At 67.8% G+C, this 56896-nt stretch carries 55 protein-coding genes (1 of these 55 cut by a window edge); 23 read left to right on the forward strand and 32 right to left on the reverse strand.

Annotated elements, in window-relative coordinates; translation table 11 throughout:
• Positions 1–265: 265 nt before the first annotated feature.
• Both ACWGE0_RS26570 and ACWGE0_RS26575 read right to left on the reverse strand, forming a co-directional pair.
• Positions 266–1237, reverse strand: coding sequence for a quinone oxidoreductase family protein (locus tag ACWGE0_RS26570; RefSeq protein WP_452263612.1), 972 nt, complete (start codon positions 1235–1237; stop codon positions 266–268).
• 1 nt (position 1238) lies between these two features.
• Positions 1239–2039 (reverse strand): SDR family NAD(P)-dependent oxidoreductase, encoded by an 801-nt coding sequence (locus tag ACWGE0_RS26575; RefSeq protein WP_452263613.1) that lies wholly within the window; start codon positions 2037–2039, stop codon positions 1239–1241.
• A gap of 155 nt (positions 2040–2194) precedes the next feature.
• Between ACWGE0_RS26575 and ACWGE0_RS26580 the strand changes: the two genes are divergently transcribed.
• On the forward strand, positions 2195–2947 hold the full coding sequence (locus ACWGE0_RS26580) for an SDR family oxidoreductase (protein ID WP_452263614.1): 753 nt from the start codon (positions 2195–2197) through the stop codon (positions 2945–2947).
• A 10-nt stretch (positions 2948–2957) separates the two neighbouring features.
• Positions 2958–3410 carry a MaoC family dehydratase gene (locus ACWGE0_RS26585; RefSeq protein ID WP_452263615.1) on the forward strand — a complete coding sequence of 151 codons (453 nt, stop codon included), beginning with the start codon at positions 2958–2960 and terminating at the stop codon, positions 3408–3410.
• Between the two features lie 14 nt (positions 3411–3424).
• Here the strand turns inward: ACWGE0_RS26585 and ACWGE0_RS26590 are convergent, their stop codons facing one another.
• Complete coding sequence (locus ACWGE0_RS26590) at positions 3425–3991, reverse strand: TetR/AcrR family transcriptional regulator (RefSeq protein WP_452263616.1); 567 nt, start codon at positions 3989–3991, stop codon at positions 3425–3427.
• Positions 3992–4029: 38 nt separating this feature from the next.
• On the opposite strand from ACWGE0_RS26590, the gene ACWGE0_RS26595 reads away from it, so the two are divergent.
• Positions 4030–5085 (forward strand): DUF2855 family protein, encoded by a 1056-nt coding sequence (locus tag ACWGE0_RS26595; protein ID WP_452263617.1) that lies wholly within the window; start codon positions 4030–4032, stop codon positions 5083–5085.
• Here ACWGE0_RS26595 and ACWGE0_RS26600 read toward each other — a convergent pair.
• The 6 genes from ACWGE0_RS26600 to ACWGE0_RS26625 all read right to left on the reverse strand — a co-directional run bounded on the left by ACWGE0_RS26600 (position 5075) and on the right by ACWGE0_RS26625 (position 10080).
• Positions 5075–5617: an exonuclease domain-containing protein gene (locus tag ACWGE0_RS26600; RefSeq protein ID WP_452263618.1), complete on the reverse strand. Its 543-nt coding sequence runs from the start codon at positions 5615–5617 to the stop codon at positions 5075–5077. The two genes, ACWGE0_RS26595 and ACWGE0_RS26600, sit on opposite strands and share 11 nt — an antisense overlap.
• A 32-nt stretch (positions 5618–5649) precedes the next feature.
• Entirely contained in the window at positions 5650–6045 is a 396-nt protein-coding gene (locus ACWGE0_RS26605; protein ID WP_452263619.1) for a hypothetical protein, read from the reverse strand.
• Positions 5993–6874: a hypothetical protein gene (locus ACWGE0_RS26610; protein WP_452263620.1), complete on the reverse strand. Its 882-nt coding sequence runs from the start codon at positions 6872–6874 to the stop codon at positions 5993–5995. Before ACWGE0_RS26610 ends, ACWGE0_RS26605 begins: the two co-directional genes overlap by 53 nt.
• An 80-nt stretch (positions 6875–6954) precedes the next feature.
• Complete coding sequence (locus ACWGE0_RS26615) at positions 6955–7713, reverse strand: SDR family NAD(P)-dependent oxidoreductase (protein WP_452263621.1); 759 nt, start codon at positions 7711–7713, stop codon at positions 6955–6957.
• 14 nt (positions 7714–7727) lie between these two features.
• Positions 7728–8924 carry an acetyl-CoA C-acetyltransferase gene (locus tag ACWGE0_RS26620; RefSeq protein WP_452263622.1) on the reverse strand — a complete coding sequence of 399 codons (1197 nt, stop codon included), beginning with the start codon at positions 8922–8924 and terminating at the stop codon, positions 7728–7730.
• Between the two features lie 10 nt (positions 8925–8934).
• A complete protein-coding gene (locus ACWGE0_RS26625) occupies positions 8935–10080 on the reverse strand; it encodes an acyl-CoA dehydrogenase family protein (protein WP_452263623.1) in 1146 nt (381 codons plus the stop codon).
• A gap of 93 nt (positions 10081–10173) precedes the next feature.
• Between ACWGE0_RS26625 and ACWGE0_RS26630 the strand changes: the two genes are divergently transcribed.
• Positions 10174–10797 (forward strand): TetR/AcrR family transcriptional regulator, encoded by a 624-nt coding sequence (locus ACWGE0_RS26630; protein WP_319966836.1) that lies wholly within the window; start codon positions 10174–10176, stop codon positions 10795–10797.
• On the opposite strand, the gene ACWGE0_RS26635 is transcribed toward ACWGE0_RS26630, so the two are convergent.
• Positions 10794–11066 carry a GlsB/YeaQ/YmgE family stress response membrane protein gene (locus tag ACWGE0_RS26635; RefSeq protein ID WP_452263624.1) on the reverse strand — a complete coding sequence of 91 codons (273 nt, stop codon included), beginning with the start codon at positions 11064–11066 and terminating at the stop codon, positions 10794–10796. The genes ACWGE0_RS26630 and ACWGE0_RS26635 overlap by 4 nt on opposite strands.
• Positions 11067–11181: 115 nt before the next feature.
• Positions 11182–11961, reverse strand: coding sequence for a sporulation protein (locus tag ACWGE0_RS26640; RefSeq protein WP_319981545.1), 780 nt, complete (start codon positions 11959–11961; stop codon positions 11182–11184).
• Between the two features lie 179 nt (positions 11962–12140).
• On the opposite strand from ACWGE0_RS26640, the gene ACWGE0_RS26645 reads away from it, so the two are divergent.
• The 4 genes from ACWGE0_RS26645 (at position 12141) to secA2 (ending at position 19329) form a co-directional block, all read left to right on the forward strand.
• The gene (locus ACWGE0_RS26645) at positions 12141–15065 is read left to right on the forward strand and encodes a carboxyl transferase domain-containing protein (protein ID WP_452263625.1); all 2925 of its coding nucleotides are present in this window, start codon (positions 12141–12143) and stop codon (positions 15063–15065) included.
• Between the two features lie 54 nt (positions 15066–15119).
• Entirely contained in the window at positions 15120–16370 is a 1251-nt protein-coding gene (locus tag ACWGE0_RS26650) for an MFS transporter (RefSeq protein ID WP_452263626.1), read from the forward strand.
• A gap of 45 nt (positions 16371–16415) precedes the next feature.
• A complete protein-coding gene (locus ACWGE0_RS26655) occupies positions 16416–16958 on the forward strand; it encodes a DUF2716 domain-containing protein (protein ID WP_452263627.1) in 543 nt (180 codons plus the stop codon).
• An 85-nt stretch (positions 16959–17043) separates the two neighbouring features.
• Positions 17044–19329: an accessory Sec system translocase SecA2 gene (gene secA2, locus ACWGE0_RS26660; RefSeq protein WP_452263628.1), complete on the forward strand. Its 2286-nt coding sequence runs from the start codon at positions 17044–17046 to the stop codon at positions 19327–19329.
• A 3-nt stretch (positions 19330–19332) separates the two neighbouring features.
• Here secA2 and ACWGE0_RS26665 read toward each other — a convergent pair whose 3' ends face one another.
• Together ACWGE0_RS26665 and ACWGE0_RS26670 are read right to left on the reverse strand one after the other, a co-directional pair.
• The gene (locus ACWGE0_RS26665) at positions 19333–19602 is read right to left on the reverse strand and encodes a hypothetical protein (protein ID WP_452263727.1); all 270 of its coding nucleotides are present in this window, start codon (positions 19600–19602) and stop codon (positions 19333–19335) included.
• 44 nt (positions 19603–19646) lie between these two features.
• Positions 19647–20759 carry an aromatic ring-hydroxylating oxygenase subunit alpha gene (locus tag ACWGE0_RS26670; RefSeq protein ID WP_452263629.1) on the reverse strand — a complete coding sequence of 371 codons (1113 nt, stop codon included), beginning with the start codon at positions 20757–20759 and terminating at the stop codon, positions 19647–19649.
• Between the two features lie 149 nt (positions 20760–20908).
• Here ACWGE0_RS26670 and ACWGE0_RS26675 point away from each other — a divergent pair, with 149 nt between their 5' ends.
• Positions 20909–22102: an RNA-guided endonuclease InsQ/TnpB family protein gene (locus ACWGE0_RS26675; RefSeq protein WP_452263630.1), complete on the forward strand. Its 1194-nt coding sequence runs from the start codon at positions 20909–20911 to the stop codon at positions 22100–22102.
• Positions 22103–22131: 29 nt separating this feature from the next.
• Here ACWGE0_RS26675 and solA read toward each other — a convergent pair whose 3' ends face one another.
• From solA to ACWGE0_RS26695, 4 genes are all read right to left on the reverse strand, one after another.
• A complete protein-coding gene (gene solA, locus ACWGE0_RS26680) occupies positions 22132–23256 on the reverse strand; it encodes an N-methyl-L-tryptophan oxidase (protein ID WP_452263631.1) in 1125 nt (374 codons plus the stop codon).
• Between the two features lies 1 nt (position 23257).
• Positions 23258–25621 (reverse strand): GcvT family protein, encoded by a 2364-nt coding sequence (locus tag ACWGE0_RS26685; RefSeq protein ID WP_452263632.1) that lies wholly within the window; start codon positions 25619–25621, stop codon positions 23258–23260.
• Positions 25622–25768: 147 nt separating this feature from the next.
• Entirely contained in the window at positions 25769–27004 is a 1236-nt protein-coding gene (locus ACWGE0_RS26690) for a patatin-like phospholipase family protein (protein ID WP_452263633.1), read from the reverse strand.
• Positions 27005–27097: 93 nt separating this feature from the next.
• Positions 27098–27868 (reverse strand): IclR family transcriptional regulator, encoded by a 771-nt coding sequence (locus ACWGE0_RS26695; RefSeq protein ID WP_452263634.1) that lies wholly within the window; start codon positions 27866–27868, stop codon positions 27098–27100.
• Positions 27869–27987: 119 nt separating this feature from the next.
• On the opposite strand from ACWGE0_RS26695, the gene ACWGE0_RS26700 reads away from it, so the two are divergent.
• The 5 genes from ACWGE0_RS26700 to ACWGE0_RS26720 all read left to right on the forward strand — a co-directional run bounded on the left by ACWGE0_RS26700 (position 27988) and on the right by ACWGE0_RS26720 (position 33873).
• Complete coding sequence (locus tag ACWGE0_RS26700; protein ID WP_452263635.1) at positions 27988–28308, forward strand: bifunctional 3-phenylpropionate/cinnamic acid dioxygenase ferredoxin subunit; 321 nt, start codon at positions 27988–27990, stop codon at positions 28306–28308.
• Entirely contained in the window at positions 28305–29408 is a 1104-nt protein-coding gene (locus ACWGE0_RS26705; RefSeq protein ID WP_452263636.1) for an NAD(P)/FAD-dependent oxidoreductase, read from the forward strand. The genes ACWGE0_RS26700 and ACWGE0_RS26705 overlap by 4 nt, the downstream gene beginning before the upstream one ends.
• Positions 29409–29495: 87 nt before the next feature.
• Complete coding sequence (locus ACWGE0_RS26710) at positions 29496–30926, forward strand: aldehyde dehydrogenase family protein (protein WP_452263637.1); 1431 nt, start codon at positions 29496–29498, stop codon at positions 30924–30926.
• The gene (locus ACWGE0_RS26715; protein WP_452263638.1) at positions 30923–32395 is read left to right on the forward strand and encodes a GMC family oxidoreductase; all 1473 of its coding nucleotides are present in this window, start codon (positions 30923–30925) and stop codon (positions 32393–32395) included. The genes ACWGE0_RS26710 and ACWGE0_RS26715 overlap by 4 nt, the downstream gene beginning before the upstream one ends.
• The gene (locus ACWGE0_RS26720) at positions 32395–33873 is read left to right on the forward strand and encodes an APC family permease (protein WP_452263639.1); all 1479 of its coding nucleotides are present in this window, start codon (positions 32395–32397) and stop codon (positions 33871–33873) included. The genes ACWGE0_RS26715 and ACWGE0_RS26720 overlap by 1 nt, the downstream gene beginning before the upstream one ends.
• Here ACWGE0_RS26720 and ACWGE0_RS26725 read toward each other — a convergent pair.
• From ACWGE0_RS26725 to ACWGE0_RS26775, 11 genes are all read right to left on the reverse strand, one after another.
• Entirely contained in the window at positions 33853–35400 is a 1548-nt protein-coding gene (locus ACWGE0_RS26725; RefSeq protein ID WP_452263640.1) for a helix-turn-helix domain-containing protein, read from the reverse strand. The two genes, ACWGE0_RS26720 and ACWGE0_RS26725, sit on opposite strands and share 21 nt — an antisense overlap.
• The gene (locus ACWGE0_RS26730; RefSeq protein WP_452263641.1) at positions 35397–36689 is read right to left on the reverse strand and encodes an MFS transporter; all 1293 of its coding nucleotides are present in this window, start codon (positions 36687–36689) and stop codon (positions 35397–35399) included. Before ACWGE0_RS26730 ends, ACWGE0_RS26725 begins: the two co-directional genes overlap by 4 nt.
• Positions 36690–36699: 10 nt before the next feature.
• Positions 36700–37431 (reverse strand): 3-hydroxybutyrate dehydrogenase, encoded by a 732-nt coding sequence (locus tag ACWGE0_RS26735; protein WP_452263642.1) that lies wholly within the window; start codon positions 37429–37431, stop codon positions 36700–36702.
• Between the two features lie 297 nt (positions 37432–37728).
• Positions 37729–38748: an LCP family protein gene (locus tag ACWGE0_RS26740; RefSeq protein ID WP_452263643.1), complete on the reverse strand. Its 1020-nt coding sequence runs from the start codon at positions 38746–38748 to the stop codon at positions 37729–37731.
• A gap of 75 nt (positions 38749–38823) precedes the next feature.
• Positions 38824–39210, reverse strand: a complete 387-nt coding sequence (locus ACWGE0_RS26745) for a DUF3037 domain-containing protein (protein ID WP_452263644.1) — start codon at positions 39208–39210, stop codon at positions 38824–38826.
• Positions 39194–39952, reverse strand: a complete 759-nt coding sequence (locus ACWGE0_RS26750; protein ID WP_452263645.1) for a HipA family kinase — start codon at positions 39950–39952, stop codon at positions 39194–39196. Before ACWGE0_RS26750 ends, ACWGE0_RS26745 begins: the two co-directional genes overlap by 17 nt.
• Positions 39953–39983: 31 nt before the next feature.
• The gene (locus ACWGE0_RS26755) at positions 39984–40439 is read right to left on the reverse strand and encodes an SRPBCC family protein (protein ID WP_452263646.1); all 456 of its coding nucleotides are present in this window, start codon (positions 40437–40439) and stop codon (positions 39984–39986) included.
• Positions 40436–40738, reverse strand: a complete 303-nt coding sequence (locus ACWGE0_RS26760) for an ArsR/SmtB family transcription factor (RefSeq protein WP_452263647.1) — start codon at positions 40736–40738, stop codon at positions 40436–40438. Before ACWGE0_RS26760 ends, ACWGE0_RS26755 begins: the two co-directional genes overlap by 4 nt.
• 17 nt (positions 40739–40755) lie before the next feature.
• On the reverse strand, positions 40756–41460 hold the full coding sequence (locus tag ACWGE0_RS26765; protein WP_452263648.1) for an SGNH/GDSL hydrolase family protein: 705 nt from the start codon (positions 41458–41460) through the stop codon (positions 40756–40758).
• A 91-nt stretch (positions 41461–41551) separates the two neighbouring features.
• A complete protein-coding gene (locus ACWGE0_RS26770) occupies positions 41552–42577 on the reverse strand; it encodes a lactonase family protein (protein WP_452263649.1) in 1026 nt (341 codons plus the stop codon).
• 177 nt (positions 42578–42754) lie between these two features.
• Entirely contained in the window at positions 42755–43585 is an 831-nt protein-coding gene (locus tag ACWGE0_RS26775) for a PPK2 family polyphosphate kinase (protein WP_452263650.1), read from the reverse strand.
• 140 nt (positions 43586–43725) lie between these two features.
• On the opposite strand from ACWGE0_RS26775, the gene rocD reads away from it, so the two are divergent.
• From rocD to ACWGE0_RS26790, 3 genes are all read left to right on the forward strand, one after another.
• On the forward strand, positions 43726–44976 hold the full coding sequence (rocD, locus tag ACWGE0_RS26780) for an ornithine--oxo-acid transaminase (protein ID WP_452263651.1): 1251 nt from the start codon (positions 43726–43728) through the stop codon (positions 44974–44976).
• An 87-nt stretch (positions 44977–45063) separates the two neighbouring features.
• A complete protein-coding gene (locus tag ACWGE0_RS26785) occupies positions 45064–46449 on the forward strand; it encodes a DUF2252 domain-containing protein (protein WP_452263652.1) in 1386 nt (461 codons plus the stop codon).
• 57 nt (positions 46450–46506) lie between these two features.
• On the forward strand, positions 46507–46911 hold the full coding sequence (locus ACWGE0_RS26790; protein ID WP_452263653.1) for a GNAT family N-acetyltransferase: 405 nt from the start codon (positions 46507–46509) through the stop codon (positions 46909–46911).
• Here the strand turns inward: ACWGE0_RS26790 and ACWGE0_RS26795 are convergent.
• Entirely contained in the window at positions 46908–48503 is a 1596-nt protein-coding gene (locus ACWGE0_RS26795) for an ABC-F family ATP-binding cassette domain-containing protein (protein WP_452263654.1), read from the reverse strand. The genes ACWGE0_RS26790 and ACWGE0_RS26795 overlap by 4 nt on opposite strands.
• Before the next feature lie 48 nt (positions 48504–48551).
• Positions 48552–48797 carry a DUF3040 domain-containing protein gene (locus ACWGE0_RS26800; protein ID WP_319966866.1) on the reverse strand — a complete coding sequence of 82 codons (246 nt, stop codon included), beginning with the start codon at positions 48795–48797 and terminating at the stop codon, positions 48552–48554.
• A 111-nt stretch (positions 48798–48908) separates the two neighbouring features.
• Between ACWGE0_RS26800 and ACWGE0_RS26805 the strand changes: the two genes are divergently transcribed.
• Positions 48909–50063: a M48 family metalloprotease gene (locus tag ACWGE0_RS26805; RefSeq protein ID WP_452263655.1), complete on the forward strand. Its 1155-nt coding sequence runs from the start codon at positions 48909–48911 to the stop codon at positions 50061–50063.
• Here the strand turns inward: ACWGE0_RS26805 and zapE are convergent.
• Entirely contained in the window at positions 50052–51041 is a 990-nt protein-coding gene (gene zapE / locus ACWGE0_RS26810; protein WP_452263656.1) for a cell division protein ZapE, read from the reverse strand. The two genes, ACWGE0_RS26805 and zapE, sit on opposite strands and share 12 nt — an antisense overlap.
• 66 nt (positions 51042–51107) lie before the next feature.
• Between zapE and ACWGE0_RS26815 the strand changes: the two genes are divergently transcribed.
• Positions 51108–51761 carry a pyrimidine reductase family protein gene (locus ACWGE0_RS26815; RefSeq protein WP_452263657.1) on the forward strand — a complete coding sequence of 218 codons (654 nt, stop codon included), beginning with the start codon at positions 51108–51110 and terminating at the stop codon, positions 51759–51761.
• Positions 51762–51770: 9 nt separating this feature from the next.
• Positions 51771–52844 carry an ATP-dependent DNA ligase gene (locus ACWGE0_RS26820; protein WP_452263658.1) on the forward strand — a complete coding sequence of 358 codons (1074 nt, stop codon included), beginning with the start codon at positions 51771–51773 and terminating at the stop codon, positions 52842–52844.
• 7 nt (positions 52845–52851) lie between these two features.
• Here ACWGE0_RS26820 and ACWGE0_RS26825 read toward each other — a convergent pair whose 3' ends face one another.
• The gene (locus ACWGE0_RS26825; protein WP_452263659.1) at positions 52852–53721 is read right to left on the reverse strand and encodes an EamA family transporter; all 870 of its coding nucleotides are present in this window, start codon (positions 53719–53721) and stop codon (positions 52852–52854) included.
• Positions 53722–53781: 60 nt separating this feature from the next.
• Here ACWGE0_RS26825 and ACWGE0_RS26830 point away from each other — a divergent pair, with 60 nt between their 5' ends.
• From ACWGE0_RS26830 to ACWGE0_RS26840, 3 genes are all read left to right on the forward strand, one after another.
• Positions 53782–54219 carry a nitroreductase family deazaflavin-dependent oxidoreductase gene (locus ACWGE0_RS26830; protein ID WP_452263660.1) on the forward strand — a complete coding sequence of 146 codons (438 nt, stop codon included), beginning with the start codon at positions 53782–53784 and terminating at the stop codon, positions 54217–54219.
• A 98-nt stretch (positions 54220–54317) separates the two neighbouring features.
• Positions 54318–55820 (forward strand): alpha/beta fold hydrolase, encoded by a 1503-nt coding sequence (locus ACWGE0_RS26835; RefSeq protein ID WP_452263661.1) that lies wholly within the window; start codon positions 54318–54320, stop codon positions 55818–55820.
• A 74-nt stretch (positions 55821–55894) separates the two neighbouring features.
• A protein-coding gene (locus ACWGE0_RS26840; protein ID WP_452263662.1) for an ATP-binding protein crosses the window boundary here: on the forward strand, positions 55895–56896 show its start. 1128 nt of this gene lie beyond the right edge of the window; only the first 1002 of its 2130 coding nucleotides appear in the window; its start codon is at positions 55895–55897; the stop codon falls past the right edge of the window.

Raw genomic sequence — 56896 nt, forward strand, 5'->3', positions numbered from 1 at the left:
CTGGGGTGAAAACTCGACACGTTTTTCTTCGAGTTGACACCCCTGCCTGGTTGTGGCTCGCTCTGGCCCGGCTCGTGACGGGACCACCCACCCGAACCGCACCACCCACGCAACGCAACTCCGCCCAACGCAACAGGCGTGCCATCAACCCGCGTGTGGCGTGGGACAGGTCCTTGATCAGATTGGCGGGGTCCGGGGCGGAGCCCCGAAATCCCTAAAACGCGACACGCCCAACGCAAGCCAACCACCTACGAGAGCCGCGAACTCACCGAGACGGGTCAAGCACCAACTTCCCAGCAGTCCGACGAGCCCGAAGATCCTCGTGAGCCTGCCGAACATCCCCCATCCCGTACTCCCCACCGGGTACAGCCTTCAACTTCCCATCCACCACAAGCTCGAACAACTCAGCCATGGCCCGATGCGCAATCGTCCCGTACTCCGCGTCCCGAACCCTCAGCGCGTGCGGCAGCCACATACCCGCAACGGTCGTGGAGTGCACCAGCAACGCTCCGAGGTCAACCGGCTTCGGCCTTTCCCGCGAGGCCATCCCATAAAACGCAAGCCGCCCAAACGGAGCCAACGCCACCAACGACTGATCAGTGGTAGCCCCTCCAGTCATGTCCAGCACCACGTCGACCCGACGCCCACCGTTGGCCTCGATCAACGCGGCGGTCATGTCCGAGGCACGCGAGTCGATCGCGACATCCGCCCCGAGATCCAACGCCAGCTTCCGCTTGTCATCAGAGGAAGCCGTGGCGATGACCCGCCCAGCCCCCCACAACTTGGCCAGCTGCACCGCAATCGTCCCCACACCACCGGCAGCGGCGTGCACCACAACGGACTCACCAGGCTCCTGGTGCGTGGACTTGCGCAGCAACAACCAGGCCGTAGCCCCCTGCACCACCAACGACAACGCAGTCAGGTCGTCAACGCCGTCCGGCACCTCGAACGTCGTCAACGCCGGCGCGACGGCCTTCTCCGCATACCCACCGGAGTTCTTGGTCAGCGCCACCACACGGCGACCGTCAGCAGTGGTGCCGACGACCTCGCCACCAGGCACCAACGGCAGCGTCATCTTCGCCAGGTAGGAGTTCTCGGCCTGGTGCGTGTCCGCGTAGTTGAGGCCCGAGCGCGAAACGTTGATCAGCACCTCACCCTCGCCCGCGACGGGGTCAGGCAGCTCCACCTGCTGGAGCACCTCGGGTCCACCGAACTCGGTGATCTGGATGGCACGCACGTCAGTTCTCCTTGAGCGCGATGGAAATGGGGTCCTTCTTGGCCGCGTCGATGCGCGAGCCGTCGGCCGCGCGCGGCCCGGGCGGGTTGCGGAAGCCGAACGGCTCCGAGGCGCGACCCGACTGCACGAACCACGCCTCGCCCGTGCCCGAACCCTCCACAATGGACATTAACGTGTCCACCACGGCGGACACCGGCAGGATCGGCATGCCGATGTCCTCCAGCGTCGACCGCAGCGGCGTGATGATGTTGGTGTCCGCGAACGCGGGGCACAGCGCGTTCACCCGGACATCCGAGTACGCCCCGGCCAACGACCGGACCAGGCCGACCACAGCGGCCTTGTTGGCGCCGTAGACGGGGTCGCCGGGCATCGGCATGAGGCCTGCCATCGAGGCCGTGGCGATGATCTGGCCGCCGGAGGCCTGCAACGCGGGCAGCGCGGCGTGCGCGCCGTAGACAACGCCGTCGAGGTTGATGGCCATCGCACGACGGTAGGTCTCCACGTCGAAGTCGTCGCCCAACGAGCACCCGGTGCCGATGCCGGCGTTCAGGAAGGCGATGTCCAGCCCGCCGAACTCGCGCACGGCCAGCGCGACCGCGTCGGCGGAGTCCGAAGGCTGGGTCACGTCGCAGCGCACGAACACGCCGCCGACCTCGTCGGCCACGACTTTGCCCTGGTCAGCATCCACGTCCGCAACGACGACACGCACGCCTAGCGAAGCCAGGCGCCGGGCGGACGCGGCACCGATGCCGTTCGATCCGCCGGTGATGAGCGCGACCTTGCCGGTGAGTTCCACGGGCACCTGCCTCCTTGCGGGTAACACCATCTGGGGCAACTTCTAGGCAACATTCCGACCAGTCGGTATGGTCGTCCGCGCAGCGCTGGACGTCAAGCGGACTGATAGGTACGTTACTAAGCGCTTGCTTAGCTCACCATCCCCCATCGAAGGAGGACCCCGTGGCCGACAGGGTTGCCATCGTCACCGGCGCGGCACGTGGCATCGGTGCCGCGGTCGCGCAGCGTCTCGCCGCGGACGGCCTGGCCGTCGCGTTGCTCGACCTCGACGAGCAGGGCGTGCTCGACGGCGCGGACAAGATCGTCGCGAGCGGTGGGCGCGCCATCGGCCTCAAGGTCGACGTCTCCGAAGAGGAGCAGGTCAACGCCGCGGTCGAGAAGGTCGCCGAGCAGCTCGGCGCGCCGACCGTGCTGATCAACAACGCCGGCGTGCTGCGCGACAACCTGCTGTTCAAGATGTCCGCCGCGGACTGGGACACGGTCATGAACGTGCACCTGCGCGGCGCGTTCCTGATGAGCAAGGCGGTGCAGGCGCACCAGACGAAGGAAGGCTTCGGCCGGATCGTCAACCTCAGCTCGACGAGTGCGCTCGGCAACCGCGGCCAGGCCAACTACTCCGCAGCCAAGGCCGGTCTGCAGGGCTTCACCAAGACCCTCGCGATCGAGCTCGGCAAGTTCGGCGTCACGGTCAACGCGATCGCGCCCGGCTTTATCGCCACCGAGATGACCAAGGCGACCGCCGAGCGCATGAAGATCCCGTTCGAGGACTTCCTCACCGGTGCGGCGCAGGCGATCCCGGTCGCGCGCGTCGGCCAGCCCGAGGACATCGCGCACACCGCGTCGTTCCTCGTCAGCGAGGGTGCCGGGTTCGTGTCCGGCCAGGTCGTCTACGTCGCCGGCGGACCGAAGGACTGAGGACCACCCCATGCGCGCTTTCGAGAACATCGACGAGCTGGTCGCCGCCAAGGGCGAGCACCTCGGGTTCGGCGAGTGGCACGAGGTCACGCAGGAGCAGGTCAACCTGTTCGCCGACGCGACGCTGGACCACCAGTGGATCCACATCGACGTCGAGAAGGCGAAGAAGGGCCCGTTCGGCTGTCCGGTGGCGCACGGCTACCTGACGTTGTCGCTGGTGCCGTTCCTGGTGCGGGACATCTACACCGTCAAGAACATCAAGATGGGCGTGAACTACGGCAGCAACAAGGTCCGCTTTCCGCAGCCGGTGCTCGTCGGCGCGAGGGTGCGCGCGGGCGTCGAGCTGCTGGACATCTCGGACATCTCGCTGGGCAAGCAGCTGGTGACCAAGGTCGTCGTCGAGATCGAGGGCAACGACAAGCCCGCGTGCGTCGCCGAGATCGTCAGCGTGATCGTTCCCTAGCAGGCCCTGGTGGATCAGGCTTCGAGGCTGTGGATCAGCAGGTCCGCGTAGTGCTCCGCCAGCCGCCCGGCCGGGATCTCCCCGTCCGGGCGGTACCACGTGCCCAGCTGGTGCAACGACCCGAAGAAGTAGTACGTGGCCACGTCGGCCGGCACGTCGGCGCGGAAGGTCCCGTCCTGCTGCCCCTCCTCGACCAGGCCGCGGAACATCTCGTGGTAGCGCCGCCGTTCCGCCCGCACCTCCCGCTGCTTCTCGGCCGAGAGGTGGTTCATCGAGCGGAAGAACACCTTGGCTGCGTCGAAGTCGTCGATGCTCGTGACGATCACGTCGATCGCGGCCTCGCGCAGCCGCGTGGTGACCGGCCCGTCGGCCGAGGCGATCTTCTCCAGGTGTTCGGTCTGCAAGCGCAGCAACCGCCCGTAGATCTCGTGCAGCAGGTCGTCCTTCGACCCGAAGTAGTGGTACATCGCGCCTTTGGTGACACCGGCGCGCTCCACGATCTCCTGCACGGCGACCCGCTCGTACCCCTTGTCCGCGAACAGGCGGGTGGCGGCGTCGATCAGTCTTTCAGGCACGGTCACGACCGGAGCGTACCTCCCGACCAAGGAGAATCCAGGCAATGATCAGTCGCTGGACCGTAGTCGTCGACCGCGACGACCTCACCAAAACCGAAGTGCTGCACGACGAACTGCCCGGCTTGCCGGAGCTGGACGACTGCGAGGTGCTGCTCCGCGTGCACCGCGTCGGCCTCACCGCCAACAACGTCACCTACGGCGTGATCGGCGACGTCATCGGCTACTGGCGCTTCTTCCCCACCACCGCCGAGGGCCGCGGTGTGATCCCGCTGTGGGGCTTCGCCGACGTGGTCGAGTCCACAGTGGACGCGCTGCCCGCCGGCACCCGCGTCTACGGTTATCTCCCGATGTCCAGCCACCTGGTGGTGCGCCCGAAGCTGACCTCGTCCGGCTTCGTCGACGCGGCCGAGCACCGCACCGAGCTGCCGGCCGTCTACAACAGCTACCTGGTCACCACCAGCGACCCCGCGTACGACCCGCAGCTCGAAGACCTGCAGGTGCTGTACCGGCCGCTGTTCATGACGTCGTTCCTGCTGGCCGACCAACTGGCGGACAACGACTTCTACGGCGCCAGGACCGTCGTGATCTCCTCCGCCTCCAGCAAGACCGCCTTCGGCACCGCGCAGTGCCTGCGGGGCAAGGGCGTGCGGCTGGTCGGCCTGACCTCGCCGCGCAACGTGGAATTCACGAAGAGCCTGGGCCTCTACGACACCGTGCTCCCTTACGACGCCGCCGTGGACGTCGAACCGAGCGTGTACCTGGACTTCAGCGGCTCCGCGGACGTGCGCTCGGCCCTGCACGACCGCCTCGGCGAGGCGCTGGTGAAGGACATCTCGATCGGCCTCACCCACCAGGCGCCCTCGCAGGACTCGCGCTCGCAGTTCTTCTTCGCACCCGACCAGCTCCGCAAGCGCACCGCCGACTGGGGCTCCGACGGGCTCGCTCAGCGCTTCGGCGAGGCGTGGCGCGGCTTCACCGCCCAGGCGGGCGACTGGGTCGGCATCGCCAGGCACAGCGGCCCGGACGAGCTGATCGGCGTGTGGCAGGCCGTGCTGCAGGGCACGGCCAACCCGGACACCGCCGACGTGATCACTTTCTGATCAGGTCGGCGAACAGGCCCGCGATGTTGTAGGCGTCGTCGTGGCCGCGGTGGTGCGTGCCGTCGATCTTCTTCCCGGCGAGCCGCACCGCCTCGGCCATGCCGACCTCACGCGGCAACGCGTGCACCAGCGCGAACAACGTCTTGACGTTGACGTGCCGCGGCCCGAACGGATAGCCCACGCCGAGGTCCTTGCACTGCCGCTCGAACATCTTGCGGTCGTAGTCGCCGTAGGAGGCCCACACCCGGCGGTCCGACCGGAACTCCTTGCGCAGCACCGCGCACGCCTCGGCGAACGAGACACCGCCGGCCACATCGGCCGCCGTCAACGTGGTCAGCTGAGTGCAGAACGGACTAACGGACGACCGCGTGGGCCGCACCAGAACACTGCGCCGCTCACCCCGGGCTCCGGAGCTCACCTCGACCGGGCAGATCCCGATCTCGATGATCTCCGACACCTCACCGGGCGGCGGCGATCCTTCCCAGCACGTCGACTCCACGTCGACGACCAGCACGTGGTCCAACGAAATCACGTGCTGATCGTCCCGGACGTGTAAAGCGAGAATCAGGCCGCCGGCACCACGTGACAGTCCCAGCTCGCCGGTTTGCCGAGGAGCCCGCACAAGGCGCCGGCGTCAGCGGTGGGCAACGGGCCGATCCACAGGAACACCTCGAAGGCCTTGTTGGTCGAGTGACTGTCCATCGCTGTCTTGCACACCTGGTCACGTAGCCCCATGTGCACCGGGTGAACCGGCAGGCCCGCGGTCCGGGTGGCCAGCGAGGCCAAGCGACTCGTCTCGAAGTTCAGCAGCCACGGCCCGTGCGCTCGGGCGTCCTCAGCCGTCAACGAACTCAGGAACACGACCGACGTGCCGGCCACGCAGGAGGACAACATCGACGCCGTGAATTCAGGACCGGCCGCAGTCGGCGGTGCGCTGGTGGACGTACTGGGTTCGGGCATCGCGGCCTGCACGTCGGAGCAACGGCAGATCGGAGCGGAGCCCGTACTGGTGCAGAACAAAGGGATCCACCGGTCGCTCGAGGTCCGGACGCGTGAACTCCACGCCCACCGGGACGCTCAACACACGATCCGACCATGGCTGGTCGGGAACGGTCAGCGTGACCGGGACGTCACAGGACCTGCCACCAGGGCTGAGCACGAAGTTCGGCTCGGGCACGCTCACCAGCACGGCACCCGGTGAGACCTTCAGTTCACCACGCAGTTCGGTGTTGCCCTTGTTCTGCAGACGCACCACTGCGTCGTAGGCGCGTGCGGACGAGACCCGCTCGCTCGTCACGACCAGCGCGCCCACCACCGCGGGCCGGGCGCCGATGAGGATCTCCTGGACGTTGCTCGACCACCAGATGCCTTCACCCTTGTGGGACGCGACGAGGGTGAGCGACGCGGGACCGGCCATCGGCGCGGTCGCGGAACAACTCACCGCGAGCCACAACGACACAGGACGCCCTCCGCGCACCTCCACCGGGCCGGTGTCGGCGTCGTAGTCGTCCGAGACGAGCCGCCAGGTGAGACCGAGAGCGCCTTCGAGGTCGAACACGAGACGCTTGGGTTGTTCCGAACGGCTGGAAACGGTCACGTGCACCAAGGCGTCGCCACCGGGACCGAGTTCGATCGGCCTCTGCTCGTGCCGCAGGACCATTCGGACGTCGTCATTCTGCGCGGCATGGAAAACGACGTCGCCGTGGACGACGCCGTACTGCACCACGTTCCCGCCGACGTCGCCTTCAACGGTGTTGACGAGCTCAGGTCCGGGTTCCCTCGACACCATGCGTTCGTCCTCCGTTCCGCCCACGGGTGGCGTTCCACCCGTGGTGTCGCAACGGAGGACGAAGCTGTTTCCAGGCGAGGTCAGACGATGATCGCGCCACCGTCGACGACGAGCGTCTCGCCGGTCACGTACCCACCGGCGGGCGAGGCCAGGAAGACGACGGCCGCGGCCAGCTCCTCCGGATCGCCGATGCGGCCGGCCGGCAGGGCTGCCTGCATCTTCTCCAGGTAGCCGGGCGGGTACTGGTCGGTCATCTCCGACTCGAAGAACCCGGGGCAGATGGCGTTGACGCGGATGCCCTTGCGCCCGGTCCACTGCTGTGCCAGGTCCCGCGTCAGGCCGAGCAGACCGGCCTTCGACGCCGAGTACGCGGCCTGCGGGATGCCACCGGTGACCAGCCCCAGCACGCTGGAGATGTTGATGATCGACCCGCCGGACTTCATGACCGCGGCAGCGGCCTGAGCCATCCAGTACGCGCCGTTGAGGTTCACGTCCATGACGCCGAGGAACTCCTCGGGCGTCTCCCGCGACGCCGGCACCGCCGACGCCACACCGGCGTTGTTGACCAGCACCGAGACGACACCGAACTCGGCAGCGGCACGCGCCACCTCACGGCAGTCGTCTGGCTGCGAGACATCGGCCTGCACGACCAGCGCACGACGTCCGGCGGCCTCGACCAGCGCGGCCGTCTCCTTCAGCTTGTCCGCACGACGAGCGGCCAGCACGACGTCCGCGCCCGCTTCCGCGAGACCCTTCGCGAACGCCACACCGAGACCGGAAGAAGCGCCGGTGACGATCGCGACCTTCCCGTCGAGCCTGAACTTGTCGAGGATGCCCACTTCGCCAGAACCCTTCAGCTCAGTCGTTCCAGGATGATCGCCATGCCCTGACCGCCGCCGACGCACATCGTCTCGAGGCCGAACTGCGCGTCGCGGGCCTGCATGCCGTTGATCAACGTCGTCATGATCCGCGCACCGGTCGAGCCGAACGGGTGGCCCAGAGCGATCGCACCACCGTGCACGTTGACCCGGTCGATGTCGATGCCCAGCGCACGCTGGCTGCCGAGCACCTGGACCGCGAACGCCTCGTTGATCTCCACCAGGTCGATGTCTGAAATGGACAGACCGGCGTGACCCAGTGCCTGACGTGTCGCGTCCACGGGCCCAAGACCCATGATCTCCGGCGACAGCCCGGAAACACCGGTGGACACGATCCGCGCCAACGGAGTCAGTCCGAGCTCACGCGCCCGCACGTCGCTCATGATCACGACAGCCGCAGCGCCGTCGTTCAGCGGGCAGCAGTTGCCGGCCGTGATCGTGCCCTCGGGCCGGAACGACGGCTTCAGCGCGGAAACAGCCTCGTAGGTGACGCCGGCGCGGGGACCGTCATCGGTCGACACAACGGTTCCGTCCGGCAGCACCACCGGCGTGATCTCGCGGGCGAAGAACCCGTCCGCGATCGCCTTCTCCGCGAGGTTCTGCGACCGCACGCCGAACTCGTCCTGGTCGTGCCGCGAGATGCCCATCTGCGTGGCGACGTTCTCGGCGGTCTGGCCCATCGCGATGTAGTAGTCCGGCAGCTTGCCGTCCAGCCGCGGGTCGGTCCACGGCACGTTGGACGCGGCCGTGTCCTGAGTCCGTTGCTGGGCCTCGTCGAACAACGGGTTGAACGACGGCGCACCGGAGTGCATGTAGCGGGAAACGCACTCGACGCCGGCCGAGATGAACCCGTGCCCCTCCCCCGCCTTGATGGCGTGGAAAGCCATCCGCGCGGTCTGGACAGAAGACGCGCAGAACCGGTTCACGGTCGTGCCGGGCAGGTTGTCGTAACCCAGCTGCACGGCGACACGGCGCGCGATGTTCTGGCCGTGCTCGTCCTGCGGCTCGGCGCACCCGAGGTGCAGGTCGGTGATCTCGGACGCCGGAACGTCCTTCAGCGCGGCGGAGATCACCTGCGCGGCCAGGTCGTCCGGCCGCAGCGACACCAGGGAACCCTTGCGAGCGCGGCCGATCGGCGACCGGGCGGTGGAAACGACGACTGCTTCAGCCATTCCGATCTCCTTACAGGCCCAGGTCGCGGCCGATGAGTTCCTTCATGATCTCGTTGGAGCCGGCCCAGATCTTGGTGACTCGGGCGTCCATCCACGCGCGGGCGACGCGGTACTCGGTCATGTAGCCGTAGCCGCCGTGCAGCTGCACGCAGGCGTCGATGACCTCGTTCTCGATGTCGGCGCTCCAGTACTTCGCCTGCGCCGCCTCGACCGCGGTCAGCTCGCCGTTGACGTGCTGCATGGTCAGGGTGTCGATGAACGCCTGCGAGACGTCCAGCTTGGTGCGCAGTTCGGCGAGCAGGAACTTGTTGTGCTGGAACTTGCCGATCGCCTGGCCGAAGGCCTTGCGCTCCTTGACGTACTCCAGCGTCTCGTCGAAGACGCCCTGCGCGTGCGCCAGGTTCGAGATGGCGCCGCCGATCCGCTCCTGCGGCAGGCGTTCCATCATGTAGATGAAGCCCTGGCCCTCCTCGCCGATCATGTGCTCGGCGGAGAGCCGAACGTCGGAGAAGAACAGCTCCGCGGTGTCGGACGGGTGCTGACCGACCTTGTCGAGCTTGCGGCCGCGCTCGAAGCCGGGCATGCCGGTCTCGACGGCGAACAGCGTGATGCCGCGGGCGCCCTTCGACGGGTCGGTGCGCGCCGCCACGACGATCATGTCGGCGGTGTAGCCGTTGGTGATGAACGTCTTGGAGCCGTTGAGGATCCAGTCGTCACCGTCCCGCACGGCGTTGGTCTTCAGCGCCGCGAGGTCGGAGCCGCCGGAGGGCTCGGTCATCGCGATGCCGGTCTTGATCTCACCGGTGCACATGCCGGGCAGCCAGCGCTGCTTCTGCTCCTCGGTGCACAGGTCGACGAGGTAGGGCGCCACGACGTCGCCGTGGATGCCGAGGCTCGACGCCACCGCGGCATTGACCCGGCACAGCTCTTCGGCGAACACCGTGTTGAACCGGTAGTCGTTCGCGCCGCTGCCGCCGTACTCCTCGGGGATCTCGAGGCCCAGCAGGCCCTGACGACCGGCCTCCAGCCAGACGTCGCGGTCGATCACCCGCTCCTCGATGAACTTCTCGACGTTCGGCGTGATCGTGCGCTCGACGAACGCTTTCGCCGACTCCCGGAACGCGGCGTGATCCTCGTTGAACAGCGTCCGCTGCACGACTTACCTCCATACTAAGCGGTTGCTTAGCGCTAAGCGCCCGCTTAGCGTGCAGTACGATCCATCACCTGTCAACACGCGAGGAGCGGCACCATGACGACGACCGGACTGGACGAGTTCGCGCTGCTCGACGAGATGTGGCGCACCGTCACCCCGGACGCCGCCCGCCGCATGCTCATCGCCGCCGTGCACGCGTTCGCAGGCAAGGGATACCACGCGACGACGACGCGGGACATCGCCTCTCTGGCCGGAATGTCACCCGCGGCCGTGTACATCCACTACCGGTCCAAAGAGGAGCTCCTCTTCAACATTTCGCTGGTCGGTCACCAGACCTCGCTCACGCTGTTGTCCGGTATCGAGGGCAGCGACGCGACGGACCGGCTGAGGAACGCGGTGGCGGGGTTCGCGGGATGGCACGCGGAGTTCCACACGACGGCGCGGGTGGTGCAGTACGAGCTCGGCGCGCTCTCGGCGGAACACCACGCGGAGGTGGCGGAGCTGCGCCGGCAGATCGAGCAGCGGATGCGGTCCTACATCGCGGACGGCGTCGCGGAGGGCGTGTTCGACGTGCCGGACCTGAAGGGCGCGACCCTCGCGGTGCTGTCGCTGTGCATCGACGTCGCGCGCTGGTACCGGCCCGACGGGAAGCGCACCCCGGACGAGATCGGCGCGTTGTACGCCGACCTCGTCCTGAGGATGGTGCGACCCGCCGGCTAACGGACTGACTTGCGGCCGTACACACCCGCCACGACCGAAACACCGATCGCCGCGACGATGATCTGCACGATCACCTCGATCCAGTCGATGCCCGGCGTGTCCTGCACGCCGAGCAGCCGGGCGATCCACGACCCGACGAACGCGGCCGCGATGCCGACCAGCAAGGTCAGCCAGATCGGGATGGCCTGCTTGCCAGGTGCGAACAGCTTGCCGAGCAAGCCCAGGATCAGACCGATGATGAGTGCGCCGAGAATGCTCTCGATGGTCACGGACGCCTCCTCCCGCTACACCCCGATGCGCTCGGGGATCTCACCGAAAATCATCCCGTCACTCGGCAAGATCCGCAGCTCGAGATCGCCAAGCGGTACGCCCGTGTGCCGATGACTACCAGCGGCTGCCGGAGACCTGGCTCATCCACTGGTTGATCGTCGCGGTCCAGTCCGTGCCGACGGCCTGCTGGTGCGACACGGCGAACCGGCCGTAGGCGTCACCACCCGCGCGCAGCAGACCCGCGCGCTTGTCGGCCTCGAGGATCACGTGCAGCTCGCCCGGCGTCGTGACGAAGGTCAGCTCGACCTGCTTGACGCGGCCGGCGAACTGCGGCGGCGGGTAGAACTCGATCTCCTGGTAGAACGGCAGCTGCTGCGGCACGCCGTGGATGCGGCCGCGCTCGTTGTCCGCCTTGGTGAAGCGGAAGCCCATGTGCCCGAACGCCTGGAGCACGGCGTCCTGCGACTGCAGCGGGTGCACCCAGATCGGGTCGAGGTCACCGGGGTCGACGGCGCCGCGGACTTCGAGCTCGGTGCGCAGGCCGAGCTGCATGCCGTGCAGCTGCTGGCCGCCCACGACGTTGATCGGGCACTCGAACGGCACCGGGATCTGGAACGGCAGCGAGAGGTTCTGGTGCGGCTGCACGACGATCCGCTGGCCCACGGAGAACTTGTGGAACTCCATGTTGGTGTTGTACTCGTTGTCGCCGCTCTCGACCTCGACGCGGGTGAGCAGCGCCAGCGTGACGTGGTCGATCTCGGCGGGGTGGTCGCCACCGGCGATGCGCACCTCACCGGACAGCACCTCGCCCGGCCTGACGTTCGGGTTCGTCAGCACCGTGTCGACAGTCGGCCCGCCCACGCCGAACGCGCGCATCATCCTCTTGAACACCACTGCGGCCTCCTGAAGCCCTTGCATGTTTGCGGGGAGTCTGCCAACTGGATCGCCCGTTTGCGGCGAAGTGTTCCGTTGACGCCTCAGTACCCCGATCGGTTCCGTATGGACTTCCGTTCACTTCAGATGGCAACATGCGACCGCCGTCACATACTAAGCGGTCGCTCAGGAGGTTCGCCGTGCTGCTCGTCGCCAACCGGGGTGAGGTGGCTGTCCGCGTCCTGCGCGCTGCAGCTGACCTGGGAATTCGCACCGTGGCGGTGTACGCGGAGGACGACGCTTCCGCCCTGCACGTGACGCTCGCGGACCGTGCGGTCGCCCTGCGCGGGGACTCTCCCTACCTGGACATCCCGCAGCTCCTGGACGCCGCAGAGGGGTGCCAGGCCGTGCATCCGGGGTGGGGATTCCTGTCCGAGAACGCCTCGTTCGCGCGGGCGTGTTCGGAGCGCGGGCTGGCGTTCGTCGGGCCTTCCGCTGACGTTCTGGAACTGCTCGGTGACAAGCGGCGAGCACGGGAGTTGGCGGCGTCGCTGGGGATCCCGGTGCTGGACGCACGGCCGGGCGAGTTCCCGGTGATGGTGAAGGCGGTGTCCGGTGGTGGCGGCAAGGGCATGCGGGCGGTGTACGCGCCAGAGGACCTCGACAGCGCCGTCGAGGCGTGCCGGGCGGAGGCGCTGGCGGCGTTCGGGGTCGGCGACGTCTACTTCGAACGGTTGATGCCCTCCGCCCGGCACATCGAGGTGCAGCTGGTCGGGACCTCGGTGATCGGCGACCGCGACTGCTCGCTGCAGCTGCGGCACCAGAAGGTCGTGGAGATCGCACCCGCGCCTTTGCTGGACCCGTTGCTGCGCAAGGCTCTGCACGAGGCAGCCGCCACCATCGCCACCGCCGTCGGCTACACCGGCGTCGGCACGGTCGAGTTCCTGGTGTCCGGCGACTCGTTCGCGTTCCTGGAGGTCAACCCGCGGCTCCAGGTCGAACACACCGTGACGGAGATGGTGTCCGGTGTGGACCTCGTGCGCACTCAGCTGTTGTTGGCTTGGGGTGGCGACGTCGACTACACGCCCGTTGACCGCGGTGCGGCCGTGCAGGTGCGCCTGAACCAAACCTCCGGCGGCACGCTGTCGGCCTTCGCGCTGCCTTCGGGGCCTGGCGTTCGCGTCGACACGCACGGGTACGTCGGCTATCGGGTCGGGACGCGGTACGACGGGTTGCTCGCGAAGCTCGTGGTGCACGGCGAGGACCTGGACGTGGCGCTGAACCGGGCGCGACGGGCGTTGGGCGAGTTCCGGGTCGAGGGCGTCTCGACGAACCTGGAGTTCCTGCGGACGTTGCTGACGCGGGACATCGTGGGTGCGACGACCGATTTCGTGGTCGACGAGCCCTCCGAGGGCATGCGGGCGCCGCTGGCGGGCACGGTGGTCGCGGTGTCCGCGGACTCCGTGGTGCTGGAAGCGATGAAGATGCAGCACGTCGTCCGGGTGTCCGGCGAGGTGGTGGTGTCCGTCGGCGACACGGTCGCCGAGGGGCAGGTGCTCGCTTCCGGAGTTGGCGAGTCCACTGAGGACGCTGTTCAGGTAGATCTAGAACACGTACGGCCGGACCTGGCGGAAGTGCTGGCGCGGCACGACTTCTCCCGTCCGGAGTCCGCCGCGAAACGGCACGCTGCCGGTGGCCGGACCGCGCGGGAGAACATCGCGGATCTGTGCTCCGAGTTCGTCGAGTACGGCGGGCTGGCGATCGCCGCCCAGCGTCAGCGCCGGTCTCTCGAGGAGCTGATCGAACGCACGCCCGCCGACGGCATGGTGGCCGGCATCGGTGTCGTGAACGGCCAACGGATCGTGGCGATGTCCTACGACTACGCCGTGCTCGCCGGCACGCAGGGACTGCGCAACCACCAGAAGAAGGACAGGTTGTTCGCCCTGGCACAGCAGGAGAACCTGCCGGTGGTGCTGTTCGCCGAGGGTGGCGGCGGACGCCCAGGCGACACCGACCACAGCATGGTCAGCGGCCTCGACTGCGGCTCGTTCCACGCGTTCGCGCAGCTCAGCGGCCAGGTGCCGCTGGTGGGCGTCGTCGCGGGACGCTGCTTCGCGGGCAACGCGGTGCTGCTCGGCACGTGCGACGTAATCATCGCCGTCGAGGGCGCGAACATCGGCATGGGCGGCCCGGCGATGATCGAGGGCGGCGGACTGGGCGTGTTCCGGCCAGAGGACATAGGCCCGCTGGACGTGCAGGTACCCAACGGCGTCGCGGACATCGCGGTGGCGACAGAAGAAGAAGCCGTCGCGGTCGCCAAGAAGTACCTCGCCTACTTCCAGGGGCCTTCGGAGGAGTGGTCGTGCACCGACCAACGCCTCCTCCGCCACGCCGTCCCCGAAAATCGCCTCCGCGCCTACGACATCCGAGCCCTCATCACCACCCTGGCCGACACCGACAGCGTCCTCGAACTCCGCAGCGGCTTCGGCAAGGCCATCGTCACCGCCCTCATCCGCGTCGAAGGCCGCCCCATCGCCCTGATCGCCAACGACCCCACCGTCCTGGGCGGCGCGATCGACGCCGACGCCGCCGACAAGTGCGCCCGCTTCCTCCAGCTCGCGGACGCGTTCGACATCCCGATCGTCTCCCTCGCCGACACCCCGGGCTTCATGGTCGGCCCCGACGCCGAACGCACCGCCACCGTCCGCCACCTGACCCGCATGGTCGTGACGGGCGCGAACATCACCGTCCCCTTCGGACTCGTCGTGCTGCGCAAGGCGTACGGCCTCGGCGCCCAGGCGATGGCGGCGGGCAGCCTCAAGGTTCCGCAGTTCGCCATCTCCTGGCCCACCGGCGAGTTCGGCCCGATGGGTCTCGAAGGCGCCGTCAAGCTCGGGTTCAAGCGAGAGCTCGACGCCATCGACGACCCGGAGGAACGCAAGCAGCGCTACGACCAGATGGTCGCGATGGCTTACGAGCACGGCAAAGCGCTGAACGTCGCCTCGGTCTTCGAGATCGACGACGTGATCGACCCGGCCGACACGCGGCGGTGGATCGCCACCGCGCTGGCCCCTGCAACTTCCCGCCCCCAAGGGAAGAAACGCCCGTTCATCGACACGTGGTGAGGAGAATCCGTGGTCAGCGTCGCCCCTACGGAGCAGAAGACCTTACGCAGGCTCATGGCAGCCGGACTCGTTGGTTCGAGTCTTGAGTGGTACGACTTCTTCATCTACGCGACAGCCGCGGCACTGGTGTTCCCCAAGCTGTTCTTCCCCGAGGCAACGCCGATCGTGGCGCTGCTTCTGTCGTTCAGCACGTTCTGGGCGGGCTTCATCGCACGCCCGATCGGCGGACTGGTCTTCGGTCACGTCGGCGACAAGGTCGGCCGCAAGCCGGCCCTTGTCATCTGCCTCGGGCTGATGGCGGCGGCGACGTTCCTCATCGGCCTGCTGCCCACCACGGCGTCCCTCGGCGTCGGCGCGCCCCTGTTGCTGGTGCTGCTGCGCTTCCTGCAGGGCATCGCGGTCGGCGGGCAGTGGGGCGGTGTCGTCCTGCTGCTGACCGAGTCCGCGGGCCCGAAGAAGCGCGGCTTCGCGGGCACGTTCGGCCAGGCCGGTGTGCCGATCGGCGTGCTGCTGGGCAACGTCGCGTTCATCAGCGCCACCACCTCTCTCTCGCCGGAGGCGTTCGCGGCGTGGGGCTGGCGCATCCCGTTCCTGGCGAGCGCGCTCCTCTTCCCCGTGGTGCTGTTCATCCAACTGAAGGTCGAGGACAGCCCCGTCTTCCGTGAGTTGAAGGAACGCCGTGCGTCAGGACCCGCCGTGGCGCAAGCACCGCTGAAGGAGGCCCTGCGCACGCACCGCAAGCCGATCCTGCTCGGCGCGGGCCTGATGTTCGCCTCCAACGCGATCTTCTACGTGTCGATCGCGGGCGTGCTGTCCTACGCGACCACCACGCTCGGTCTGTCCCGCGAGTCGGTGCTGGTGGTCAGCCTGCTGTCGTCGCTCGTGAGCATCCCGGTGATCCTCTACGCCGGGCACCTGTCCGACCGCCTGGGCCGCCGTCCGCTGATCATCGCGGGCACCATCGGTCTGATCGTGTGGGCGTTCCCGTACTTCCTGCTCGTGGACACAGGCTCGCTGCTGTTGCTGTTCGTCGCGTCCACGGTCGGAGGCATCGCGTCCTCTCTTGTGTACGGACCCATCGCCGCCTACCTGGGTGAGCTGTTCGAGCCGCACGTGCGGTACTCGGGCGCCTCTCTCGCGTACCAGCTGGCGTCGATCCTGGTCAGCGGTGGCACGCCGTTCGTGATGACGGCGCTGCTGGGCGCGACCGGGACGTCGATGTCGGTGTCGGCGTTCCTGCTGGTCATGGGCCTGTGCACGCTCGTGTCGGTGATCAAGCTGCCGGAGACGCACAAACCCGTCTAGCCCCAGTACCGGTTGGTGCCACGCGTCGTGGCACCAACCGGGCCGATGGCTAGTGTGCTGACCGTGCCGGAGTACGCATGGGTGGAGTTGGACGATGACCTAGGGCGTGAACTGTGGCGGGACTTCGTCGGCGAGTTCGGGTTCAGCCGCACCAGCTCGCCGGCGATCAACGAACCCGTCCCCTCAGTCGTGTGGGCGCTGCCGCCCTGCGGAACGCCCGGCGCCCCGTTTCCCGAAGCTGCTCGTCCGGTGGCTCAGCTGGTGTGTGACGTGCTGCGGGAGTGCGTCGAGTACTGGGACTCGGTGTTTCATCACGACGCTGTCCATCCGTCCTCGCAGTACCGGCCGCACCGGGTGACGAATGTCGACGACCTGGACGAGTGGGAGTACTCCCACTATCCCAACGGCGACTACATGATCTTCGTGTCGAAGGACCACGCGTTCGGCGTCCTCGGCGATCACTTCGAGAAGACCATCTGCTTCTTCGGCGCACCGGCGGTCACCGCGGCCATCGCGCTCAACGACGGCGTGCTGACGAGCCTGATCCGCCGCGACGGGAAGCCGACCGCTGAGCTGGGACTTTCGTGACCGATGCCGCGTCCAACCGGACATTTCCGGCTTCACAGTCAAGACCTCTGCGGAACCCTGAGGCGATGCCGTACGTTGCTGCGTCGTGACCACTCTCATGGCGCGCTTCAAGCAGCGGATGCGCAGGTTCGCGCAGAAACCGGGCTCAGTCGACCTCGCCCCGTTCCAGGCACTGCTCAAGGACGTGGAGAAACACGCTGACGCGTTCAAAGCGTTCAGCGACGAGGAGCTGACGGCACACGCCACGAAGCTGCGCGAGGAGAGCGACGACACCGAGCTCGTGGCCCTCACGCGTGAGGCCGCCGAGCGCGCCATCGGGCAACGTCCGTTCGACGTGCAGGTGCTGGGTGCGCTGGGCATGCTCAGCGGGCTCGTCGTCGAGATGGCCACCGGTGAGGGCAAGACGCTCGCGGGCGCCATGGCCGCGGCCGGGTTCGCGATCAAGGGCAAGCGCGTCCACGTGGTCAGCGTCAACGACTACCTCGCCCAGCGCGACGCGGAGTGGATGGGCCCGCTGTACCGGCTGCTCGGCGTCACGGTCGGCTGGATCAACGGCAGCTCGAAGGCCGAGGAGCGCCGCGAGGCCTACCAGTGCGAGGTCACGTACGCGCCGGTCAGCGAGATCGGCTTCGACGTCCTGCGCGACCGGATCGCCACCCGGCCCGAGGACCTGATCGTGCCCGAGCAGCAGGTCGCGCTGATCGACGAGGCCGACTCGGTGCTCGTCGACGAGGCCCGCGTGCCGCTCGTGCTCGCCGGTTCGACCAGCGCCGAGGCCGCCGACCCCGTCATCGCGGACCTGGTGAAGCGGCTCCGGCAGAACCTGCACTACGAGATCGACGACGAAGAGCGCAACGTCTTCCTCACCGGCGCCGGCTCCGAGGCCGTCGAGCGCGCGCTCGGCGAGATCGACCTCTACTCGCAGGAGCACGTCACCTCCACGCTGTCGAAGGTGAACGTCGCCTTGCACGCGCAGGTGCTGCTGCACCGCGACGTCGACTACATCGTGCGCGACGGCAAGGTGCATCTGATCAACGACTCCCGCGGCCGCATCGCGAAGCTGCAGCGGTGGCCGGACGGCCTGCAGGCCGCGGTCGAGGCCAAGGAGAACGTCCAGACGACCGAGTCGGGCGAGATCCTCGACTCGATGACGGTCCAGGCGCTGCTCGGGCGGTACCCGACGCGCTGCGGCATGACCGGTACCGCGGTCGCCGTCGCGGAGACCCTGCGCGAGTTCTACGAGCTCGAGGTGCTCGTGATCCCGCCGAACAAGGAGAACATCCGCGAGGACGAGCACTTCCGCCTCTACGCGACGCTGGAGCAGAAGGAAGACGCGATCGTCGAGGAGATCAAGACCGCCCACGAGTCCGGTCGGCCGATCCTCGTCGGCACGCTGGACGTCGCGGAGTCCGAGCGGATCTCCTCCAAGCTGCGCGACGCCGGGCTCGAGTGCGTGGTCCTGAACGCGAAGAACGACGCCGAGGAAGCGTCGATCATCGCCGACGCGGGCTCGTACCAGCGGATCACCGTCTCCACCCAGATGGCCGGTCGCGGTACGGACATCCGTCTCGGCGGCCACGAGGGCGAGGACCACGACCGGATCGCCGAGCTGGGCGGCCTGTACGTGATCGGCACCGGGCGGCACTCGTCGTCGCGCCTGGACGACCAGCTGCGCGGCCGTGCCGGACGTCAGGGCGACCCCGGCGGCTCGGTGTTCTTCTCGTCGATGCAGGACGAGCTGATCACCCAGTACGCGCCGGACGCCGAGGATCCGTCCGATGTGGACTCCGACGGCCGCGTCAACGACAAGGGCCTGATCCACACCTTCGAGCACGCGCAGCGCGTGGCCGAGGGCGTGAACCTGGAGATCCACCGCAACACCTGGCGCTACAACAAGCTGATCGAGCACCAGCGGCAGCTGCTGCTCAAGCACCGCGACGTGGTGCTGCGCACGGACGCGGCGTTCGAGAAGCTCGGTGAGAAGGAAGGCGCGTCGGACGAGGTGGCCGCCGAGGCCGCGCGCAAGATCACGCTCTTCTACCTCGACGACCTGTGGACGCACCACCTGACGTTCCTGTCAGACCTGCGTGAGGGCATCCACCTGCGCGCGCTCGCGCGGCAGAACCCGCTGGACGAGTTCCACCGCGAGGCGATTCCCGCGTTCAACAAGATTGTGCCGGAGTCGTGGGAACAGGCGGGTGACTCCTACGAAGCCGCCAAGATCACGGATGACGGCTTCGACCTCACCGACGCCGGGGTGAAGCGTCCGAGTTCGACCTGGACGTACCTGGTGCACGACAACCCGTTCGGCTCCGGGCTGGAGGAGACCATGAAGGGTCTCGTCAAGATGGTGCGCGGCCAGCGCCGCTGACAGTCACATCTTCCCTGGGACGATGAGATCGTCCGCAGGTCTGGCGGGCCGGGGCAACGCCTCGGCCCGTCTTCCTGTTCTGGACGTGCCCGTGGTCATCTCCTCGGAGAGAGTCCTGATCTCCGCGAGGATGTCCAGGTGCTCCTGCGACGGCGGCGGTCCCACGAAGTTGGACCGGTTGTGCGCCGTCCGTTCCGCGCGCTCGGCTAGTTGCCGGATGCGGCGGAGGAGGTCGTGCTCCCCGTCCGGGAGCAAGAAGTCCGTCTGCTCCATCACCCGTGCAAGCTTTCGCCGTACACGGGTGACCAGTCGATCCCCTAGTCGGCTGATTCCAGTTTCTGGACGAGCCAGTCGTGGAAACCGCCGATGTGATGCTCTGAGGGCACCAGCACCCCGCCGCGCGCGTAGGCGCGTGAGGCCATCGCCGGCTGGCAACGCTCGCATGCTTCGAAGTCCTGCTCGTTCACCCGGTGGAACAGCTCGACCGAGCGAGAGACGTCACGCCCGGTGTTGACCACTTCCTTGGCGTAGAGCCAATCGCACTCGACGACGGTCCGGTCGACCGCCACCGGGTACATGCGGTGCAGGATCACGTGGTCCGGCACGAGGTTGATGAACACCTGCGGTTTGATGGTGATGGCGTAATACTTCCGGTCGCGTTCCTCTTCCAACGACGCAAGTTTTTCGAAGCCCTCGCTGCCGTCGACGGTGAAGCCCTTGATCTCGTCACCGAACTCCGCGCCGTGCCCGACGTAGTACTGCGCCGCGTAGCCGTCGGCGAACTCGGGCAGCACCTCGGTGAGCTCGGGGTGGATCGTCGCGCAGTGGTAGCACTCCATGAAGTTCTCGATGATGAGCTTCCAGTTGGCTTTGACGTCGTAGACGATTCGTTTGCCCACGGACAACTGGTCGATCTCGTAGCCGTCGATGCCCTCGAGCGTGCCGAGACGTTCGGTCACGGCGCTCAAGACGTCGTCCTCGAAGCTCGGCGGGTCCTCGGCGAGGTTCACCCAGGCGTACCCGAGCCACTCGCGCAAATGCACCTTCGTCAGTCCATACGCAACGCGGTCGACGTCTGGCATTGAGGTGAGATTGGGTGCGGCGATCAGGTTGCCGTCCAACGCGTACGTCCAGGCGTGGTAAGGGCACTGGAACGCGCGTTTGACGCTGCCGGCCTCGTCGACGCAGATCCGCGCGCCGCGGTGCCGGCAGACGTTGAGGAACGCGTTGAGGCCGCCTTTGCGGTCTCGGGCGATGAGCACGCTTTCGCGGCCGACCTGCACGGTGCGGAAGTCGCCGGGGCTGGCGAGGTCACCCGACTTGACCGCGCAGAACCACATCTTCTCGAAGATGTTCGCCTGCTCCCGCTCGAAGATCGCGGGATCGGTGTAGTAGCGGCCCTCAAGGGTGGAGATCAGGCTGCCGGTCATCTGAAGCCCTCCGAGGAGACCCCGTCCTTCAGGGCGGGGAAGATTCGGACCCTGGCGGAGCAGGGCAGGAAAACCGTCTCGCCGTCACGGCGACACGACGTCCACAACCCACCCCGTGGGGCACACAGCGATTTGGTAGTTTGTGAACGGTGAACGGGCAGGTGAAGCGGGCATTCAAGTACCGCTTCTATCCGACTGAGGCGCAGGCGGCGGAGCTGGCGCGCACGTTCGGGTGTGTCCGCAAGGTGTACAACCTGGCGTTGCAGGCACGCACGGAGGCGTGGACGCAGCGCGGGGAACGGGTCGGCTACGAGGCCACATCGGCGATGCTGACCCTGTGGAAACGCACCGAGGAACTCGCATTCCTCAGCGACGTATCCGCTGTGCCACTGCAGCAGACGTTGCGGCATCTGCAGACTGGGTTCACGAACTTCTTCGCCAAGCGTGCGCGGTATCCGCGGTTCAAGTCGCGGAAGAAGTCGCGTGCCTGCGCCGAGTACACGCGCTCGGCGTTCCGGTGGCGTGACGGAACGTTGACGCTGGCGAAGATGGCCGAACCGTTGGACGTCCGCTGGTCGCGGCCGCCGCCCGAGGGCGCGGTGCCCTCGACGGTGACCGTGTCGCGCGACGCGACCGGACGCTGGTTCGTGTCGCTGCTGTGCGAAGACGCCAGCGTGACGCCGTTGCCCGCCACCCATGCGGTGGTGGGCATCGATGTAGGCCTCGATCATCTGCTGACCCTGTCGACCGGGGAGAAGATCAGCAACCCCCGCCATGAGCGCCGGGATCGGATGGCGATGGCGAGGGCTCAGCGGGCGTTGTGCCGCAAGCAGAAGGGCAGCAGCAATCGGGCCAAGGCACGTGTCAGGGTGGCTCGTGTGCACGCCCGGATCACCGATCAGCGTGCCGACTCCCTGCACAAGATCACTACTCGACTCGTGCGCGACAACCAAACGCTCGTGATCGAGGACCTCACGGTGTCGAACATGATCGGCAACCGTCGCTTGGCTCGCGGGATCGGCGATGCGGGCTGGCGACAGTTTCGGCAGTTCCTGGAGTACAAAGCGGACTGGTACGGACGGGACGTGATCACCGTTGATCGCTGGTTCCCGTCGTCCAAGCTGTGCTCGGTCTGCGGCGCGCTCGCGACAGCGATGCCGCTCCACATGCGCACCTGGACCTGCCCCTGCGGCACGACCCATGACCGGGACGTGAACGCGGCACGCAACATCCTGGCCGCCGGGCTGGCGGTGACAGTCTGTGGAGCCGATGTAAGACCTCAACGGAACACTCCGGGCGGGCGGTCGGCGACGAAGCAGAAAACCCCGCGGCGCGAGCCGTAGGAATTCCCCTCGCTCATGAGGGGAAGAAGTCAAGCTCCGCCTCTCAAGCGAGCAGGGTCGAAGAGTCCGATCGGGTGCCGCGTGGCCCCGTCGATCGTGAGGCCGGCCAGGATCTCGCCGACGACGGGCACGAACTTGAAGCCGTGCCCGGAGAAGCCGCACGCCACAGTCACGTTGTCGTGTTCGGGGTGTTTCGCGATGACGAAGTGCCCGTCCGCGGTGTTGGTGAACATGCAGGTAGCAGCTCGTTGCAAGGTGCCGGCGATGCCCGGCATCTTCGGTCGCATGAAGTCTTCGATCGCCTGGACCTCGTGGACCCCGACCGTGCGGTCGATGGTCTCCGGCGTGCAGATGTCGCCATTGCCGAAGATCGCGACCTTCACGGCACCGTCCAGCTCGGGGAAGCCGTAGAAGGTGCGGTCGCGTTCCCAGATGTAGACCGGATGGTCCCGGAAGTTCTCCGCCGGGGTGAAGAAGAACTGGACCTGACGTTCGATCTCAAACGGGATTCGCAGGTCCCGCAACAGTTCCGGCGCCCACGGTCCGGGACACACCACGACGCGCTCGGCCTCGTAGGTCGCTCGCGCCGTGGTGACCCTGCCGCCCTCCCAGTGGGTCACCGGCTCCTCGAAGTGCAGCTCGGCGCCGGCCCTGGTGGCCAGGTCGAGGTGAGCCCTCACGGACGCTTCCGGCACGACGAGACCCGCGCCGTCCTCGTAGAGCGCGACTTCGCCGGGGGCCGGGCGCATCGTCGGGAAGCGTTCGCGGATCTGTCGCGCGTTCAGCATTTCGTGTTTGAGGCCGTACCGTTCGGCGCTCTCGCGGCTGCCGGCGATGGTGCGGCTGTCCGGCGTACCGACCAGCACTCCGCCGACGCGGTGGAAGATCTGTTGCCCGCTGTCGCGCTCGATCTGGTCCCACATCTCGTGGGCGCGCAGCAGCAACGGCACGTATGCGGGGTCCTCGAAGTAGGCCTGGCGGGTGATGCGCGACCCGCCGTGGCTCGACCCGTTCGCGTGCGCGGGCGTGAACTTCTCCAGCCCCAGCACCCTCTTGCCGCGCTGGGCGAGCCGGTACGCGGCGGCACTGCCCATGCCGCCGAGCCCGATGACGATGACGTCGTAGGCCGTCCCAGAAGATGTCCCAGAAGACATGTCAGCCTCTGAGTCTCTTCATCTCGGGGTCGAACAACGGCTCCTGCGCCGGGCGAGCCTTCACCTTCCGGCCGAAGTACTCGATCTCCACGTCGCCGACGTCGGCGGGCAGCCACGCGTAGGCGATGTTGAGCCCGGTCGTGTAGCCGTACGCCGCGCTCGTGACGTATCCGACCGGTTCTCCTTGGTGGAACACGGGTTCGCTGCCCATCACGACCTGCTGCGGGTCGTCGATCGTGAGGCAGGTGAGCTTCTTGGTGGACGTACGGCTCTCCAGCGCTGCCTTGCCGACGAACTCCTTGTCCTTGCGCACCGCGAACCCGAGCCCCGCCTCGAACGGGTCGTGCTCGGTCGTCACGTCCGTGCCCCACGACCGGTAGCCCTTCTCCAGCCGCAAGCTGTTGAACGCACCGCGCCCGGCCGCGATGACACCGTGCTTCTGACCGGCCTCCCACAGCGTGTCCCACAGCTTGGGGCCCATGTCCGCGGTGGTGTAGAGCTCCCAGCCGAGTTCGCCCACATAGGACAGTCGCAACGCGGTCACCGGAACGTTCTTGATGAACGCCTTCTGCGCGGTGAAGTAACCCTTCTGCGTGTCCAGCGTGTGCGAGATCTCGTTGAGCAGGTCGCGTGCTTTCGGTCCCCACAAACCGATGCAGCACGTGCCTGCCGTGATGTCCTTGACGTGGACGTCATCCGGCGCGTGCTTGAGCAGCCATTCCAGGTCCAGGTTGCCGTTCGCACCGACCTGGAAGGTGGTCGCGTCGAGGCGCGCGATCGTGAGGTCGCTCCTCACCCCGCCCTGCTCGTCCAGCAGCAGCGTGTAGACCACCGCGCCCGGCTTGCGGTTCAGGTTGTTGGTCGTCATGCGCTGCAGGAACTCCAGCGCACCCGGCCCGCTGACCTCCAGCCGCTTCAACGGTGTCATGTCGAACAGCGCGACCCTCTTGCGCGTCACCAACGCCTCGGCGCCGCAGATCGGTGACCAGTACCGGCTCGCCCACTCGCCCCGTTCCGGCACCTCGGCGACCTCGGGCAGGCTCGCGTTGGCCTCGTACCAGTGCGGCCGCTCCCACCCGGACGCCTCCAGGAAGAACGCGCCGAGCTCCTGCTGCCTGCCGTAGAACGGACTCGTCCGGATCGGCCGCGGACTCTCCATGGGCTGCAACGGATGCAGCAGGTCGTAGACCTCGACGAAGTTCTGGCAACTGCGTTCCAGCACGTAGTCCGGCGCCAGTTGCACCTGCTCGAACCGGTTGAGGTCGCTGGAGTGCAGGTCCAGTTCCGGCTGCCCGTCGACGATCCACTCGGCCATCGCCTTCGCGACACCGGCGGAGTGCGTGATCCACACCGCCTCGGCGACCCAGAAGCCGTGCAGCCGTGGATGTTCGCCCAGCAACGGCATCCCGTCACTGGTGAACGAGAACAGCCCGTTGAACCCGCGATCCACCCCAGCTTCCGCCAGCGCGGGGATCAGCTCGACGGCCGACTCCCACGACTCCTCGAAGTCCTCCTTGGTGAACGGCAGCTCCGACCCGGTGATGCCCCTGGCCGCGATCGGCATGGGCCGATGCCCGTACGCCCCGATGCCCAGCGCCTGGCCGTGCGAGCGGAAGTACAGGTCCGCCTCCTGATGCCGCAGAATCGGTTGCCGCGCAAGCGCTTCCGCACTGACGTTGACGTCACCGGAGAACACGTACTGGTGGGCCATCGGCACGAGCGGGATGCTCAGCCCGACCATCTCCCCCAGCACCGGCCCCCACATCCCGGCACACGACACCACGATGTCGGCCGGGAAGGTGTCCGTCTCGGTGCGCACGCCGGTGACCCGGTCCCCCGCCGTCTCCACCGCGACGACCTTCTGCCCGAACACGAACCGCGCCCCGCGCTCACCAGCCCGCTTCGCCTGAACTTCCGCCGCGACAACGGGTTTCGCGAGGCCGTCGCCCGGAATCAGGAAGCCGCCGAGGATCTGTTCCCGATCCAGCAACGGATGCAGCTCCGCCACCTCGTCCGGTCCGACGAGCCGGCTCTCCACACCCCACGCCGTGGCCCAGCCGTGGCGACGCGTCAGGTCCGCGAGGCGTTCGGGGCTGGTGGCGATCTCCAGGCCACCGATCTGGTCGAAGCAGCCGAGCGCCGTGTACTTCTCGACCGTGTAGCGGGCGAACGAGGTCATGCTGCGGCAGGAGTTCGTCTGGAACACCAGGCCCGGCGCGTGGCTGCTCGACCCGCCGACCGCGAGCCCCTGCGCCTGGTCCAGCACTGTGACGTCGGTGAAGCCGCGCCCGGTGAGCTCGTCGGCCAGCGCGCAACCGACGATCCCCGCCCCCACCAGCACCACGCGAGGCACTTCTCCAGGCATCTGGACACCCTTCGCCGCAGTTGCGCGCAACAGAACTCGTTCCGCTATCTGCAACAAGCTGCGGCCAGTGCGACCCGGTGTCAATACCGCGTTCGGGCGTCCGAGGTGTGGAGCCCGTGCAAACCGGGCATCACGGGAGCTGTGGGCTCAGCGTCGTCCGAGAACGCGGCGTTTGCCGCTGCCCTTCAGCTCGGCCGCCACCCTGCCGTGGTCCATCCACTCCTGATGAGGCGCCTTGGCGTCCTGCCGGATCTTCACGAGCTCGGGGGCGTGGTCCAGCACGCCGGCGTTGGCGAGCAGGTAGCCGTGGTTCTGCAGGACGCACTGCTCTGCCGTGCTGAACCTGTCGAGATCGGTGCGCACACGGGAGATCACCTTGGTCACCAAGTTCTCGCGATATCCCTCCGGATCGGTCGGATAGTGCGCCGCGACGCTGCCGATGCCCCAATAGGCACCCTTGAAGTCGCCGCGGCCGTACCCGGACATGAGCCAGCGCTTGCGCACCGCCTCACCACCATCGCCGGAGATCTCGCTGTAGCGCATCAGCCGCTTGATCAGCCACGTGCGCCCGCGGGCCTGGAACACCGCTCCGCCGTCGGACACCAGCACGGTTTCATGGTCCTGCCAGACCGGTTCGAGCCCCATGTTGTCGTACACGCCGCCATCGCTGAGCGTCACCGCCTCGACCAGGGCATCCCGATCGTCGCCGTCGTACGGTTCCTCGTCCGCGTTCTCGATGAACTCGTGGGCGGACACGCCGACCGGCATCGGGTTGAACACCGGCGGGAAACACCCGGAGGCGGCGACCGCTTTCGCCAGCGGCCACCCCTCGCCAGGGCTCGCGTATCCGGCTCGGGAACTCCCCATGCGCCACGGGGTGTCGCCGGTACCCGAGTCGAAGATCCAGTTCTGGCCGAAGACCATGTCGGTGGCACAAAAGATCATCCGCGGGCGGTTCGGCAGGGAACCCAGCGTCCTGCCGGTCAGCCCGAGCCGTTGCTCGTACGCGGCGGCGAGCGCCTCGACGCCGGTGCTCCGATGCATCCACTTCCACGGCCGCAGTCTCTGCAGGATCGCCCTGGTCCGGATGTTGGCCGACATCAGTTCGAGGAAGGGCTCGGCCACCACCTTGTCCCAGTCCGGGATCGACTCGCCCGGCTCCGGCCAGTCCGCGACGCTGACCCGCAGGTGCGCCGCCAGGATCGATCCCCCGGAGACCGCCGAGATCGTGTCCACTCTGGACAGGACGCCGAGCTCGTTGAGCCGTCGCAGCGCACCCAGGTGGAACAGCGCCGCCCGATAGCCGCCTCCGGAGAGACACAGAGCTATGCCCCGTCGCTCAGCCGGAGGACGGCCGCGGTACTTGCGTTCACGAGCGTTCATGGCGGCACCTCGGGACCTTCTGCGAACAGCCGTACTGGTCCTTCGACTGCTGATGACGCAGAGTTACAGGTCTCACCCGAACGGCGCAGCGAATCAGCCCGCGAAATAGCCGAGCTGGGCCGAGAGATCAGCGGCCGCCGAGGACATCGTCGGCACGATCTGCTGCACCCGCTCGCGTGACAACCGGTACGACGGCCCGGAGGCGCTCATCGCCGCCACCACCTGGCCCCGGTGCCCGCGCACCGGGACGGCCACCGCGTGCAGCCCCAGTTCCAGTTCCTCGAAGCACGCCGCGAACCCCTGCGCCGCGACCTCCTCCAGTTCGGCCAGCAGCGTTCCGGCGTCCACCACGGTGTTCTCGGTGTACGAGTCGAGCGGCAAGGAAACCAAGCGCTTGCGTTCGTCCAGGTCCAGGTGGGCGAGCAGGATCTTGCCGGACGAGGTGGCGTGCAGGGGCGTGCGCTGGCCGATCCAGTTCACGGCCGACACGGCTGCGGAGCCGCGGGCCTGGGTGATGTTGATGGCCACGCCGGCGTCGTGCACGGCGATGTTGACGGTTTCGCCGAAGGAGTCCGCGAGCGTCTGGCACACGGGCTGGCCGAGCTTGGTCAGGTCCATGCGGCCGGTGGCGGCACCGGCCAGCCGGACGACGCCGAAACCGATGGCGTATTTGCCTCTTTCCCCGAGCTGCTCGACCAGGCCACGCGCTTCCAGCACGGAGACGAGTCTGGACACCGTGGACTTGTGCACACCCAGTTCACCTGCGATTTCGGTGATACCGGCCTCGCCTTGGGCCAGTAGTTCGAGCACGCTGATGGCTCTGTCGACGGACTGCACCTGAGCTGCCGAGTCGGAGTTGCTCATCGCGCAACAGTAACCGGCAGGCAAAACAACCTGCTGGCCTCTTGACGGCGGGTCGTTCGAGCCGCACATTGTGTTGCGTCATTCGGAACGCGTGCCGCGTAACGCAACGGAGGCCGACGATGATCCGCGCCTGCGCTCTCATGGACCTGCCCCCGGGAGAGGCGGTGCGCATCGTCGGCCCTCATGCGCCGATCGCCGTGTTCAACGCCGACGGTGTTCTGTATGCCGTCGACGACACGTGCACCCACCAGGACGCCTCGCTGAGCGAGGGATGGCTGGAGGGATGCTTCGTGGAGTGCCCTCTGCACGCCGCGAGCTTCGACCTTCGCACCGGCGAGCCGACTTGTCTGCCCGCCAAAAGACCGGTGAAGACCTATCCCGTCCGCGTGCAGGATGGAGAGGTCTATGTCGATGTCGAAGTGAACGAGGACGTGGCGTGAGGACGATCGCGATCATCGGCGCATCACTGGCCGGCTTGAGGTCGGCGCAGGCACTGCGCCGGCAGGGGTTCGACGGGCGGCTCGTCATCGTGGGCGACGAGGTGCATCTGCCCTATGACCGACCCCCTCTCTCGAAGGACTTCCTCCTCGGCAAGGTCGAGGCGGTGCCGCTCGCGGACCAGGAGGACCTCGACGCGCTCGACGCGGACTGGCGCCTCGGCGTGCAAGCCACCGGGCTGCTCTCTGCTCACGAACTGGCGCTCAGCGACGGCACCACAGTCGCGGCCGACGGCTTCGTCATCGCGACCGGCGGTATACCGCGGACAATCCCGAACACGCACGTCCTGCGCACCCTCGACGACGCCATCAAGCTCCGCGACGCGTTCGTCGACGCACAGCACGTCGGCGTCATCGGCGCGGGCTTCATCGGCGCGGAGATCGCGTCCAGTGCACGCGCGCTCGGCAAAGAGGTCACCGTCATCGAAGCGCTGCCGGCACCGCTCATGCGCGTGCTCGGCGCGGAGATGGGTGCCGCATGTGGACAGCTGCACGCCGACCACGGATCAACGTTGATTACCGGAGTCAATGTTGATTCAGTCAACGTTGATGGCGGAATCAACCTCGCGGACGGCCGTCATGTCAACGCCGACGTCGTCGTCGCGGGCGTGGGCGTGCGTCCGGCGACGGACTGGCTCGCCGGCGGACCGGTCAAGGTCGACAACGGCGTCGTGTGCGACGCGGGCGGCGTGACGAACCTGAAGAACGTCGTGGCCGTCGGCGACGTCGCGAACTGCGCCGGACATCGCGCCGAGCACTGGACGTCCGCGACCGAACAGGCGCAAATCGCCACCCGCAACTTGCTCGCGGGCGAGACCGTCGCAACGCACACCAACGGCGGTTACGTCTGGTCGGATCAGTATGGCGTGCGAATTCAGTTCATCGGGCGAGCGACGAACGACGTTCGCGTCGAAGATGGGTCCATCGAGGACAGGAAGTTCGTCGCGACCTATCGAGACGGTGACCACCCGGACGACATCGTTGGCATTGTGGCAATGAGCAACGCTCGACTTTTCACCCGACTGCGCAGGAACTTGAAGTAGAGACGGTCGTCACGGTTTACCGCCACCGGCGACCGGCTACACCCCAGTGTCCTACGTGGACACACGAAACAGGGAGGCGTGTCGCCGGTGCGGCAGATCATCAACCCCTTCGACCAGAGTGTTCTCACCGAGGTCGAGGACCAAACCCGCGAACAGGCCGTCCAGGCGATCGCGAAAGCGAGAAACGCCTTCGACCACGGCGACTGGCAGCACTCCAGCCCCGAGCACCGCGCCGCCGTGCTGAACCGCGTCGCGGACCTCCTGGAACGCGACAAGGAGGACATCGCCCGCACCGAGACGCTCGACACCGGCAAGACGGTGGTGGAGAGCCGCATCGACGTGGACGACGTCGTCTCCGTGTTCCGCTACTACGGCGGCCTCGCCGGCCTGCTGCACCCGAAGATCGTCCAGGGTGCGCCGCCGGACGTCATCAGCCGCGTCGATTACGAACCCGTCGGCGTCTGCGGCATGATCGCGCCCTGGAACTACCCGCTGCTGCAGGTGTCCTGGAAGATCGCCCCCGCCCTGCTCGCCGGCAACACGCTGGTGGCGAAGCCGAGCGAGATCACCCCGCTCACCACCATCAAGCTGTTCGAGCTGCTGCAGGAAGCAGGCCTGCCCGACGGAGTCGCGAACCTCGTCCTCGGCACGGGCCCGGAAGTCGGCGCGCCGTTGTCCGAACACCCGGACGTCGACCTGATCTCGTTCACCGGCAGCCTCGCGACCGGCCAGCGGATCATGGCGTCCGCGGCCAGGACGGTGAAGAAGGTCGCTCTCGAACTCGGTGGCAAGAACCCGAACATCGTCTTCGCGGACACCGACTTCGACACCGCCGTCGACTACGCGCTCACGGCGGCGTTCTTCCACGCGGGCCAGGTCTGCTCGTCCGGCACCAGGCTGATCGTGCACACGAGCATCTACGACGACTTCGTGAACGAGGTCGCGCGCCGGGCCGACAGGATCAAGCTGGGCAACGGTTTCGACGAGGACACCGAGTCCGGGCCGCTCGTCAGCGCCGAGCACCGCGCCAAGGTCGAGAGCTACGTCGAGATCGCCGAGCAGGAGGGCGCGACCCTCAAGGCCGGTGGCAGGCGTCCGGAAGAAGCCGAGCTGCAGAACGGTTTCTTCTTCCGCCCCACCGTTTACGCCGACTGCACCAGGGACATGAAGCTCGTCCGGGACGAGACGTTCGGCCCGATCATCACCGCCGAACGCTTCGAGACCGAGGAAGAGGCGATCGCGCTCGGCAACGACACCGAGTACGGCCTCGCGGGCGGTGTCTGGAGCCAGGACATCGACAAGGCGCAGCGCGTCGCGAAGAAGCTCCGCCACGGCACGGTCTGGATCAACGAGTTCGGTCCCTACCTGCCGCAGGCCGAATGGGGCGGCTTCAAGCGCTCCGGTGTCGGCCGTGAGCTCGGCACCGCCGGGCTGCACGAGTACACCGAACCCAAGCACGTCTACCAGAACCTCAAGCCCCAGGCCCAGAACTGGTTCGCGCGAAAGGACGACAAGTGACCGCGTACGACTACGTGATCGTCGGCGGCGGAACGGCGGGCTGTGTGCTCGCCGCGAGACTCACCGAAGACGAGAACGTCACGGTCGCGGTCATCGAGGGCGGGCCGTCCGACGTCGGTGACGAGAAGATCCTGGCTCTGCGCAACTGGATCAACCTGCTCGAGACCGAGTACGACTACGACTACCCGACGGTCGAGCAGCCGCGCGGCAACTCGCACATCCGGCACAGCCGCGCGAAGGTGCTCGGCGGGTGTTCCAGCCACAACACGCTGATCTCGTTCAACCCGCTGCCGCAGGACTTCGACGACTGGGGCCATGGCTGGACCTGGGACGCGCTCGGGCCGTACTACGACAAGGTCCAGCTCAACATCATCCCGGTGGAGGAGAAGGACCGGAACCCGATCGCCAAGGACTTCGTCGCCGCCACGCGCAAGGCCGTCGACGTCCCGGAGATCGAGGACTTCAACGCGCGGCCATTCGAGGACGGCGTTGGTTTCTTCTCCATCGCCTACCACCCGGAGAAGAACAACCAGCGGTCGTCGGCCAGCACCGCGTACCTGCACCCGATCCTCGACAGCCGCAAGAACCTGACGCTGCTGCTCAACACCTGGGCCGGCCGGATCGAGTTCGACGGCAACCGCGCGATCGGCGTGCACACCGACAAGGGCTACATCGAGGCCGACAAAGAGGTCCTCCTCTGCGCGGGCGCGATCGACACGCCGCGGCTGATGATGCTCTCGGGCATCGGCGACGCCGAGCACCTCAGCGGCATCGGCATCGAGCCGAAGCACGACCTGCCCGGCGTCGGCGAGAACCTGCTCGACCACCCGGAGTCGGTCATCGTCTGGGAGACCACGAAACCGTTGCCGGAGAACTCGGTGATGGACTCCGACGCCGGTCTGTTCATCCGGCGCGACGAGTCCGACCCTCGGCCGGACCTGATGTTCCACTTCTACCAGATCCCGTTCACCACCAACACGGAACGCCTCGGCTACCCGAAGGTGGAGCACGGGGTCTGCATGACGCCGAACATCCCCAGGCCGCACAGCAAGGGCAGGCTGTGGCTGAAGTCCAGCGACCCGGCGGAGAAGCCGGCGCTCGACTTCGGGTACTTCACCAACCCCGACGGCTACGACGAGCAGACCCTGGTCGACGGCTTCAAGATCGCACGCAAGATCGCCGAGCAGGAACCGCTGAAGTCGTGGCTCAAGCGGGAGGTCGCACCCGGCCCGGACGTCACGAGCGACGAGGCTCTGTCCGAGTACGGCCGCAGGGCGGCCCACACCGTCTACCACCCGGCGGGCACCTGCGCCATCGGGTCCGTTGTGGACGGTGACCTCAAAGTCATCGGACTCGAGGGCCTCCGGGTCGTCGACGCGTCCGTGTTCCCCACCATGCCGACGGTGAACCCCATGGTCACCGTCCTCATGATCGGAGAACGTGCCGCGGACCTGATCAGGGAGGCGTAGTGACCCAAGTCGATTCAACGCCGACAGCCGAGGACCGGCTCAAGGATCTCGGGTACACGTCGGAGTTCAAGCGGGACATGAGTCCCTGGGCGAACTTCTCGCTGGGCTTCACCTACCTCTCCCCCGTGGTCAGCACCTACACGTTGTTCGGCACGGCCCTGATGCTCGGCGGCCCGCCGATGATCTGGAGCTTCGTCGTCGCGGGCGTCGGCCAGTTCCTGGTCGCGCTGATCTTCGGCGAGCTCGTGGCGCAGTACCCGGTCGCGGGCGGCGTGTACCCCTGGGCACGCCGCCTGTGGGGTAAGCGCTGGGCGTGGATGACCGGCTGGGTGTACATGATCGCCCTGCTGGTCACCATCGCGTCCGTCAGCTACGGCGCGGGCCCTTACCTGGCCACGCTTCTCGGCTACACCGCGAACGTCGGCAACACCGTGCTGTGCGCGGTCGCGATCATCGTGGTGTCCACGCTGATCAACTACGCGGGCACCAAGGTGCTGAGCTGGGCGGCCATCTTCGGGTTCGCCGCGGAGATCGTCGGTGCGCTCGCGGTCGGCATCTGGCTGCTGGTGGACAACCGGATCCACGGTCTGGGCGTGCTCTTCGACAGCTTCGGTGCCGGCGGGTCGGGCAGCTATCTGCCCGCGTTCTTCGCGGCGGGCATCATCGGTCTCTACCAGTACTACGGCTTCGAGGCGTGCGGTGACACCGCGGAAGAGGTCAAGGACCCCGGTCGCGTCATCCCGAAGGCCATGCGCCGCACCATCTACATCGGCGGCGCGGCGGCCACGTTCGCCTGTCTGTCGCTGCTGCTCGCGGTGCCGGACTTCGGCAAGGTCATCAGCGGCGAGGACGCCGACCCGGTCACGAGCATTTTGACCAACGCGTTCGGCCCGGTCGGGTACAAGATCGTGATCGGCGTCGTGCTGATCTCGTTCCTGTCCTGCACGATGTCGCTCCAGGCCGCGGCCAGCAGGCTGACCTACTCCTACGCCCGCGACAAGATGATCTTCGGGCACAGGGCGCTCGCGAAGTTCAACCAGAAGCGCCACATCCCGCCGTACTCGCTGGCACTCGCGGGCATCATCCCGATGATCATCGTGTTCGCGTCCATGCTGTCCTCGGACGCGCTGGCCAAGATCGTGTCGTTCGCGACGCTCGGCATCTACCTGGGATTCCAGATGGTCGTGTTCGCAGCACTGCGAGCGCGGCTCAAGGGCTGGACGCCGTCCGGCGAGTTCACGCTCGGCCGCTGGGGCCTGGTCATCAACGTCCTGGCGCTCGCGTACGGCGTCGCGGCGATGGTCAACATGGTCTGGCCGCGCACCCCGGACGCACCCTGGTACGACAACTACGTCGTCATCCTGAGCGGTGCGCTCGTGGTCGGCATCGGCCTGGTCTACATGCTGATCGCCAAGCCGTTCGGCAACTCCGACGCACCCGCGGGAGATGCTGTTCTGCTAACCCAGCAAGCGAAGTAGGCGCAGGGCGAGCTGCACCTCCAGCACGCGGTCGGGCGACTGCCAGTCGCCGAGCAACGACGTGACTCTGTCGAGCCGTTGCGTGACCGTGTTGACGTGGAGGTGCAGCTCGGCTTTGGCGCGGCTCAGGTTCGCACCGCACCGGAAGTAGATCTCCAGCGTGTGCACCAGTTCCGTGCCGCGTTCGGAGTCGTAGTCGATCACCGGTCCCAGCACCGACCGCACGTAGCCGGACACGTTGGCGCGATCGCCCAGCAGCACCCCGACGAACCCCAGGTCGTCCATCGTCGCGGCGTCCTTCTCGCGCCCCAGCTGCCGCAACGCTCTCAGGCACCGCCGCGCTTCCTCGTACGCCGCCGCGATCGCCACCGGCCCCACGACAGGCCCGCACGCGCCCACCGTCGCGTCCAGCGCCTTCGCGACATCACGAGCAACGTCCGTGGAGGCAGAAGGCAACGCCAGCACGACATCGCGGTCACGCGATCCGGCCAGTCCTCTGTAGACCGATGCGTAATGCGTGGCAGCGGACAGATTTCCATCCGCCACGAGCACCACGTGCGGATCGGAAAGCTCGACGCCGACTCGCCGCGCCCGTGCCACCAGGCCCACCGGATCCCGTCCGTCCAGGATGTCGGTGATCAGCTCGCCGCGAACCTTGTTCTCCGCCTCGGCCACGGTTCGCCGCAGCAGCAACAACAACGCCGTCACGGCCGCCGACCGTTCGAACACCCGCCGGTCCGCGTCCGACAGATCGGGGCGACCGGCCAACGCGATCCCGCCGAGCAGCTCCGAGCCCGCCAGCACCGCGCACACCCACACGTCGTCGATCAGCACGGCCCGCCCGTTGGCCCGCACGACCAGCGACGGCACCGTCTCCAGCACCTCGACCGGTCCGCCGAGCAACTCCCCGACGGCCGCCGCCACCTCGGCCGAGGAACCACCGCGCAGCACCAGGTCCGTGAGCCGGTCGTGCGACTCCTCCGCCCGTTTCATGGCCTCGTTGTGCGACTGGATCGTCGCGAACAACGACGCCGTGTCGATCGCGATCGCCGCGTGGTCGGCCAGTGACGACAGCAGAGCGACTTCCTCCGGCGGGAACTCGCGCGAGGTCCGGTCGGCCGCGTACAGCACGCCGATGACCTTCGAGTCGAGCTTCAGCGGCACGCCCAGGATCGCCACCAGGCCTTCATCCTGCACCGCCGAGTCGATCGGCCGGGTGTGGTTGAACCGGGCGTCCGCGAAGTAGTCGGAGGTCGCGTACGGCCGGGCGGTCTGCGCCACCAGCCCGCCCAGGCCTTCTCCGAGCCCCAGCCGCACCTTCTGGAAGAGCGGCGAGAACGACCCGTCCGTCACCCTCATGTAGGTGCCGGCCGGGTCGTTCATCGACAGGTACGACACGTCGGTGCCGAGCAGCTTTCGGGCCCTGCGCACGATCGAGCGGAGAACCGCGTCCGGGTCGCGCATGCCCGCGAGCTCGGACGCGGTCTCGAACAACGCCGCCAGTTCGGCCTCACGCCGTCGTGTCACACCCCAACCCTGTCACGTTCCTCCAGATCCGCACCACGGGTCTCACGGGCGAATGCGATCGCGACCACGGTGATCACGCACGTGATCAACACGTACACCGCGATGGGGAACGAGGACTTGTACGCCTGCAACAACGCCGTCGCGATCAACGGGGCCAGCGCACCGGCCACGATCGACGCCAGCTGGTAGCCGACCGACGCACCCGAGTACCGCACCCGCGTCCCGAACAGTTCCGAGAAGAACGCCGCCTGCGGCCCGTACATCGCGCCGTGCAGCACCAGGCCGACCGTCGTCGCCAGCGTGATCAGCACCGGGTCCTTCGTGTCGAGCAACGCGAAGAACGCGAAGATCCACGCGGCCATGCCGACCGCACCGACCAGGTAGATCGACCGCCGCCCGAACCTGTCCGAGAGGTGGCCCCACACCGGGATCGTGACCAGGTGCACGGCCGACGCGATCAGCACCGCGTTGAGCCCCACCGACTTCGAGAGTCCGAGCCCGGTCACCACGTAGACCAGGATGAACGCCGTGATCACGTAGTACGACACGTTCTCCGCGAACCGCGCGCCCATCGCGATCAGCACCTCGCGCCAGTTGTGCTTCAGCAGCTCCAGCGCGGGCGCCTTCTCCTCGACCGGCTCCTTCGCCCGCTTCTCCTGGGCAGCCAGGAAGATCGGCGACTCGGACACCGTGAGCCGGATCCACAGCCCGATCACCACGAGCACACCGGAGAGCAGGAACGGGATTCGCCAGCCCCATGCGAGGAAGTCCGCGTCCGACTGCACGGCCGCCAGGATTGCCAGCACACCGGTCGCCAGCAGGTTCCCGCACGGCACACCGGCCTGCGGCCACGACGCCCAGAACCCTCGCCGCTTCGGATCACCGTGCTCCGACACGATGAGCACGGCCCCGCCCCACTCGCCACCGAGCGCGAAACCCTGCACCAGCCGCAACAACGTCAGCAGCACCGGCGCCAGCACGCCCACCGACGCGTACGTCGGCAGCACACCCATCAGCATCGTCGCGCCACCCATCAGCAGCAACGACAACACCAGCAACTTCTTGCGCCCCAACCGGTCGCCGAAGTGGCCGAACACCAGACCACCCAACGGCCGTGCCAGGAAACCGATCGCGTACGTCGTGAACGCGAGCAGCGTGCCGGTCAACGGGTCCGCGGTCGGGAAGAAGAGCTTGTTGAACACCAGAGCGGCTGCCGAGCCGTAGAGGAAGAAGTCGTACCACTCGACAGTTGTCCCGATGAGCGATGCGCCTACCACTTTCTTGATCATCGACAACTCCTCATTGAGCAGTCCAGCCGCCGTCGACGGCCAACGACGTGCCTGTGACAAAACTGTTGTCGCACAACCACAGCACGGCGTCGGCAACCTCGGAAGGCTCGATCAGCCGTTTGATGGCGGTGCGCTGCAGGAAGATCTGCGACGAGACCTCGTCCTCGGAGATCTCGTGAACACGGGCCTGGTCCGCGATCTGCTTCTCCACCAACGGAGTCCGCACGTAACCGGGCGCCACGCAGTTCGAAGTCACGCCATGAGGCGCGCCTTCGAGAGCCGCGACCTTGGAGAACCCCTCCAGGCCGTGCTTCGCGGCGACGTAGGCGGATTTGAACGCGGACGCGCGCATCCCGTGCACGCTGGAGATGTGGATCAGCCGGCCCCAGCCGCGCGAGTACATGTGCGGCAGCACGTGCCGGGACAGCCGGAACGCCGCCCCCAGCATCAGCTCGACCATCGCCGAGAAGCGCTCGGCGGGGAACTCGTGGATGGGCGCGACGTGCTGCACGCCGGCGTTGTTGACCAGGACGTCGATCTCGGCCGGCAAGGCGGCGACCGAACCGGTCAGGTCGAGCACGTGCCCGACACCGCCGAGCTCTTCAGCGAACGACAGGACCTGGGGATCGAGGTCGACCAGATGAACCTTGGCACCCGACGACGCCAGCGCGCGGGCGCAGGCCAGGCCGATGCCGCTCGCAGCTCCGGTGACCAGCGCGGTGTGACCCGTGACACTCGACATGTCCGGAAACGGTAGGCGTCACGTGGCGTGATCGACATGTGGCAGACCCACATAGTGCCTGGTCACAAGGTGGCTTTAGCCAACATTTAGCGTCGCTGAGGCATATCGGGCCAGAAGAACGGGTACAGGGGCGTAAGCTCCCGTCACCTGAACGGGGGAAGATCAGCTAGAGGGGGCAACACCATGTCAACGACGCCTATTTACGACGACCTCCTGCGCGAGCTCGAAGGCATCGCGCAGGAGGCCGGTTTGACCAGCTCGGAGCCCACACCCGAGCCCGTCAAGTCGTAGGAACCGCTACTTCGGAGGGGCGATCAGTTCGGCCGGCACCGGCTCGTCCTTGCTGATCAGGTCGAAGAGCTGTGAGGCCTTCTCCTTGTTCCACTGCACGACCGAGCCCGCACCGGGCACCGTCGGCGTGGAGCCCACCGGCACTGTGCCGCTGGTCGCGTCGCTCATGTTCAGGGCAACGCTGGCCAGATGCCACACGTGGTCGTCGGTGTTCACCGAGACCGACCCGGAAGCCGCGCTCATCAGCGGGACGACGCGGAACGGGTTCGCGAGCGTGGCCGGGCTCTTGACCTTCTCGAACAACGCCGACAGGAACTTGCGCTGGTTCTGCACGCGCTGCAGGTCGGCGGTCGCGAACGCACGGGTCCGCACGAACCCGAGCGCCTTCGGTCCGTCGAGCTCCTGGCAGCCCGCGGGCAGGTCGATGCCGGCCAGCGGGTCCTTGATCGGCTCGTCGATGCAGATGTCCACGCCGCCGACCGCGTCGACCATGTCGGAGAACCCGCCGAAGCCGATCTCCATGTAGTGGTCGATCCGCACGCCGGTGGCGCCCTCGACGGTCTTCACGAGCAGCTGCGGCCCGCCGAACGCGTAGGCCGCGTTGACCTTGTTGCGGCCGTTGCCCTCGATCGCGACGTAGGAGTCACGCGGAATCGACAGCAGCACCGGCTTGGCGGCGCTGTTGTCCGGCAGGTGCAGCATCATGATGGTGTCGGTGCGCCGACCGGCCGCGTCGCCGGTGGCGAGCGCGTCCTTCTGCTCCTGCGTCAGACCCTCGCGGGCGTCCGAACCGACGAGCAGCCAGGTGGTGCCTGGAGTCTCGGCAGGCCGGCCCTCGTACTCGGACAGCGCGTCGATCCGCGTCAACGTCGAGTCGACGTAGAACCCGAATCCGACGGCACCCAGCACGATGACGAGCAGCAACACCAGAATGACGCGTCCAGGACGCCTCTTCTTCTTCATCGGCCGCTGCGGCGGCATGGGACGCCGCGGCTGCTGGTAGCCGTGGTGATACCCAGCGCTCATGTGTCGCCAACCCCGATCGCTTTAGATTCGCTTTGCAACTAGGGACGCGATGCGTCCGTTCAGGTTGCGACGAACCTACCGGGGCGGCAGCACCAGCGCTTCGAAGAGCCGGGTGACCTCGGCCGCCGGGTCGTCGGTGAAACCCGTATGCGCAGGTGAGGTCTGCACGATGGTGCTGCGGGGCGCCGTCAGCCAGCGGAAGCGTTGTCCAACCGTTGTCTTGCTCACCGGACCGGCGTCCTGAGTGCCGTCGCAGGAGTTCGTGAGGTGCTTCAGCGATGTTTCCAGCGTCTCGACGTCCAGTTGCGGGTCCAGCGCACGCAACCGCTCACCGTCCACATAGGTCTTCGCGCACAGGAAGTCCAACGGGGCGCAGTAGACGATGACGCCGACGTTCATGAACTCGCCCCGCTCCTGCCGCGGCACCGCCCGCAGCAGCGCGTACTCAAACACGTGCGGCACGCGCGGCCTCCAGCGAGTCGACCCAGCCGCGGTTGGCGAGGCGGTAGGTGAAGAAGTCCAGGTAGCGCTGCCGCAGCTCGGCCGGATCGCCTTCCAGCCACTCGTCGGGCACCAGTGCCAGCACCTCGCCGAGCAGCTCCGGCGTGATCCGGTCCGCCATCTCCGCGTCCACTTCGGACACCGAAGCCGCGTTCGACAGCATCGCGTGGTCCGAGGCCTCGTACTTGTATTCCTTGGTGGCCGGGCGTTCCTGGCTCCACGAGTAGTGGAAGTACAGCGCCGCGCCGTGGTCGATCAGCCACGGTTCCCGGTGCCACAGCAGCATGTTCGGGTTGCGCCAGCTGCGGTCCACGTTGAGCACCAACGCGTCGAACCACAGCAGCTTCGTCGCGAGCTCGACACCGGGGTCGCGGACGATCGGGTTGAAGTCGAACGAGCCGGGCAGGTAGTCGAAGCCGATGTTGAGGCCGCCGCTGGCCCGCAGCAGTTCCTGGACCTCCTGGTCGGGTTCCGCGCGCGCCAGTTCGGGGTCGAGGTGCACGAGCACGATCTCGGGTATCCGGAAGCCCAGCCGCCGCGCCAGCTCGCCGACGACGATCTCGGCGACGAGCACCTTCACGCCCTGCCCCGCGCCGCGGAACTTCACCACGTACATACCCAGGTCGTCGGCCTCGACCAGCCCCGGCATCGACCCGCCCTCGCGGAACGGCGTCACGTACCGGGTGGCCGTGACCTCCCTCAACGAACTCCCTGCCACATTCACCGGGGCATGATCACACGAAGGCCGCCTGGAAGCCGAGCAGGATTCCGCCCCAGCCGCCCTCACCGCTGACGCCGCCGCGGACCCGCTCGGGCTTGGTGAAGTGCCGCTCGAACGCGCTGTGCACCAGTTCGACGCGGGTGCCGGAACCCTCTGGCGTGAAGGTGATCTCCACTTCAGACGCGCGTGCCGGATCTGGGTCGTAGTCCCAGTCGCCGTTGAGGTGCCAGGCGAGCAACAACCGTGACGGCGGCTCCCACACCTTCACCGAACCCCACTCGCACTCCGCGCCGTCGGTGCCGATCTCGTACCAGCGACCACCCTCGCGCGGTTCGACGACGACGTCCTTCAGGTCCGCCTCGCCGATGTGGTGCGCAGGCGGCCACCACGTCACGAACTTCTCCGTGAACACCTTGAACGCGTGGTCAGCGCCGGCGTTCACCAGCACCGATCTCCTGACTTCAGTCATTCTTCCTCCACCACCGCAGCGAAGTTCGCAAGTGCCTGACCCCAGACGTCGTCGAGGTAGTCGCGCATCGCGGCCACCCCTACGTGGTCGACTGAATACCGTCGACGAGTGCCCACGGCCTCGACGCGGACCAGCCGTGCCTCCTTGAGCACCTTGAGGTGCTGCGACACGGCCGGCCGCGACACGGGCAGCTCGGCGGCGATCTCCCCCACCGCCCGCGACCCGGCCACGAGCAGCGTGAAGATCTCGCGGCGGGTCGGGTCTCCGAGCGCCGCGAACGCCGTTTGGTAAGTCTCCACGAACGGTAAGTCTGAACTTACCTATGACCGGAAGTCAACGCCTCGAAGTACGCGGCCTGGCCTGCCTTGTTCGGGTGGTAGGAGTCGGCGGTCGGACTGACCAGCGCGTTGATCCACGGTTCGTCCGAGCACACGCCGTGGTCCGCAAACGCTTCCCTCACGTCGACGTACCGCGCACCGGCCCGTTCGGCCGCCGCGGCGATCACCCCGGACAGCTCGTCGGCGGCGTCGTTGAGCGCCCCACGTTTGACGACGGACAGCGTGCGGCACTGGTCGTTCGGCGTGAACAGCCGCGGATAGCCCAGGACGACCAGCCGGGCGTTCGGCGACGCCTGCTTGACCGTGGCGTAGGCGGCGTCGAGCCGGCCGGGCAGCTGCGAGTGGATGAAGTCGACCGCCTTGGCGACACGGGAGGAGCAGGCGCCGTCGCCCTTGAGCGTGCAGGTCGTCAGCACGTCGACGAACCCGAGGTCGTTGCCGCCGATGGTGATCGTGACGAACGTGGTGTTGGGGGTGAGGGCCTTGAACTGCGACCTGAGCGACTTCGTGGTCGCCCCGCTGCACGCGACGAACTTGGACGACGGGAAGTCCGCGCTCTGCAACGCCGGATAGGCGTTCGAACTGCGGCGGCACGAGCCGTCCACATAGGAACCGGCGCCCGCACCGGACGCGTAGGAGTCGCCGAGTGCGACGTACTCCGGCGCGATCGGTGCGGGCGCCATCTGCAGAGCTGCTACTTGGACAACTGCGAGTACTCCAGCCATAAGACCCATAGGGCCGGAGTACCACTGTGGACGGTCGACCAGAAGGGCATTAACCCAGTCGTGTGGGCAGCACGCAGACCGGAATCGCGGTCTGCAGCGGCGTCCCGGACGGCGTCAGCTTGCCCGTCGCCCTGTCCACCGCGAACGACGTCACGTTGTTCGAGTTCTGGTTGGCCGCGAACAGGAACGACCCGGACGGGTCGAGGATGATGTGCCGCGGGTACTTGCCCCCGACCGGCGTGTGCCCGACCAGCGACAGCCCGGTGGCGTTGGTCGCGAAGTGCGCGACGCTGTCGTGCCCGCGGTTCGACAGGTAGACGTGCTTGCCGTCGGCGGAGACCAGCACCTCGGCCGGGTAGTTCGTCGGGCTGCCGGACGGCGCGGTCGGCAGCGACTGCCCCGGGGTGAGCCTGCCGTCCGCGTAGGCGCAGGTCACGATCGTCGAGTTCAGCTCGTTCGCCACGTACGCGGTCTTGCCGTCCGGGTGGAACGCGATGTGCCGCGGTCCGGCGCCGCCCTTGAACTTCGCCTGCGACACCTGGGTCAGCTTGCCGCCGATGAACGAGTAGACGAACACCGAGTCGGCGCCGAGGTCGACCGCCGCCGCGTACTTGCCGGCCGGGTCGAACACGATGTGGTGCGCGTGCGGGCCTTCCTGGCGATCTTTGACCGGCCCGGAACCCTTGTGCTGCACCTTCTGCGTGCGCGCGGCGAGGCTGCCGTCCGGGTTCACCGGGAACACGCTGAGCGAGCCCGACGAGTAGTCCGCGGTGATCAGGAACTTCCCGGACGGGTCGAGCGTCAGGTGACACGGGTCCGCACCGCCGGTCGCCTGCTTGTTGACCACCTTGAGGGTGCCCGCGTTGATCGCGGTGACCTCGCCCTTGGTGTTCTCGTTGACCGCGTACAGGAAACGGCCGTCGCGCGACTCGATCACGAAGGACGGGTTGACCACGCCCGCGATCACGCCTGTCGTCTTCAGCTGGCCGTTCGCCGTGTCGTAGGTGCCGATGCCGATGCCTTTGGCGCCACCGCTCCACGTCGTGTAGGCACCGAAGAACACTCTCCGGCTCACAGGTGCCGCTTCCGCGGTTCCTCCGGTCATCAGCAGTCCAGCTCCCACACCCATGGCTCCGAGAAAACGTCGCCGGTCCACACCCACGTCCGCACCTCCGGGATACTCTCGTCGGCGGCGCGACCCACAGTGGCCTAGACCATCGCGGTCAGGCAATAGGTGCAATGAAGATTGCGTCTAGCGCAACGGGTCGGCGGAGATCAGCCGGGCCTTCTCGGCCTCGATGTCGTAGACCGGCGGCGGGAACTTCGGGTCCATCTCGCGCATCGTCTCCAGCAGCAACCGGCTCACGGCCCAGTTCCGGTACCACTTGCGATCAGCGGGAACGGCGTACCAGGGCGTGTCAGCGCAGTTCTTCAACGCCTGGGTGTACGCGTCCTGGTACTTGGACCACTTCGAGCGCACGTCGATGTCGGCCGGGTTGTACTTCCAGTGCTTGCGCGGATCGTCCAAACGGGCAAGCAGCCGTTCCTTCTGCACCTCGGGCGAGATGTGCAGGAAGCACTTGATGACCGTGGTGCCGGAGTCGGCGAGTTCCTGCTCGAACGCGTTGATCTCCTTGTAGCGCCCCCGGATCTCCGCCGCCGTCAGCAGACGCTCCACCTTGGGCACGAGCACGTCCTCGTAGTGGGAACGGTCGAACGCGCCGATGCGGCCCTTCGCGGGCAGCACCTTCTTGATCCGCGTGAGGAAGTGCTGGCGCCGTTCGGCGGGAGTCGGTTTCTTGAACGACGCGATGCTCACGCCCTGCGGGTTCACCAGGCCGACGACGTGACTGACCACACCGCCCTTGCCCGAGGTGTCCATGCCTTGCAGCACGAGCAGCACCGCGCGAGAGTTCTCCGCGTAGAGCGCTTCCTGCAGGTCGTCCAGCTCGGCCCCGGTGGCGGCGAGGTCCTCGGCCGCCTCCTTCTTGGTCTTGGGGCCGATCGGCCGACCGGCCGGGTCGAGGGTGGAGAGATCCACCTCGTCGAGCCGCAGGGCTTCACGAACCGACTTCTTCGCCATCAACAGACCGTAGCGATTCACCGCCGATTCCGCCCACTGTGCAAGGAGTCACCACTGATTGGTGAATCTACGCAACGAACTGAGGCAGTGCGCAACGCTTCACGGTCGAAATCGCTTGTTCCGGACCCTAGCCTTGGAGGATGACCGCCATCGCTGACCACCACACCGCGGGAACCATGAACCTGGCTGGCGCTGACTACATCGCCCTCGACGAGGAATGGAGCACGCACAACTACCACCCCCTGCCGGTGGTCCTCTCGCACGGCGAGGGGTCGTGGGTCACCGACGTCGAAGGCCGCCGCTACCTGGACTTCCTGTCCGGCTACTCGTCGCTGAACTTCGGCCACCGCCACCCCGCCCTGGTGGCCGCCGCCGTCGAGCAGCTCGGCCGCGTCACGCTGACCAGCCGCGCGTTCCACCACGACCAGTTCGGTCTGTTCTGCCGTGAGCTCGCCCAGCTCACCGGCACCGAGATGGTGCTCGCGATGAACTCCGGCGCCGAGGCCGTGGAGTCCGCGATCAAGGTCGCGCGCAAGTGGGCGTACCAGGTCAAGGGCGTGCCGGAGGGCACGGCCGAGATCATCGTGGCCGGCTCGAACTTCCACGGCCGCACCACCACCATCGTGTCGTTCTCGACCGACGAGACCGCGCGCAACGACTTCGGCCCGTTCACGCCGGGCTTCAAGGTGGTCAAGTACGGCGCCCTCGACGAGGTCGAGTCCGCGATCTCGCCGCGCACCGCCGCCATCCTGATCGAGCCGATCCAGGGCGAGGCAGGCGTCGTCGTGCCGCCCGCCGGCTACCTGGCCGGGATCCGCCGTCTCTGCGACGAGCACAACGTCCTGATGATCGCCGACGAGATCCAGTCCGGGCTCGGCCGCACCGGCACGTTGTTCGCTCTCGACCACGAGGGCGTGCGCGCCGACCTCTACACGCTGGGCAAGGCACTCGGCGGCGGCATCCTGCCGGTGTCCGCCGTGGTCGGCTCCAAGGCCGTGCTGGGCGTGCTGAAGCCCGGCGAGCACGGGTCGACGTTCGGCGGCAACCCGCTCGCGTGCGCGGTCGGCCGTGCCGTCGTGCGGCTGCTGGAGACGGGCGAGTTCCAGGAGCGCTCGCGCGAGATGGGCGCCTACCTGCACGCCGAGCTGAACAAGCTGGTCGGTCACGGGGTGGCCGAGGTGCGCGGGCGCGGGCTGTGGGCCGGCGTCGAGATCGCGCCGGGCGGTCCGATCGGCCGGGCGGCCTCCGAGGCGCTGTCCGCACGCGGCGTGCTGTGCAAGGAGACGCACGCGTCGACGCTGCGGGTCGCGCCGCCGTTGGTGATCACCCGCGACGAGATCGACTTGGGCGTTCAGGCGATCGCGGAGGTCGTTCGTCCCGATTTGGGCTGATTTTCACGCCTGGCCAGGTCACAAATGCGGCGGACGAGCCACCTGGTTCGTCCGCCGCAGGCATGATGACTCGTATGGGTGAACCCAGTGAGTAGGCAGAGCCGGGCTGAAGCAGCAGCGGCGCTGGGCACGTGGACTGAGCCGGAAGAGGTCTACGCGCAGGGCCGCGCGTTGCGGTCCTCTGTGGACTTCAAGGCGCACCGCACCGCCTCGCTGGCCGCTGACCGGCCTTCGGTGCTGGAGTTCATGCGGGCCAGCAACTCCGGGCGGCTCGAGTCCCTGATCCCGTTGCGGGTCGGCCGCATGCTCGCCAACCCGTTCGCGTTCTTCCGAGGCGCCGCCGGGCTCCAGGCCGGCGATCTCGCCACCGGGTGCACGACCGGGCTTCACGCTCAGTTGTGCGGTGATGCACACGCAGCGAACTTCGGCCTCTACGGCACGCCCGAGGGCCAGATCGTCATGGACATCAACGACTTCGACGAGACGCTGCCCGGCCCGTGGGAGTGGGACCTCAAGCGGCTCGTCGCCTCGCTGGTGCTCGCCGGCCGCACCGGTGGCGTGTCGGACAAGGGCTGCCGCGACGCCGCGGAGGACGCCGTGCGCGCGTACCGGGGCACGATCCGGCACCTCGCGGAGATCCCGTTCATGGACTCGTGGACCGCGCTGGGCGACGAGTCGACGCTGTCGAAGGTCAAGGCCGACGACCTGCTCAACGACTTCTCCAAGGCCGCCGAGAAGTCGCGCAAGAACACCAGCGCCCGGTTCGCCGCGAAGTGGACCGCGCACGACGGCGAGAAGTGGCGGTTCATCACGAACCCGCCGACGTTCACGGACGTCACCCCGGCCACCGAAGAGGCCGTGATCGCCGCACTGCCGTCCTACGTGGACACTCTGCGCGAGTCGCGGACGAACCTGATCATGCGCTACGGCGTGTCGGACGTGGCGTTCCGCGTCGTCGGCACCGGCAGCGTCGGCCTGCGCAACTACCTGATCCTGTTGCACGGCAACGGCTCCGAGGCGTTGGTTCTGCAGGCCAAGGAAGCCAGGCCGTCCGCACTGCAGCCGTTCCTCGACGTCGAGCCCGCCAAGCACGAGGGCAAGCGCATCGTGCACGGCGCGCGGCTCGTGCAGGCCGAGACGGACATCCTGCTGGGCTGGACGACGATCGAGGGCCGGCCGTTCATCGTGCGGCAGTTCCGCAACCGCAAGGGCGAGATCGACGCGACCACGTTGAAGCGCGACGACCTCGACGACTACGGCCGCTTCGCCGGTGCTCTGCTGGCTCGCGCACACACGCGTTCACTCGATCCCCGCCTGCTCGCCGGGTACTTCCAGAACGGTGGCGGCGACGACCTGGACGAGGCGTTCGCCAAGTACGCGTTCGACTACGCAGACCAGACCGAGGCCGACCACGCCTCGTTGGTCAGCCTCGTCAAGAACGGGAAGCTGCCCGCGGTCGTCGAGGACCGCTGACGCGCCGACGGCCCGCGCACGCCGGGGGTCGCCGGAAACTTCGCTTAGCCTGGGATCATGAAGATCCGCCGCGCCGCCTCGCCCGACGAAGTGCTCGCCGCCGGGCACCTGTTCGACGCGCCTCCCGTGCCCGAGGCGACCGCGCGGTTCCTCGCCCAGGACCACAGCCACCTGCTGATCGCCTACGTCGGCGACCAGCCGGCCGGTTTCGTGTCCGGCGTGGAGACAACACATCCGGACAAAGGCACCGAGATGTTCCTCTACGAGCTGGGCGTGGACGACGCGTTCCTGCGCCGCGGCATCGGCACCGCGCTGGTGGAGGCCTTGAAAGCCCTTGCGACGGAACGGGGTTGCTACGCGATGTGGACCGGCACCGCCGCGGGTGACACGGCGGCGCAGGCCACCTACAAGAAGGCGGGCGGGGCGATCGACGACGGCGCGTTCGTCAGCTGGGAACTTTAGGTCCAGACGGGTTCGTCTACTTCGGACACCTTGCCGTCCGCCCGGAAGTGCAGGAACCGGTCGAACGACTTGGCGAACCACCTGTCGTGCGTGACCGCGACGACCGTGCCCTCGAAGTCGTTCAACGCGTTCTGCAACGCCTCCGCCGACGCGAGGTCGAGGTTGTCCGTCGGCTCGTCGAGCAGCAGCAACGTGGCCCCGGACAGCTCCAGCAGCAGAATCTGGAACCGCGCCTGCTGCCCGCCCGAGAGGTTCTCGAACCGCTGGTCACCCGCCTTGTCGAGCCCATAGCGGCTCAGCACGGACATCGCCGCGCCCCGATCCTTGCCGGAGCGCTGGCCCTCGCCGTGCCAGAGGATGTCCACGAGCGAGCGGCCGAGCCATTCCGGGTGCTGATGCGTCTGCGCGAACAGCCCCGGCACAACGCGCGCGCCGAGCTTCCACGCACCGCTGGTTCGCACTTCGTCCCCGCCCAGCAGCCGCAGGAAGTGGCTCTTGCCCGAGCCGTTGGACCCCAGCACCGCCACCCGGTCGCCGAAGAAGATCTCCTGCGAGAACGGCCTCATCAGCCCGGTCAGCTCCAGCTGCTCGCAGGTGATCGCGCGAATGCCGGTGCGCCCGCCCTTGAGCCGGGGGTTGACCTGCTCGTCCTGCGCGATCTCCGGCGGCGGTCCTGCCTCCTCGAAGCGTTGCAGACGCGCCGCCATGACCCGGTACTTCGGCGCCATCGACTCGTAGTACTTCGCCTGCTGCTGGAGGGTTCTGACGAGCTCCTTGAGGCGCTCGTGCTCCTCGTTCCAGCGGCGATGATCTTCCTTGAGCTTCTCGATGCGCTTCTCGCGGGCGGCGTGCCAGGTGCCGAACGACCCCGGATGCGTCCACGCGGAGTGCGCCTCAACGGTGACGACGTGCGTCGCGGCGTTGGCCAGCAGCTCGCGATCGTGGCTGACGACGAACACGGCCTTGTCGGTGGCCTTCAGACGTTCTTCGAGCCAGCGCTTGCCGGGAACGTCGAGGTAGTTGTCCGGTTCGTCGAGCAGCAGCACCTGTTCGTGGCCGCGCAACAACGTCTCGAGGACCAGCCGTTTCTGCTCGCCGCCCGACAGCGTGCGCACCTCGCGGAACCGTGCCCGGTCGTAGGGCAGGCCGAGTGCGGCGACGGTGACGGTGTCCCAGAGGACCTCGACGTCGTACCCGCCGGCCTCGCCGTAGCTGCTGAGGGCGTTGGCGTAGCGCATCTGGGCGGCTTCGTCGTCGGTGTCCATCAACGCGAGCTCGGCGTCGTCGAGCTCCTTGGTCGCGCGTTGCAGCGCTTCAGGAGCGACGGACAGCAAGAGGTCGCGCACGAGTGACTCGTCCCGGACCGAGCCGATGAACTGCGGCATCACCGCGAGCCCGCCCTGCACGTGCACACTGCCCTGCTTGGGGATGAGCTCGCCGGCCAGGATCCGCTGCAGCGTCGTCTTGCCCACGCCGTTGGCACCCACCAGCGCGACAACAGTGCCACCGCTCACCTTGAACGAGACGTCGCGAAACAACTCCCTGCCGTCCGGCAAGGCGTACGCGAGCCCGTTCGCTTCCAGATAACCCACGCCGCAGATGGTCGAGGTTGTGCCGTTCAGGCGCCAGCGAGTTTCCGGTCACCGAAAGCGGATCGGGTACCTCTGCAGCACCAGCACGCCGGCCGTCACCAGGAGGCACTGAAAGGCGGGGCCGAACGCACCGATCACCATCAGCAGCACCGTGAGGCCACCGAAGACGAGCAGGAGCGCGTAAATCAACCACGGCCGCACCTTGCGGTTCATGGTGCGAGCGAGTCTCGGTTCATCGGCTAACAACCGCTGCTCGATCTCCTCGAGCGAGCGGCGTTCGGCTTCACTCAGCATGGGTGCCTCCGGAAGACGTCGGGACGTCATCATTCCCGCTCGTCACCCAGTGGATACTCGAACGCCGCCTGAGTCAAACTCGGACTTGGCCATTCAGTCATACTCCCGCGCATGCCTGGGGGATATTCCAAGAAGCTCGCGCTCAGACTCGACGCTCAGCAGTACGCCGCGTACGAGGGCACGCCACCCACCCGCCCCGAGTGGACGACGGTCCGCGCCGCTCTGGTCGCGTTGTCCGCGGTGCTGGTGCTGATCGTGTCGGGACTCGCTCTGCTGGGCGGATGGCTCGTGGTGCGGGACTTCCCGTCGTTCTTCTCGATCGTCGCGGGGATCCCGGTGCTGCTGGTCGCGTGGGCGCTGCGGCCCCGGCTCTGGAGTGCGGAGGACGTGTGGCATGAGCTGCACCGCGACGACGCACCGGTGTTGTTCGCGCTGCTCGACCGGATCGCGACGGCCGCAGGCACGCGGATGCCGGACCGGGTGGCGCTGGACGCCGACTTCAACGCGTCCGCGGGGACCCACGGGTGGCTCCGGAAGCGGACGCTGACGATCGGCCTGCCGTTGTTCGGGGTGCTCACTCCCCAGCAGCGGGTGGCGGTGCTGGGACACGAGTTCGGGCACTTCGTGAACGGCGACCCGGCGCGCGGCCTGCTCACCCAGCCCGCGGTGCGCACACCGTTGATCCTGGCAGACCTGGTGCGGCCGTCGGAGACGTTCGTCAGCGACAACCTGTGGGGCCAGCTCGCCGAGCGGGCGATGTGGCCGTTCCAGATGTTGCTGCAGCGGTTGTTCCTGCTGATCGGCACCGGTGTCATCGCGGTCGCGGCGCGCGACCACCAGCGGGCGGAGTACTGCGCCGACGCCCTCGCCGTCCGGCTGGCGGGCACGGCGGCGGCCGAGGCGTCGATGATCGACCTCGCGTCCGCCGAGCAACTGATGGGCTCGATCGCGGCCGTCGAACGCGGCACCCAGGCGAACGTCGAAACGGCCCGCCGCAACCATCCCGGTGCGGCGCGGTGGCGGGAAGCCGCGGACGCGTGGCGGGCATCGGCGGACGTCGGCGACGTGCTGGACAGGTCGGTGACGGAGAAGGCGTCGCTGTGGCACGACCACCCGCCGGCAGGACTGCGCGCCCGGATCGTGAAGTCGTGGCCGTACACCGATCCGTCGGTCGTCCTCAGCGACGCCGACTCGGCGAGGATCGACGCCGAGCTGCACCGCTTCTACGCCCGTGCGGGCCGGGACATCGCCTGGTCAGCGGCTTAGCGCCACCAGTCGGGAGACCGCTCGCAGGTACTTCTTGCGGTACCCGCCGCGCAGCATCTCCTCGGTGAACAGGTCCGACAGCGGCTGCCCCGACACGGCCACCGGGATGTCGCGGTCGTAGAGCCGGTCGCCGAACGCCACGAGCCGCAGCGCCACCGACTGGTCCGGCGCGGGCTTGACGTCCTTGAGGTGCACGGCCGACACACCGTCGACGAGCCTGCCGTACTTCGACGGGTGGATGCGGGCGAGCGCTTTGCACAGCTCGTCGAAGTCGTCGATGGTCGAGCCCTGGGTGTTCGCGGCCTTGGTCAGCAGTTCGGAGTCGGACATCGGCGGCGGGGCATCGGGCAGGCCGCGGTGGCGGTAGTCCGGGCCGTCGACGCGCACGACGTCGAACTTCGAGGACATCGACTGGATCTCGCGCAGGAAGTCGGCCGCGGCGAACCGGCCCTCGCCGAGCTTGTCCGGCAGCGTGTTCGAGGTGGCGGCGACGAACACCCCCGCCGCGATCAGTTCCTTGATCAGCCGCGTGACCAGCATGGTGTCGCCGGGGTCGTCGAGCTCGAACTCGTCGATGGCGAGCAGCTTGTGGGCGCTCAGCCGTTTGACGGCCTCGGGGAAGGTCAGCACGCCGACGAGGTTGGTCAGCTCGACGAACGTGCCGTACGCCTTGGGACCGGGGACCGCGTGCCACAGCGAGGCGAGCAGGTGGGTCTTGCCGACGCCGAAGCCGCCGTCGAGGTAGAGGCCGAGCTTTCCCTCGTCGTCGGTGCGAGACCCGAACAGCGACCACTTCTTCGGCTTCACGCTGACCCGCGCGGCGAACAGGCGGCCGGCCTCGACCGCGGCGGCCTGGCTGGGCTCGTCCGGGTTGGGGAGGTAGCTGTCGAAGCTGACGTGGTCGAACCTCGGTGGCGGCACCAGGTTCTCGATCAGTTCGTCAGCCCCGATCTGGGGATCCCGGTCGGACAGGCGCATGCCCGCAGCCTATCGGCGTGATGGGATGTGTTCGTGCAGATGTTGTGGCCCTCACCGGGCGTTGAGATGACCGACACAGCCCTCGAGTCGCTCTACGCCTATCCACCGGACCGGACGTGGGTGACCGCGAACTTCGTGTCCAGCGTGGACGGTGCGGTGTCGGTCGACGGACGGTCCTCCGGGCTGGGTTCGCCCGCCGACAAGCAGATCTACTCGCTCGGCCGCGAGCTGTCCGACGTCGTCATGGTCGGTGCGGGCACCGTGCTGATCGAGGGCTACCGGGGCGCGCGCCGGGAACGGCCGTTGCCGATCGCCGTGGTGACCGCACGCGGAACGCTCACGCCGGACCTGCCGCTGTTCACCGACACCTCGGTGCCGCCGATCGTGATCACCTGCGCGTCCGCCCAGCTGCCGCCGCTGCCCGCCGAGGTGATCATCGCCGGGGAGGACGAGGTCGACCTGGGGGTGGCCGTCGCGGAGCTCGCGGCGCGGGGCCTGCACAAGATCAACCTGGAGGGCGGGCCGCGACTGTTCGGGACGATGATCGCCGACGGCCTGGTCGACGCGCTGAACCTGACGGTGTCGCCGCTGCTGACGGTGGGCGACTCCTCGCGGATCGCGCACGGCACGGTGATCCCGCCCGTGGATCTGACGCTGACCTCGGTCCTGCGGGCGGACGACGTGCTGTTGCTGCGGTATCAGCGGCGAAATTCCAGCTGAAGAGGCAGTATGGCGCGCGTGGACCTACCGCTGACGCCACCGTTGCAGCCCATGCTCGCTACCGCGGTCGACGGTATACCGGATACCGCCGACCTGTTGTTCGAGCCGAAGTGGGACGGTTTCCGCTGCGTGGTGTTCCGCGCGGGCGACGAGGTCCTCCTGCAGTCCCGCAGCGGCAAGCCCCTCAACCGCTACTTCCCCGAGGTCGTCGCCTCGATGCTGGAGGTGCTGCCCGAGCGCGTGGTCGTCGACGGCGAACTGGTCGTGGCCAAGAACGAGGAGCTGGACTTCGACGCGCTGTCCGAACGCATCCACCCGGCGGCCTCACGCGTGACGATGCTGTCCGAGTCGACACCGGCCACGTTCGTCGCGTTCGACCTCCTGGCCCTGGGCTCCGAGGTCCTGCTGGAGTCGCCGACGGTCGCCCGCCGCGAGGCCCTGCTGAAACTGCCGGACCTGAACATCACACCGGCCACCACCTCGGTGGAAACGGCCCGCGAGTGGTTCACGCTCTTCGAAGGCGCCGGTCTGGACGGCGTGATGGGCAAACTCCAAGACGGCCCGTACACCCCTGGCAAGCGCTCGATGATCAAGGTGAAGCACGCCCGCACCGCCGACGTGGTGCTGGCCGGCCTGCGCTGGCACAAGGACACCGAACCGGGCACCGCCGTCGGCTCGCTGCTGCTGGGCGTCTACGACTCGAACGACCTGCTGCACCACATCGGCGTCTGCGGCTCGTTCAAGGCCGCCGAACGCCGCTCGCTGGCGGAGGAGCTGGCGCCGCTGATCACCGAGTCCGACTCGCACCCGTGGGCCAACCCTCAGCCAGGCCAACGGATTCCCGGCGAGATCAACCGGTGGCGCGGCAAGCAGGCCGAGTACGTGGCGCTGCGCCCCGAGCGAGTCCTGGAGATCCACTACACCCAGACCGAGGGCGAACAACCCGTGCGGCTGCGGCACAACGGCCAGTTCGCCCGGTGGCGCCCGGACCGCGAGCCCCTGTCGTGCCGCTACGACCAGCTGGAGATCCCGGCCCGCTACGACGTGGCGTCGGTGCTGAAGGGCGAACTCCGCGCCCGCTGACCACCAGCTACACGTCGGGCCGCGCCGTCCGCGTGCTCCCGACCGAGGCGATCACGACACAACACACGGCGACCCACTGCGCCGGCTTGAGCTGCTCCCCCAGCAACAGCAGGCCCGCCACCGCGGCCACCGCCGGTTCCATCGACATCAGGATCCCGAACACCCGCGGCGGCATGCGGCGCAGCGCCTCGAGCTCCAGCGAGTACGGGATCACCGACGACATCAGCGCGACCGCGACGGCCGCCGCGAGCACGACCGGGTCGAGCATCGCGGTGCCCGCCGACGAGATGCCGAACGGCAGCGCGATCGCGGAGCCCACGACCATCGCGAGCGCCAGGCCCTTGCCGTCGTTCGACCTGCTGCCGAGCTTCGCCGCCAGCAGGATGTAGCCCGCCCAGCACGCGCCCGCGGCCAGCGCGAACAGCACGCCCGTCCACAACAGACCGCCCTGCACGCGCGTCAGCAGCACCACGCCGGTACCCGCGAGCAGCACCCACACGCCGTCGAGCCAGCGCCGTGAGCCCGCGACCGCCACCGCCAGCGGGCCGAGGAACTCGATCGTCACCGCCGCGCCGAGCGGGATGCGTTCGAGTGCCGCGTAGAAGCAGAGGTTCATCGCGCCGAGAACCACGCCGTAGCTCACGACGATGACGAGTGTGCGGCGGTCCATCCGCAGCGACGGGCGCCAGATCGCGACCAGCACGATCGCGGCGACGACCAGTCGCAACGTCACGGTGCCCGCCGAGCCCGCGACGGTGAACAGCTGCTTCGCGAGGGCCGCGCCCACCTGCACGCTGACGATGCCGAGCAGCACCAGCGCCGTCGGCGGGATGCCTCCCATCAGCCGGGCGACGGGCAGCCGATCAGCGTGAGCCATGGGCCCATCCTGACTCACGCTTTTCCCACCGGGCATCCGAATAAGAGGAAGGTGGAGCCCGTGAAGACCTCTCAGGCACCACCGCTTCGTGTCATGCGCGTGATCAGCCGGGTGAACGTCGCCGTCTACCGGCTCACCGGAGGACGCGTCATGAGCACGCTCAACGGCTGCCCGATCTGCCTGGTCACCATGACCGGCGCCAGGTCGGGAAAGCGGATCACCCTCCCGTTGATGTGCACGCAGGACGGCGACGACGTGGTCCTGGTGGCGTCGATGGGCGGCGCGCCGAAGAACCCGCCCTGGTACTACAACCTCAAGGCGCATCCCGAGATCGAGATCCAGCTCGGATCCCACCGGCGGGCGATGCGCGCGGCCGAGGCGGACGACGAGCAACGGGCACGGCTGTGGCCGCTGGCGGTGCGGGCCTACCCGCCGTTCGAGGAGTACCAGGAGCGCACGACGCGGCGGATCCCGATCTTCGTCTGCACCCCCGCCTGACTCACTGGATTCTCACCTCGTGCATGCGACGCTCGTGGTCCGGAGTGTGAACGAGAGTGAGGAATTCTGTGCGTCGCGCTGCCTTGGCCCTACTGGCAGTGAGCGTGCTGACGGCGTGCAGCGCGGGTCCCTCGAACAGGCCGGTGATCGCGGTCAAGGGCGAGGAGAACCAGCCCGTCGACCAGAGCACGCTCGCGGGGCCACAGCCCGTGCCACCGCTGAGCGAGTACAAGACGGACTCGCTCGCGTGGACGGCGTGCAACGAGCAGATGAAGGACCGCCTCGGTGCCGACGCACCCCAGGGCGACCAGAAGTACGAGTGCTCGCGCATGACCGTCGTGCTCGACCCGCCGGGACGTCCCGGCCGCGGCACCCTCGGCATCGCGTTGATGCGCGTCGGCACCGGCAAGAGCGCGCTGGTCGTCGTGAACGACCCCGGCGGCGAGCCCGGCACGATGAAGGCCGCGCGGCTCGCGGCGACGTTGCCCAAGGAGATCCTCAGCACGTACACGATCATCGGCATGGACCGTCGCGGCACGGGCCGTTCGGACGGCATGTCGTGCGTGCCGCAGGCAACGCGGGCACAGCTCGTCGAGTACGACCCCGCCGAGACCGAGCAGTCGAACCTCGTGGTCGCCGCGGGTGAGGCGTCGCAGGAATGCGTGCTCGACCTCGAAGGCAGGCTCACCGCGTTCGACTCGTGGCGCGCGGCCGCCGACCTCGAACGACTCCGCGACTACCTGGGCACCGATCGCCTCAACGCCATCGGCCTGGGCGAGGGCTCACGCGTCATCACGACCTACGCCCAGCGCTACCCGAGCCGCATCGGCCGCACGGTCCTCGACGGCGCCCCGGACCCGACGCTCGACCAGGTCGGCGTCCTCGAATCCCGTGCGGTGGCGGCCGAAGCGACGTTCGCCGCGTTCGCCACCGACTGCAAGACCCGCGGCTGCGCCCTGACGAACCCGCGCGAGGACGTCCAAGCCCTTCTGACCCAGCTGCGCACCACGCGAGTCCGCGGCGAGTACGTGGACCTGACGCCCGGTTCCGCGCTGAACGCGATCCTCGCCGGCCTGGCGGACCGTTCGCGCTGGCCACAGCTCACCGACGCGCTGGTGAAGGCGCGCGCTGGCGACGGCAGCGGCCTGTTCGCCCTGCTCGACCCGCTCGTGAACGACCTCGACGAGAACCCGCCGCGCTTCGACGCCGGCCTGGTGGTCGGCTGCAACGACACCGCCACCCGCATCCCGCCGGACCGTGTGAAGGCGCTGACCGCGGACTGGCAGGGCAAGCACCAGCTGTTCGGCGCGCTGTTCGCCCGCCAGTTGCTGCACTGCAACCCGTTCCCGCCGCCCAAGGCCGAGAAGGTCGACGCACTGAAGAGCGCGCCGCCCATCGTCGTGCTCAGCACGGCCAACGACCCCTACACCCCCGCGCCCGGCACCGAACACACGGCGCAGCGGCTGCCGGGGTCGGCGTTGATCGGATGGCAGGGCAGTGGGCACGGAGCCCTGGGTTTGTCCGGGTGCGCGACCACAGCGGTGCGCGACTACCTGATCGACGCGAAGGTGCCGTCGAACGGCACCGTCTGCCCGCCCTGATCTGATCCGCCACATGGCTGATCGGAGACCGCGGTCCCCGACACCGGGCCAGGAACTCCGTAGCCTCGACGAGCATGGACGGTGAGCACACCAACCAGCTCTACGGCGGTGCGAGCAACGTTGTGCAGATCCGGGACGTCCAGGGTGATCTGTACGTGCGTCAGCCCGAACCGTCCATCCGTCCCGTGATACCGCACCAGCTTCCGGCTGACATCCGGCAGTTCAGCGGCCGGGAGAACGAGCTTCGGCAACTCGACGCACTGCGCGTCGAGAAGTCCGCCGCACCATCCGCGGTCGTCATCTGCGCGATCGCCGGTACCGCAGGTGTCGGCAAGACCGCCTTGGCTGTGCGGTGGGCGCACCGTGCCCGCACACACTTCCCCGACGGCCAGCTGTACGTGGACCTGCTCGGGTACTCGCCCGACGCGCCGGTCACCGCGGCCCAGGCCCTCGAGGGCTTTCTGCACGCCCTCGGCGTGTCCGGCGACGCGGTTCCACCGCGGCTCGACGATCAGGCCGCCCTGTACCGGTCGCTCTTGGACGGACGCCGAATGCTGGTCGTGCTCGACAACGCCAGCACCCCGGAACAGGTGCGTCCACTCGTCCCCGGCTCCAGCAGCTGCTTCGCCCTCATCACCAGCCGCAGTGGCCTGGCCGGCCTGATCGCCCGCAACGGCGCTCAGCGACTTACCCTGGACCTGTTGTCCCACAACGAATCCCTCAGTCTGCTCGGCGACCTCGTCGGCGACGGCCGGGTCGCGGCCGAACCGCACGCCGCCACGATCCTGGTCGACCAGTGCGGCAGGCTGCCGCTGGCGCTGCGAGTGGCGGGCGAACGAGCGGCGTCCGAGCCCGACCTTCCCCTGAGCGAACTCGTCGTCGAACTGCAGGACGAACGCAGTCGTCTGGACGTGCTGTCCAGTGATGACGAACAGGATGCGAGCACCGCGGTACGCGCGGTCTTCTCGTGGTCGTACCGCGGTCTTTCTCCTCACAGTGCGAGGCTGTTCCGGTTGCTCGGCCTGCACCCCGGCCCCGACTTCAGCGCACCGGTGGCCGCTGCGCTCGCCGGTGTC

The organism is Lentzea sp. NPDC054927 (assembly GCF_053610285.1).

What these genes read in the sequence shown, in the direction of transcription:
- ACWGE0_RS26585 (WP_452263615.1), top strand. Translation starts at nt 2,958, where the DNA reads ATGCGCGCTTTCGAGAACATCGACGAGCTGGTCGCCGCCAAGGGCGAG.
- ACWGE0_RS26595 (WP_452263617.1), top strand. Translation starts at nt 4,030, where the DNA reads ATGATCAGTCGCTGGACCGTAGTCGTCGACCGCGACGACCTCACCAAA.
- ACWGE0_RS26605 (WP_452263619.1), bottom strand. Translation starts at nt 6,045, where the DNA reads ATGCCCGAACCCAGTACGTCCACCAGCGCACCGCCGACTGCGGCCGGT.
- ACWGE0_RS26610 (WP_452263620.1), bottom strand. Translation starts at nt 6,874, where the DNA reads ATGGTGTCGAGGGAACCCGGACCTGAGCTCGTCAACACCGTTGAAGGC.
- ACWGE0_RS26620 (WP_452263622.1), bottom strand. Translation starts at nt 8,924, where the DNA reads ATGGCTGAAGCAGTCGTCGTTTCCACCGCCCGGTCGCCGATCGGCCGC.
- ACWGE0_RS26630 (WP_319966836.1), top strand. Translation starts at nt 10,174, where the DNA reads ATGACGACGACCGGACTGGACGAGTTCGCGCTGCTCGACGAGATGTGG.
- ACWGE0_RS26650 (WP_452263626.1), top strand. Translation starts at nt 15,120, where the DNA reads ATGGCAGCCGGACTCGTTGGTTCGAGTCTTGAGTGGTACGACTTCTTC.
- ACWGE0_RS26655 (WP_452263627.1), top strand. Translation starts at nt 16,416, where the DNA reads ATGGCTAGTGTGCTGACCGTGCCGGAGTACGCATGGGTGGAGTTGGAC.
- ACWGE0_RS26665 (WP_452263727.1), bottom strand. Translation starts at nt 19,602, where the DNA reads ATGGAGCAGACGGACTTCTTGCTCCCGGACGGGGAGCACGACCTCCTC.
- ACWGE0_RS26670 (WP_452263629.1), bottom strand. Translation starts at nt 20,759, where the DNA reads ATGACCGGCAGCCTGATCTCCACCCTTGAGGGCCGCTACTACACCGAT.
- solA (WP_452263631.1), bottom strand. Translation starts at nt 23,256, where the DNA reads ATGTCTTCTGGGACATCTTCTGGGACGGCCTACGACGTCATCGTCATC.
- ACWGE0_RS26685 (WP_452263632.1), bottom strand. Translation starts at nt 25,621, where the DNA reads ATGCCTGGAGAAGTGCCTCGCGTGGTGCTGGTGGGGGCGGGGATCGTC.
- ACWGE0_RS26690 (WP_452263633.1), bottom strand. Translation starts at nt 27,004, where the DNA reads ATGAACGCTCGTGAACGCAAGTACCGCGGCCGTCCTCCGGCTGAGCGA.
- ACWGE0_RS26695 (WP_452263634.1), bottom strand. Translation starts at nt 27,868, where the DNA reads ATGAGCAACTCCGACTCGGCAGCTCAGGTGCAGTCCGTCGACAGAGCC.
- ACWGE0_RS26700 (WP_452263635.1), top strand. Translation starts at nt 27,988, where the DNA reads ATGATCCGCGCCTGCGCTCTCATGGACCTGCCCCCGGGAGAGGCGGTG.
- ACWGE0_RS26730 (WP_452263641.1), bottom strand. Translation starts at nt 36,689, where the DNA reads ATGATCAAGAAAGTGGTAGGCGCATCGCTCATCGGGACAACTGTCGAG.
- ACWGE0_RS26735 (WP_452263642.1), bottom strand. Translation starts at nt 37,431, where the DNA reads ATGTCGAGTGTCACGGGTCACACCGCGCTGGTCACCGGAGCTGCGAGC.
- ACWGE0_RS26740 (WP_452263643.1), bottom strand. Translation starts at nt 38,748, where the DNA reads ATGAGCGCTGGGTATCACCACGGCTACCAGCAGCCGCGGCGTCCCATG.
- ACWGE0_RS26755 (WP_452263646.1), bottom strand. Translation starts at nt 40,439, where the DNA reads ATGACTGAAGTCAGGAGATCGGTGCTGGTGAACGCCGGCGCTGACCAC.
- ACWGE0_RS26765 (WP_452263648.1), bottom strand. Translation starts at nt 41,460, where the DNA reads ATGGCGCCCGCACCGATCGCGCCGGAGTACGTCGCACTCGGCGACTCC.
- ACWGE0_RS26775 (WP_452263650.1), bottom strand. Translation starts at nt 43,585, where the DNA reads ATGGCGAAGAAGTCGGTTCGTGAAGCCCTGCGGCTCGACGAGGTGGAT.
- rocD (WP_452263651.1), top strand. Translation starts at nt 43,726, where the DNA reads ATGACCGCCATCGCTGACCACCACACCGCGGGAACCATGAACCTGGCT.
- ACWGE0_RS26790 (WP_452263653.1), top strand. Translation starts at nt 46,507, where the DNA reads ATGAAGATCCGCCGCGCCGCCTCGCCCGACGAAGTGCTCGCCGCCGGG.
- ACWGE0_RS26800 (WP_319966866.1), bottom strand. Translation starts at nt 48,797, where the DNA reads ATGCTGAGTGAAGCCGAACGCCGCTCGCTCGAGGAGATCGAGCAGCGG.
- ACWGE0_RS26805 (WP_452263655.1), top strand. Translation starts at nt 48,909, where the DNA reads ATGCCTGGGGGATATTCCAAGAAGCTCGCGCTCAGACTCGACGCTCAG.
- zapE (WP_452263656.1), bottom strand. Translation starts at nt 51,041, where the DNA reads ATGCGCCTGTCCGACCGGGATCCCCAGATCGGGGCTGACGAACTGATC.
- ACWGE0_RS26815 (WP_452263657.1), top strand. Translation starts at nt 51,108, where the DNA reads ATGACCGACACAGCCCTCGAGTCGCTCTACGCCTATCCACCGGACCGG.
- ACWGE0_RS26820 (WP_452263658.1), top strand. Translation starts at nt 51,771, where the DNA reads ATGGCGCGCGTGGACCTACCGCTGACGCCACCGTTGCAGCCCATGCTC.
- ACWGE0_RS26825 (WP_452263659.1), bottom strand. Translation starts at nt 53,721, where the DNA reads ATGGCTCACGCTGATCGGCTGCCCGTCGCCCGGCTGATGGGAGGCATC.